Source organism: Massilia eburnea (assembly GCF_050709955.1).
GTDB lineage: Bacteria > Pseudomonadota > Gammaproteobacteria > Burkholderiales > Burkholderiaceae_D > Rugamonas > Rugamonas eburnea_A.
In genome coordinates, this window is sequence record NZ_JBNZFX010000033.1 from 1 (window position 1) to 54,757 (window position 54,757).

54 protein-coding genes and 3 pseudogenes are annotated in these 54,757 nt (G+C 61.7%); 29 read left to right on the top strand and 28 right to left on the bottom strand.

Annotation, left to right across the window (positions count from 1 at the left end):
* Positions 1-23: 23 nt before the first annotated feature.
* Positions 24-362, bottom strand: a complete 339-nt coding sequence (locus ACQ4MM_RS20365; protein WP_431479064.1) for a LysR family transcriptional regulator — start codon at positions 360-362, stop codon at positions 24-26.
* 109 nt (positions 363-471) lie between these two features.
* Between ACQ4MM_RS20365 and ACQ4MM_RS20370 the strand changes: the two genes are divergently transcribed.
* On the top strand, positions 472-846 hold the full coding sequence (locus ACQ4MM_RS20370; RefSeq protein ID WP_431479065.1) for a nuclear transport factor 2 family protein: 375 nt from the start codon (positions 472-474) through the stop codon (positions 844-846).
* Positions 847-876: 30 nt separating this feature from the next.
* Here ACQ4MM_RS20370 and ACQ4MM_RS20375 read toward each other — a convergent pair whose 3' ends face one another.
* A complete protein-coding gene (locus ACQ4MM_RS20375) occupies positions 877-1,632 on the bottom strand; it encodes an FCD domain-containing protein (RefSeq protein ID WP_431479066.1) in 756 nt (251 codons plus the stop codon).
* A gap of 81 nt (positions 1,633-1,713) precedes the next feature.
* On the opposite strand from ACQ4MM_RS20375, the gene ACQ4MM_RS20380 reads away from it, so the two are divergent.
* The gene (locus tag ACQ4MM_RS20380) at positions 1,714-2,529 is read left to right on the top strand and encodes a DUF4019 domain-containing protein (RefSeq protein ID WP_431479067.1); all 816 of its coding nucleotides are present in this window, start codon (positions 1,714-1,716) and stop codon (positions 2,527-2,529) included.
* A gap of 13 nt (positions 2,530-2,542) precedes the next feature.
* On the opposite strand, the gene ACQ4MM_RS20385 is transcribed toward ACQ4MM_RS20380, so the two are convergent.
* The 7 genes from ACQ4MM_RS20385 to ACQ4MM_RS20415 all read right to left on the bottom strand — a co-directional run bounded on the left by ACQ4MM_RS20385 (position 2,543) and on the right by ACQ4MM_RS20415 (position 8,790).
* The gene (locus tag ACQ4MM_RS20385; RefSeq protein WP_431479068.1) at positions 2,543-3,178 is read right to left on the bottom strand and encodes a hypothetical protein; all 636 of its coding nucleotides are present in this window, start codon (positions 3,176-3,178) and stop codon (positions 2,543-2,545) included.
* Positions 3,175-3,879 carry a hypothetical protein gene (locus ACQ4MM_RS20390; protein ID WP_431479069.1) on the bottom strand — a complete coding sequence of 235 codons (705 nt, stop codon included), beginning with the start codon at positions 3,877-3,879 and terminating at the stop codon, positions 3,175-3,177. Before ACQ4MM_RS20390 ends, ACQ4MM_RS20385 begins: the two co-directional genes overlap by 4 nt.
* Positions 3,866-4,729, bottom strand: a complete 864-nt coding sequence (locus ACQ4MM_RS20395; RefSeq protein ID WP_431479070.1) for an AraC family transcriptional regulator ligand-binding domain-containing protein — start codon at positions 4,727-4,729, stop codon at positions 3,866-3,868. Before ACQ4MM_RS20395 ends, ACQ4MM_RS20390 begins: the two co-directional genes overlap by 14 nt.
* Before the next feature lie 115 nt (positions 4,730-4,844).
* A complete protein-coding gene (locus ACQ4MM_RS20400; RefSeq protein WP_431479071.1) occupies positions 4,845-5,378 on the bottom strand; it encodes a DUF2059 domain-containing protein in 534 nt (177 codons plus the stop codon).
* Between the two features lie 11 nt (positions 5,379-5,389).
* Positions 5,390-6,991, bottom strand: coding sequence for an OmpP1/FadL family transporter (locus ACQ4MM_RS20405; RefSeq protein WP_431479072.1), 1,602 nt, complete (start codon positions 6,989-6,991; stop codon positions 5,390-5,392).
* A 10-nt stretch (positions 6,992-7,001) separates the two neighbouring features.
* The gene (locus ACQ4MM_RS20410; protein ID WP_431479073.1) at positions 7,002-8,012 is read right to left on the bottom strand and encodes a transporter; all 1,011 of its coding nucleotides are present in this window, start codon (positions 8,010-8,012) and stop codon (positions 7,002-7,004) included.
* A gap of 10 nt (positions 8,013-8,022) precedes the next feature.
* Positions 8,023-8,790, bottom strand: a complete 768-nt coding sequence (locus ACQ4MM_RS20415; RefSeq protein WP_431479074.1) for a C39 family peptidase — start codon at positions 8,788-8,790, stop codon at positions 8,023-8,025.
* 449 nt (positions 8,791-9,239) lie between these two features.
* Between ACQ4MM_RS20415 and ACQ4MM_RS20420 the strand changes: the two genes are divergently transcribed.
* The 4 genes from ACQ4MM_RS20420 to ACQ4MM_RS20435 are packed head-to-tail and all read left to right on the top strand — an operon-like array spanning position 9,240 to position 11,905.
* Complete coding sequence (locus tag ACQ4MM_RS20420; RefSeq protein ID WP_055936636.1) at positions 9,240-9,752, top strand: DUF6160 family protein; 513 nt, start codon at positions 9,240-9,242, stop codon at positions 9,750-9,752.
* Positions 9,753-9,795: 43 nt separating this feature from the next.
* Entirely contained in the window at positions 9,796-10,587 is a 792-nt protein-coding gene (locus tag ACQ4MM_RS20425) for a hypothetical protein (protein WP_431479075.1), read from the top strand.
* Positions 10,479-11,447: a DUF6160 family protein gene (locus tag ACQ4MM_RS20430; RefSeq protein ID WP_431479076.1), complete on the top strand. Its 969-nt coding sequence runs from the start codon at positions 10,479-10,481 to the stop codon at positions 11,445-11,447. The genes ACQ4MM_RS20425 and ACQ4MM_RS20430 overlap by 109 nt, the downstream gene beginning before the upstream one ends.
* Positions 11,444-11,905, top strand: a complete 462-nt coding sequence (locus ACQ4MM_RS20435) for a hypothetical protein (protein WP_431479077.1) — start codon at positions 11,444-11,446, stop codon at positions 11,903-11,905. The genes ACQ4MM_RS20430 and ACQ4MM_RS20435 overlap by 4 nt, the downstream gene beginning before the upstream one ends.
* On the opposite strand, the gene ACQ4MM_RS20440 is transcribed toward ACQ4MM_RS20435, so the two are convergent.
* Positions 11,902-13,080, bottom strand: a complete 1,179-nt coding sequence (locus tag ACQ4MM_RS20440; RefSeq protein ID WP_431479078.1) for an MFS transporter — start codon at positions 13,078-13,080, stop codon at positions 11,902-11,904. The two genes, ACQ4MM_RS20435 and ACQ4MM_RS20440, sit on opposite strands and share 4 nt — an antisense overlap.
* A gap of 55 nt (positions 13,081-13,135) precedes the next feature.
* Here ACQ4MM_RS20440 and ACQ4MM_RS20445 point away from each other — a divergent pair, with 55 nt between their 5' ends.
* The 3 genes from ACQ4MM_RS20445 to ACQ4MM_RS20455 all read left to right on the top strand — a co-directional run bounded on the left by ACQ4MM_RS20445 (position 13,136) and on the right by ACQ4MM_RS20455 (position 16,424).
* Positions 13,136-13,849 (top strand): substrate-binding periplasmic protein, encoded by a 714-nt coding sequence (locus ACQ4MM_RS20445; protein WP_431479079.1) that lies wholly within the window; start codon positions 13,136-13,138, stop codon positions 13,847-13,849.
* Between the two features lie 4 nt (positions 13,850-13,853).
* Positions 13,854-15,350 (top strand): dipeptidase, encoded by a 1,497-nt coding sequence (locus ACQ4MM_RS20450; RefSeq protein WP_431479080.1) that lies wholly within the window; start codon positions 13,854-13,856, stop codon positions 15,348-15,350.
* A gap of 132 nt (positions 15,351-15,482) precedes the next feature.
* Positions 15,483-16,424 (top strand): TraB/GumN family protein, encoded by a 942-nt coding sequence (locus tag ACQ4MM_RS20455; protein ID WP_431479081.1) that lies wholly within the window; start codon positions 15,483-15,485, stop codon positions 16,422-16,424.
* Here the strand turns inward: ACQ4MM_RS20455 and ACQ4MM_RS20460 are convergent.
* The 3 genes from ACQ4MM_RS20460 to ACQ4MM_RS20470 all read right to left on the bottom strand — a co-directional run bounded on the left by ACQ4MM_RS20460 (position 16,421) and on the right by ACQ4MM_RS20470 (position 19,210).
* Positions 16,421-16,753, bottom strand: coding sequence for a hypothetical protein (locus ACQ4MM_RS20460; RefSeq protein ID WP_431479082.1), 333 nt, complete (start codon positions 16,751-16,753; stop codon positions 16,421-16,423). The genes ACQ4MM_RS20455 and ACQ4MM_RS20460 overlap by 4 nt on opposite strands.
* Before the next feature lie 76 nt (positions 16,754-16,829).
* Complete coding sequence (locus tag ACQ4MM_RS20465; RefSeq protein ID WP_431479083.1) at positions 16,830-17,228, bottom strand: VanZ family protein; 399 nt, start codon at positions 17,226-17,228, stop codon at positions 16,830-16,832.
* A 143-nt stretch (positions 17,229-17,371) separates the two neighbouring features.
* Positions 17,372-19,210, bottom strand: coding sequence for a methyl-accepting chemotaxis protein (locus ACQ4MM_RS20470; protein WP_431479084.1), 1,839 nt, complete (start codon positions 19,208-19,210; stop codon positions 17,372-17,374).
* Positions 19,211-19,433: 223 nt separating this feature from the next.
* On the opposite strand from ACQ4MM_RS20470, the gene ACQ4MM_RS20475 reads away from it, so the two are divergent.
* The 6 genes from ACQ4MM_RS20475 (at position 19,434) to ACQ4MM_RS20500 (ending at position 25,713) form a co-directional block, all read left to right on the top strand.
* The gene (locus tag ACQ4MM_RS20475; RefSeq protein WP_431479085.1) at positions 19,434-23,204 is read left to right on the top strand and encodes a type VI secretion system Vgr family protein; all 3,771 of its coding nucleotides are present in this window, start codon (positions 19,434-19,436) and stop codon (positions 23,202-23,204) included.
* Between the two features lie 242 nt (positions 23,205-23,446).
* Positions 23,447-24,163 (top strand): transglycosylase SLT domain-containing protein, encoded by a 717-nt coding sequence (locus ACQ4MM_RS20480; protein WP_431479086.1) that lies wholly within the window; start codon positions 23,447-23,449, stop codon positions 24,161-24,163.
* The gene (locus tag ACQ4MM_RS20485; RefSeq protein ID WP_431479087.1) at positions 24,082-24,318 is read left to right on the top strand and encodes a LysM peptidoglycan-binding domain-containing protein; all 237 of its coding nucleotides are present in this window, start codon (positions 24,082-24,084) and stop codon (positions 24,316-24,318) included. The genes ACQ4MM_RS20480 and ACQ4MM_RS20485 overlap by 82 nt, the downstream gene beginning before the upstream one ends.
* A complete protein-coding gene (locus ACQ4MM_RS20490) occupies positions 24,302-24,877 on the top strand; it encodes a hypothetical protein (protein ID WP_431479088.1) in 576 nt (191 codons plus the stop codon). Before ACQ4MM_RS20485 ends, ACQ4MM_RS20490 begins: the two co-directional genes overlap by 17 nt.
* Before the next feature lie 2 nt (positions 24,878-24,879).
* On the top strand, positions 24,880-25,248 hold the full coding sequence (locus tag ACQ4MM_RS20495; RefSeq protein WP_431479089.1) for a hypothetical protein: 369 nt from the start codon (positions 24,880-24,882) through the stop codon (positions 25,246-25,248).
* Between the two features lie 201 nt (positions 25,249-25,449).
* On the top strand, positions 25,450-25,713 hold the full coding sequence (locus ACQ4MM_RS20500) for a PAAR domain-containing protein (protein WP_431479090.1): 264 nt from the start codon (positions 25,450-25,452) through the stop codon (positions 25,711-25,713).
* 208 nt (positions 25,714-25,921) lie between these two features.
* On the opposite strand, the pseudogene ACQ4MM_RS20505 reads toward ACQ4MM_RS20500, so the two are convergent.
* The 4 genes and pseudogenes from ACQ4MM_RS20505 to ACQ4MM_RS20520 form a co-directional block, all read right to left on the bottom strand.
* A pseudogene (locus tag ACQ4MM_RS20505) lies at positions 25,922-26,688 on the bottom strand (SDR family NAD(P)-dependent oxidoreductase).
* 32 nt (positions 26,689-26,720) lie between these two features.
* Positions 26,721-27,245: a TPM domain-containing protein gene (locus ACQ4MM_RS20510; RefSeq protein WP_431479091.1), complete on the bottom strand. Its 525-nt coding sequence runs from the start codon at positions 27,243-27,245 to the stop codon at positions 26,721-26,723.
* On the bottom strand, positions 27,245-28,360 hold the full coding sequence (locus tag ACQ4MM_RS20515; RefSeq protein WP_431479092.1) for a TPM domain-containing protein: 1,116 nt from the start codon (positions 28,358-28,360) through the stop codon (positions 27,245-27,247). The genes ACQ4MM_RS20510 and ACQ4MM_RS20515 overlap by 1 nt, the downstream gene beginning before the upstream one ends.
* A 9-nt stretch (positions 28,361-28,369) precedes the next feature.
* On the bottom strand, positions 28,370-28,960 hold the full coding sequence (locus ACQ4MM_RS20520; protein ID WP_431479093.1) for a LemA family protein: 591 nt from the start codon (positions 28,958-28,960) through the stop codon (positions 28,370-28,372).
* Between the two features lie 124 nt (positions 28,961-29,084).
* Between ACQ4MM_RS20520 and pyrF the strand changes: the two genes are divergently transcribed.
* Positions 29,085-29,906, top strand: a complete 822-nt coding sequence (pyrF, locus tag ACQ4MM_RS20525) for an orotidine-5'-phosphate decarboxylase (protein WP_431479094.1) — start codon at positions 29,085-29,087, stop codon at positions 29,904-29,906.
* A 44-nt stretch (positions 29,907-29,950) separates the two neighbouring features.
* Here pyrF and sbcB read toward each other — a convergent pair whose 3' ends face one another.
* Positions 29,951-31,396 carry an exodeoxyribonuclease I gene (sbcB, locus tag ACQ4MM_RS20530; RefSeq protein WP_431479095.1) on the bottom strand — a complete coding sequence of 482 codons (1,446 nt, stop codon included), beginning with the start codon at positions 31,394-31,396 and terminating at the stop codon, positions 29,951-29,953.
* Positions 31,397-31,446: 50 nt separating this feature from the next.
* On the opposite strand from sbcB, the gene ACQ4MM_RS20535 reads away from it, so the two are divergent.
* Positions 31,447-32,007 (top strand): DUF5610 domain-containing protein, encoded by a 561-nt coding sequence (locus ACQ4MM_RS20535; protein WP_431479096.1) that lies wholly within the window; start codon positions 31,447-31,449, stop codon positions 32,005-32,007.
* 76 nt (positions 32,008-32,083) lie between these two features.
* Here ACQ4MM_RS20535 and ACQ4MM_RS20540 read toward each other — a convergent pair whose 3' ends face one another.
* Entirely contained in the window at positions 32,084-33,058 is a 975-nt protein-coding gene (locus tag ACQ4MM_RS20540) for a GGDEF domain-containing protein (RefSeq protein WP_431479097.1), read from the bottom strand.
* A 66-nt stretch (positions 33,059-33,124) separates the two neighbouring features.
* Between ACQ4MM_RS20540 and ACQ4MM_RS20545 the strand changes: the two genes are divergently transcribed.
* The gene (locus ACQ4MM_RS20545; RefSeq protein WP_431479098.1) at positions 33,125-33,898 is read left to right on the top strand and encodes a helical backbone metal receptor; all 774 of its coding nucleotides are present in this window, start codon (positions 33,125-33,127) and stop codon (positions 33,896-33,898) included.
* 3 nt (positions 33,899-33,901) lie between these two features.
* Here ACQ4MM_RS20545 and ACQ4MM_RS20550 read toward each other — a convergent pair whose 3' ends face one another.
* From ACQ4MM_RS20550 to ACQ4MM_RS20565, 4 genes and pseudogenes are all read right to left on the bottom strand, one after another.
* Complete coding sequence (locus ACQ4MM_RS20550) at positions 33,902-34,258, bottom strand: HPF/RaiA family ribosome-associated protein (protein WP_431479099.1); 357 nt, start codon at positions 34,256-34,258, stop codon at positions 33,902-33,904.
* 54 nt (positions 34,259-34,312) lie between these two features.
* A pseudogene (locus ACQ4MM_RS20555) lies at positions 34,313-34,957 on the bottom strand (DUF1345 domain-containing protein).
* A 13-nt stretch (positions 34,958-34,970) separates the two neighbouring features.
* Positions 34,971-36,194 (bottom strand): MFS transporter, encoded by a 1,224-nt coding sequence (locus tag ACQ4MM_RS20560; protein WP_431479100.1) that lies wholly within the window; start codon positions 36,192-36,194, stop codon positions 34,971-34,973.
* A gap of 67 nt (positions 36,195-36,261) precedes the next feature.
* Entirely contained in the window at positions 36,262-37,287 is a 1,026-nt protein-coding gene (locus tag ACQ4MM_RS20565) for a CDP-6-deoxy-delta-3,4-glucoseen reductase (protein WP_431479101.1), read from the bottom strand.
* 12 nt (positions 37,288-37,299) lie between these two features.
* Between ACQ4MM_RS20565 and ACQ4MM_RS20570 the strand changes: the two genes are divergently transcribed.
* Positions 37,300-38,184 carry an SDR family oxidoreductase gene (locus ACQ4MM_RS20570; RefSeq protein ID WP_431479102.1) on the top strand — a complete coding sequence of 295 codons (885 nt, stop codon included), beginning with the start codon at positions 37,300-37,302 and terminating at the stop codon, positions 38,182-38,184.
* Positions 38,185-38,666: 482 nt separating this feature from the next.
* Positions 38,667-38,909, top strand: coding sequence for a hypothetical protein (locus ACQ4MM_RS20575; RefSeq protein ID WP_055936706.1), 243 nt, complete (start codon positions 38,667-38,669; stop codon positions 38,907-38,909).
* Positions 38,910-38,985: 76 nt separating this feature from the next.
* Here ACQ4MM_RS20575 and ACQ4MM_RS20580 read toward each other — a convergent pair whose 3' ends face one another.
* The 3 genes from ACQ4MM_RS20580 to ACQ4MM_RS20590 form a co-directional block, all read right to left on the bottom strand.
* The gene (locus ACQ4MM_RS20580) at positions 38,986-40,047 is read right to left on the bottom strand and encodes a glycine-rich domain-containing protein-like (RefSeq protein WP_431479103.1); all 1,062 of its coding nucleotides are present in this window, start codon (positions 40,045-40,047) and stop codon (positions 38,986-38,988) included.
* Positions 40,048-40,386: 339 nt separating this feature from the next.
* Positions 40,387-42,171: a CHASE domain-containing protein gene (locus ACQ4MM_RS20585; protein ID WP_431479104.1), complete on the bottom strand. Its 1,785-nt coding sequence runs from the start codon at positions 42,169-42,171 to the stop codon at positions 40,387-40,389.
* Between the two features lie 120 nt (positions 42,172-42,291).
* Positions 42,292-44,052, bottom strand: a complete 1,761-nt coding sequence (locus tag ACQ4MM_RS20590; RefSeq protein ID WP_431479105.1) for a glutamine--tRNA ligase/YqeY domain fusion protein — start codon at positions 44,050-44,052, stop codon at positions 42,292-42,294.
* A 266-nt stretch (positions 44,053-44,318) separates the two neighbouring features.
* On the opposite strand from ACQ4MM_RS20590, the gene ACQ4MM_RS20595 reads away from it, so the two are divergent.
* From ACQ4MM_RS20595 to ACQ4MM_RS20610, 4 genes are read left to right on the top strand one after another with little or no spacing between them, the layout of a single operon-like run.
* On the top strand, positions 44,319-44,612 hold the full coding sequence (locus ACQ4MM_RS20595) for a DnaJ domain-containing protein (RefSeq protein WP_055936718.1): 294 nt from the start codon (positions 44,319-44,321) through the stop codon (positions 44,610-44,612).
* A gap of 22 nt (positions 44,613-44,634) precedes the next feature.
* A complete protein-coding gene (locus ACQ4MM_RS20600) occupies positions 44,635-45,135 on the top strand; it encodes a hypothetical protein (protein WP_431479106.1) in 501 nt (166 codons plus the stop codon).
* Positions 45,136-45,137: 2 nt separating this feature from the next.
* Complete coding sequence (locus tag ACQ4MM_RS20605; protein ID WP_431479107.1) at positions 45,138-45,914, top strand: hypothetical protein; 777 nt, start codon at positions 45,138-45,140, stop codon at positions 45,912-45,914.
* On the top strand, positions 45,914-46,786 hold the full coding sequence (locus tag ACQ4MM_RS20610; protein WP_431479108.1) for a hypothetical protein: 873 nt from the start codon (positions 45,914-45,916) through the stop codon (positions 46,784-46,786). Before ACQ4MM_RS20605 ends, ACQ4MM_RS20610 begins: the two co-directional genes overlap by 1 nt.
* A 216-nt stretch (positions 46,787-47,002) precedes the next feature.
* Here the strand turns inward: ACQ4MM_RS20610 and ACQ4MM_RS20615 are convergent.
* A pseudogene (locus tag ACQ4MM_RS20615) lies at positions 47,003-47,734 on the bottom strand (LysR family transcriptional regulator); the annotation flags it as partial.
* A gap of 76 nt (positions 47,735-47,810) precedes the next feature.
* Between ACQ4MM_RS20615 and ACQ4MM_RS20620 the strand changes: the two are divergent.
* A complete protein-coding gene (locus ACQ4MM_RS20620) occupies positions 47,811-49,010 on the top strand; it encodes an MFS transporter (RefSeq protein ID WP_431479109.1) in 1,200 nt (399 codons plus the stop codon).
* 73 nt (positions 49,011-49,083) lie between these two features.
* Positions 49,084-49,413 carry a hypothetical protein gene (locus ACQ4MM_RS20625; RefSeq protein WP_431479110.1) on the top strand — a complete coding sequence of 110 codons (330 nt, stop codon included), beginning with the start codon at positions 49,084-49,086 and terminating at the stop codon, positions 49,411-49,413.
* Positions 49,414-49,554: 141 nt separating this feature from the next.
* On the opposite strand, the gene ACQ4MM_RS20630 is transcribed toward ACQ4MM_RS20625, so the two are convergent.
* Positions 49,555-50,781: a CaiB/BaiF CoA transferase family protein gene (locus tag ACQ4MM_RS20630; RefSeq protein WP_431479111.1), complete on the bottom strand. Its 1,227-nt coding sequence runs from the start codon at positions 50,779-50,781 to the stop codon at positions 49,555-49,557.
* A gap of 70 nt (positions 50,782-50,851) precedes the next feature.
* Between ACQ4MM_RS20630 and ugpQ the strand changes: the two genes are divergently transcribed.
* From ugpQ to ACQ4MM_RS20645, 3 genes are all read left to right on the top strand, one after another.
* On the top strand, positions 50,852-51,604 hold the full coding sequence (ugpQ, locus tag ACQ4MM_RS20635; RefSeq protein WP_431479112.1) for a glycerophosphodiester phosphodiesterase: 753 nt from the start codon (positions 50,852-50,854) through the stop codon (positions 51,602-51,604).
* Positions 51,605-51,692: 88 nt separating this feature from the next.
* The gene (gene alaS, locus ACQ4MM_RS20640; RefSeq protein ID WP_431479113.1) at positions 51,693-54,305 is read left to right on the top strand and encodes an alanine--tRNA ligase; all 2,613 of its coding nucleotides are present in this window, start codon (positions 51,693-51,695) and stop codon (positions 54,303-54,305) included.
* 189 nt (positions 54,306-54,494) lie between these two features.
* Positions 54,495-54,722 (top strand): sulfurtransferase TusA family protein, encoded by a 228-nt coding sequence (locus ACQ4MM_RS20645; protein ID WP_090443023.1) that lies wholly within the window; start codon positions 54,495-54,497, stop codon positions 54,720-54,722.
* Positions 54,723-54,757: the final 35 nt, after the last annotated feature.

Consider the following 54,757-nt stretch of genomic DNA (forward strand, 5'->3'; position numbering starts at 1 on the left):
AGTAAACGCGATCTGACGGAAGTTTACAAGGCCTGTTCGTAACTCATTGAACGTAAACGACTTTTGGAGATGTGTATAAAGCTATGGCTTTGGCCCGATGCACCAACAGTCGCTTCCTCAATTCCCAGGAGGAGCGGCATCACCTTCAGTATTAGCTCATGGCCAGCGTCTGTCACTTCAACGTGACGGCTGGTTCGATGTACGAGCTTTGCGCGTAAGCGGTCCTCCAGTCGTTGGATAGCGCGACTCACCGCAGGCTGAGTCTTGCCCAGACGCGAGGCGGCACGGCCAAAGCTCTTGGCTTCCGCTACGGCTGCAAGGACAAGCAGGCCACCGATAAGTCCTCCATCGAGTTCTTCCATGATGATCTATGTGTTCCAGTAATGGCAGCGATAACCGATTCGCAGTAGTCGAGGGCGGAAGGAGCGCTCATTATACGAGGCGTTCAATAATTATTGAGGAGAGTTGGCAATGACCCAGACCCAAGACATCGTCGCTTTGATTGATGACTATTTCAATTTGGCCTATGAACCGAAGAGTCGCGACTTCAATAAAATTTTCCACCCAAGCTGTCTTGTCCAGTGGCTTGATGAAGGCCGGTTGCAAACCATGTCTTCGCTGGACTATGCAGCGCTCATCAAAGGGAGAGTTAGTCCGCAATCAACTGGCGAACCTCGGGACGAGGTGATCCTCTCCATGCAGAACATCTCGGACTGCCTTTCAACGGCCACAGTGAAGGTGCGGATTGGCAAAAAGCTGTTCAACGATCACTTTGTCATGCATAAGGTGGAGGGCTCCTGGCTGATAGCAACCAAGGCGTCCTACTTGGTGCGTACATTCGCCTGATGAACCGGGCTGCAGAAACGTAAGGCTGCTTCAAGGTCGGCTTAGTGACGGAAGTCGCCGTGTCGCTGTACTGCGGCGTTCCTCATTCCTCATTGCTTCGCGCATGGTCTGCTGCACGAATTCAAGGTGTTGGTGGGCCGCGCGTCCCGCAACATCCATCCTGCGATTCCGTACGGCGTCCCAGATCGTGCGATGCTGCGCCTGGAGCTGCGCCCACAGCTCGGGGCGCGCAGTCAAGTATTCCAGGTTACTTTGTACATGGCCTTCCATCACTTTGTGCAGGCTGGAACTCAGGTGACCGATCAGTACATTGTGCGAAGCTTCCGCAATCGCCTGGTGGAATTCCACGTCGGTCTTGATGCACTGTTCCAGATCCTGCGCCGCAAATGCACGCTCGAGCGCTTCATGGCATGTGCGGATGCGTTCGAAGTCCTCCTCGGTGCCGCGCTCCGCCGCCAGTTGCGCGGCCTGCCCTTCCAGCATGTGGCGGAACTCCAGCATGTCGCCGTGGATATCGGGGTGATCCTTCAGCATTTGCTGCCAGGGATCGGTGAATGCCGCCTGCATTGAATCGGTCACGAAGGTGCCGCCGCCATGGCGCGTTATCAGCAAGCCCTTGGCCACCAGCGACTGCAAGGCGCCGCGCAGGGAAGGGCGCGATACGCCCAGTTCCACCGCCAGTTCACGCTCGGACGGCAAGCGGTCGCCGGGCTTCAGCGAGCCTTCGAGGATACGGGTTTCCAGCTCTGTGGCGACGACATCAGAGAGACGTTGGGCGGATTGCATGGCGGCTCGCGGGTGAGTGCTAAGACCGCCGGATGCTACCACAATTGACCTTTTGCCGCGCCGTGCTCTATATTGCAACGCATGATCGATTTCCTGATACTCCTGACCGCATCGGCAGCTATGCCGGATGCCATTGGCTACACTTCCGCCGCGACTGCGCTGGAGGCGTTGAAAGCGCGCGGCGATGTCACGATCGCCGAAGAGGGCGGCTGGACTACCGTGGACGACAAGGCGAACCGCACCCTGTGGTCGTTCACGCAGGCGGGCCACCCGGCACATCCTGCCGCTGTGCGACGCACCGTGGTCATGGAAAATGGCCAGGTGTCGATCAAAATGAACTCGCTGTGCCATGCCAAGAAGGAAGCGTGCGACAGCATGCTGGAGGAATTCCGCAGCATGAATACGGCGCTGCAGCAGTCGTTGGCGCCACCGAAGAATGCCGGTTCGGCGCCTTCATGGCAGCCAAGCAGTTCGCAGCGGGCGCGCGTTGAGGAGTTGAGCAAGGCTTACTTTGCCGAGAAGGATGCGGCGCGCTATGCCGAGGCATGGGAACGGCTGGGGGCGGGCTTGCGGCTGCAGTGGACGTTCGAAGGATGGCGCGATGCGGCGGCTGCGAGTGCCGCGCGTACTGGCGAGATGCGGCAGCGCGAACTGAAAAAAGTGACGATCTATCGCAGCTCGCAAAGCGGCACACCGGGTACTTATGCAGCGGTGGATTTCACCGGCCGCTTCGCCAACGCCGAAACGTACTGCGGCTACCTGGTGTGGAGCCAGCAGGCGGATGGCAGCTTCCTGCTGATGCGGGAAGAGGCGAATTACATTTACAACGCGACCGCCGCGCAGTTGACGGCCGAACAGCGGTCGAAAATGAAGGGCGTGTTCCGTTGCGTTGATTGACGCGCCGCCGCGTCTATTTGGCGGCTTGCCCGCGCAGTGCCTCCAGCGTGCGCGGCAGGCTGCGCTTGCTCATCATCTCGACGATCCAGCCGAAGCCGAACGGCACCGGGCCGGGATCGGCGTAGACGTGATATTCAATCAGCGTTTTGCCGCCTTCACCGGCGATTGGCGTAAATAGCCAGTAGCCGGTGGTGTCGGCGATGGTGTCCGCAGGCGCCATGCCGCTGGGGATCAGGCGCCATGCCAGCTTGCATTGGGCGGCGTCCGGCTGCTGTTGCTGCTCGAGGCGCAGGCGGTACTTCTTCTGCTGGCCTAGCGGGAGGTCAAGCGTCATGTCGACCAGGACGTATCCTTCTCCTTCGCCAACTGGCAGCGCGCTTTTTGTGTTGGGCATGTAGGTGGAGTAGGAGGCGTAGTCCTGCACCATTGCGCACAGGCGCGGGACGGAAGCCGGAGCCAATGTCCAGGCGGTGAACGCCTTGCCGGGCAGGCCGGGGCTTGGCGCTTCCGCCACGTGGATGGTGCTGCCGGCCAGCGTGGCCACGTCGGGGGCTTGCGGCGTTACGGAAGCGGCGGCGATTGCCAAGCCGGGTGCGGAAACGGCTGTGACGGCGGCGACGGCAAGAGCCAGGCGGGATGCGGCCTTCATCGCTTGAGCGCCAGGGTGATGACGGTGCCGGTCAGGTCGATGCCCCGGATCGAGATGCTGCCGAACGTCGGTCCGCCTGCCGCGGCGCCATGCACGCGGATGTTGTTGAAGTTGATTTCTCCAATGGTAGTGGGCAGGTTCAGCGACAGCGAGCCATCGGGATTGACGGTGGTCGCTGCGCGGTTTGGCGCGTACACCACGTTATGCACGCTGACATCCGATTCCACCAGTCCCAGCACAGGATTGACCAGCTTCGCCAGGTCGCCGCTCACTTCCACTCCGTTGCGCTTCAACTGGTCGCGCACCTGCCGCACCAGCTCGTCGTCGAGGCCCTGCGCGGTGACCGCATCAAGTTCATGTTCCGCCAGCGCCGCCAGCGAACCTTCACGCGGCAGGATGGCGGCAGGCGCGCTGACGGCAGCGGGGGCGGCAGCCAGCGTTTCGGCTGCATAAGCCTCCAGCGGGGCAAAGATCGCCCCGATCAGCGCCGCCGCCATGCGCACGCGCCGCTGCTTGAGCAGGATGTCCTGCACATGCTGGTGCGTGACCAGCTCCCACTCGGCGAAGATTTCGCCAAGGCGCTGCCCGGTCTGCCGCTGCTGTGCGATGGCGTTCTGCAGCTGCTCTTCGGTGACCAGATTATGCTTGACCAGCAATTGGCCAAACAGTTGCGCGGGATGTTCCGGTTTATACCATGCCATGTTTCTCTCCATGATTGGCCAGGTCGGAAGGCGTCATGCCGAACCAGCGCTTGCAGGCGCGATAAAACGCGCTCGGTTCGGAAAAACCCAATTGGAAACTGAGCATCTTCAACGACAGGTCGCCGGTTTCAAGCGATTGCCGCGCCAATGCCCGCCGCGTGTCATCCACCACGTTGGAAAAGCTGGTGCCTTCCTCGGCCAGGCGTCGCTGCAAGGTGCGCTCGCTCATGGCCAGCAAACCTGCAACCGCGTCCCGATGCGGCGGGCCTTTCGGCAGCAGCGCAGCGAGGATCTCCTGCACGCGGGCCGTGAACGCAGGCGACTGCGCCTCGGCCAGTTGCGCCAGGATGGGCTGGGGTCCGCCTGGCGGCGGCATGCCGCCATGTGGCAGCGCCGCCACCATGTCGGTATCGGAAAACTCCATCACATTGTGCGGCCGGTTGAAATGCACCGGGCAGCCAAAGGTGTTCTCGAAGTATGCCGAGTTGGCAGGCTCCGGGAAGGCGTATTCCACCTTGACCGGCACCGCGTCGTCGCGGCCGGAGGCACAGCGCAGGGTACGCAGCAGCACGCACCACACGAAGTCGTAGCGCTGGCGCGGTACCACGCGATGCATGCCGGGCAGCAGGATACCCACGCGCGTGTGGCCGTGGCAGCGCTCGATCGTGCTTTGCACGGTGGGCGACAGCAGCATGATGTGCCCCATCACGCCCAGCCAGCCCAGGCGGTGCGGGGTGGAGACCTTCAGGCCGATCAGCGGATCGCCTGAATGTTCAACCACCAGCTCCCACAGGTGGCTGAGTTTGTCCGAGAGCGTCAGCGCATCGCAAGCCAGGGCCGTCGCCTTCATTCAGGCCGGCCTGCTCGAACAGCGCTTCCGCTTCAACGCCGGAATGGGAAAGGCGCGATTTCACACCGCGCACCAGGTGAAGAGCTGAAGAATAGCTCATGGCCTGTGCTCCCGCTCAGGGCGTCACCGCACTACGCAGGCGCATGCCGATGCGCTGCTGCAATTCCTGCAGCTTGGGGTCCATCACGGCACGCGTATCGGCGGCCACGCCTTCGCCCAGCTTCTTCTGCAGCTCGGGCACCATGGCCTCGAACTTCTTCTTCACGGGCGACTCGAGGATGGTGATGATCTGGCGCAGCTCTTCCTCGGTAAAGCGATCGGCCAGCATCGGTGCCAGCGTGGTGCCGACCAGCTTGTGCGCGCTGGCTTGCGCCAGCGGCTTGTTCTCGTCCATGAACTGGCGCGCATCGGCCACGATCTCCTTCAGCGCGACATCGCGCTTCTCAGGCGATACCCGCCCCTGCAGCACGGCACGCGCCTGTTGCACCGCATCGCCGACCGGCGCCTGCAGCATCGACTCGCCGATGCTCTCCGGGTGCCACAGCTGCAGCACGCGGTTGACCAATTCCTGTTTTGCGGCCGCTACCGGCGCCGCATGCACTGAGCCCCCGATGGCCAGGGCGGCGATCATTGTCGCGAGTTTCTTCATCTCGTTCGCTCCTAGAAATGTTCAACAAGACTGAATCCGGCGTACCGGACTTTGATGTCGCCGGCCACGTCCTGGCCGGCGTAAGGGTTGTAAATGATGTTAAGGAATTTGCTGCTGTTCATGTTGTCCGACGAATCGGCCGGCGCATTGAACTTGCCACTCATATAGGAAGCGGCCAAGTTCAGCTCATACTTCTTGCTGAGACGCCAGTTCAACCCCACGCTATACAACTTGGTGTCCGGCAGCGGTGCAATCAGGTCGATCTTGTTGGCCGGGACCGACGTCTTGCGCGGCTCGTAGCCAAAGCGCAGCGCCATGTTTTCAAACGGGAATAGCTGCAGGCCGTAGCCCATGTTCAGCACACTCTTGTAGCCGCGCGGGATTTTCAGCTTGCTGGAATCGGGAACGCCATACAGGCGCGCCACTTCCAGCAGCTTGATGCTCTGGTCGAATTCGAACACCAGCTGGTTCCAGTCGCTCCAGCGCGCATAGCTGGCATCCACGTTCAACTGCACGTAGCGCACCGGCTTGAACTTCACGCCGACCTGCAGGTGCGAAGGGAAGGGGATGCTGGCCGACATATTGCCATGCTGGACTTCCGGGATCGACTGCGGCAGGCCAAGGATGGCGCCTGCCACGGGGCCGAACAGGCTGGAATTCAGGCCCTTGACGAAGTTGCGCAGCATCGGCTCGGTCTCGAAGGTGTAATGCCCGGTGTAGCGGGTCTTCGAGCCGCCCTGGTAGACCACGCCCAGCGCGAACCAGTCGCGCGGCTCCCACAGCACGCCCAGGTTCAGCGTCGGGTCGACCGGCGAAGTCATCTCCAGCCGCATCGCGGCGGCCTTCTTGAAGGGATTGACCATGCCGGCCTTGCCGCCGCCGCACAGGCCAAAGCCGAAGGTGTCGATGATGTTGCCGCCTTCTTCCGGGCACCAGCCTTCCTGCAGCTTGCCGAAGATGCCCAGCAACTGGTTGGGGAAGCGCATATGCGTATCGACCACGAAGGCCGAGTGCGCGATCGGCACGGCGGCGCCGAAACGCAGCGTCTCTGAATACTTGTAGCCGACGGCGGGCGAAGCCCAGACCAGCCGTTGCAGCTGGATCTGGCGGCCGTCGAAGCGGCCCGGGTCGTCCGGGTCCTTGGTGCGGTCAAGGCTGATCGCCTGCGCCATATAGGAATTGGTGGCAAAGGTCCACGGCGAGCCGGGATTGTTCCATGCGAAGCCGAAGGTCGGCACGATCACGCCGGGCAGGCGCCAGCCCGGCATGCCGTAAGTCGGTATGTACATGGTCTGCCGCATCGGCCCGGTGTGGGTGCCGCTGAGCGGGTCATCCTTCCAGCCGCCGATATCGAAGCCGGCCGGTGCCGAGAAGCCGGCGCGGGCGCGGATCGAGGCGCCGAACGCGGTGTGCTGCATGCTGTCGCCCTGCAGGCGCGCCAGGCCGGCAGGATTGAAATGCACCGAGTCGATGCCAGGCGGGTCGGCCGTGACGGCGTTCCCGAGCGACATGGCCACCACGCTGGTGGTCAGGTTTTCCACCAGCGCGGCGTGCGCGGGCAGAACGTGGGCAAGCGCGGCGGCGCATGCCGCCAGGCGGAGCGGGGCTCGCATTGCTGCCTCTTCAGAACGCCAACGGCAAATTCAGGCCCACCGAGAAGTTCGGAGAGTCGCTGGTGAGGCCGATGCCGACCGACATATTGACCGTGTTCTTCGGCGACATGCGGTAACCCATGCCGAAGTTCAGGATCGCCGAGGTCTGCGTATTGGTGCGCACGTTCAAACCGTCGGCAAAACGCAACTTCGCGCCCTGGGCGATGGCTCCCTGGAACGACATCGTTGTGGAAATGCCATACGAGAGGGCATACGCGAAGCCCATGCCGAAGCCGAACTGTGTGCCCGGCGCCACGCGCGTCAGCACGCGGGTGCCGTTGGCCTGGTGCAGGCCGGTGGCCTGGCTGCTGGCAGTCAGCGACAAGGAGCCGAACAGCGCCACCGGATCGACGATGCGGTTGACGTTCATGCCCAGCGACAGCGCTGCGACGCCGCTGCCGGTCGCCTCGCCGCTGCCGGCGATGATCTTGAACGGGCTGCGGCCGGTAGGCAGGCGCAGGTTGCTGGTGGCGGTGAAGTTGGCGCGGTCGCGGCGTGCTTCCCACGGCTGGTAGCGGGCGCCGATGGCGATGTCGCCCAGCGAGAACGAAGTATTGTTGCCGTTGCGCGACTCGGCGAACTTGCCGATCACGGGCAGGGTCACGTTGGCGGTCAGGTTGTCCCACACGCCATAGTCGACCGACAAGGTGTTGGTGACGACGTGGGCCGAGACGTTTTCGATCTCGAACAGGGTCAGGCCATCGGCCGCGATATCGGTGACGATTTTTTCCTGGCCGATGTAGGTGTAGTTCAGGTCATAGGTGTATTGCGATTTGCCTTTGCGGATCAGGGAATACTGTTTGTCGACTGCGGTCAGGGTTTCTTTCAGCAGGGCGCTCTGGTCGCCTTCACCTTCCTTCTTCGCCAGCGCATCGCGTGCGGCGGCGGCGGTACTGTTGGCTGCCGTGCTTTCCTGTGCGCCGGCGGTCGAATGCACCAGCAGGGCGGTGGCAAGCATGAATGGCAGGTACTGATATTTCATTCGCGTTTCCTTATTGACGGTGCATCCAGGTGCGGGCCGGGCCGGAATTGACGGCGCGTTCCAGCAGTTGCGTGGTGTTGTTGAAAGGATCGAGCTGCCCGTGGTTGGTGACGCGGTCCATGTCGACCACGCCCAGCTCCTGGTCATTCAGTGCCAGTTGTGCCGGCGCTTTCTGTCCGGCCGGTGCGGACAGGATGAATAAGGTGTTCTTGTCCCACAGCGTGGCGAATTCCTGCACCGAAAAAGCCAGGTTGCCGGCCGAGGGATCGGCGATGAAGACCACGCCGTTGCGGATGCCGCGCAGTACCACGAAGTGCTTGGCGCCGGCGTAGTCGATCGGCACGATGGCCGGTTCTTCCAGCGTCAGCAAATCCTTCACTTCGGCTTTGTAGCCGGCGGCGGGTACATTGAGCGAAGCGGCGTAGCGCTTCATGTCCAGCAGCGAGAAGCCGCGGCGCTCGATGATCTTTTCCTTCTCGCCCTTTTCCAGCATGCCTTCCATGGCCTGCTGCTCGCTGACGTCGATACCGAGGTGGAACTTGAGGATGGTGACCAGCGCGGCCGAGCCGCAGCTGTAATCGTAGGCCTGGCGCACGATGTGGCGGTATTTGAGTTCGGAGAACGGCTCCATGCTCACGGCCTGCGAGTAGCTGCCGCCGCCCAGCATGGTTTGCGGCATGTCGTACTGGCCTTTGGGACGCTCCTGCACGTCGTGCCGGGAGAGGGCGGCGGAACCGCCAATCAGGGCCGCCAGGACCCCCATCAACAGCATCAGCATGGCAGCTCCCGATCGTTGGGGTAAGCGCTGCCCTTGCGCGTCGCGCGCGCGTCGATTCCTGCACCCATGGCGTCTCCGATGTAATGTGGACGAACGTTCGTCCTTGCTCTTTTGTTATTTATTTACGCACGTTTCACGGCTTGCACAATGCATAAAAATTAGATGCACACCTCTACTTCGCACACGAAAACTTATGCTAATGCAGGCAACATGTGCACAACGGCGCTCTTCCTCTGGGTGGCTCGCCAGGCCAAGCGTTTGGCCTGTGCGGTCAGTGTGAAACGCTAGACCCTGTCAGGCGACGCCACCTATCATAAATTTAATTAATATTGCGACAATATTAAGACGGTGCCTCGCCGCACCGGGCCCACCAGGCCCGCCACCGGCAAGGAGGTACACAGGAGCATAAAACCACGCACATTATTCTTATTCGAACGGAGATCAACGATATGAAACGCATTACCACCGCTGTAGCAATCGCCCTGTCCACCCTGGCCCTGTCGGCATCGGCCATGACCCCGATCAAAGACGCAGAACTGAGCGCCGTTACCGGCCAGGACGGCGTGTCGATCGGCGCCAACCTGAACGTCAAAGTCGAATCCTTCGTCTACACCGACACCGACGCAGTGGATGCCAACGGCCTGGGCGGCGGTTCGGTGAGCTTCAACGGCATCAAGGTCAACGGCCTGATCGCTGCCACCATCGACATCCTGTCGCGCAACTCCTTCCTGCAGGCTGCCGGCGCTGCCGGTGTGACCAACCCAGGCACCTTCTACAACCCGGCAACCGGCGGCGACGTGGTGCAGATCGCGATCCCAGCCGACGTGCAAGTGGCGGCAGGCAAACTGCTGAACATCTCGGTTGATGCAATCAAGATGGGCGGCAGCAATGCTTCCTACGGTTCGATGGCCATGAACCAGCTTGACCTGCGTGGCACCCAAGTGTGGATCTGGGCACACTGATCGCCGCTGCGGCCGTGGGAGCGGCCGCTCTGCGAATGTCCTGATGATGGAATCCCGTCTCTTTGCGGCCGCCCTGGCGGCCGCCTTTTTCTGCGCACCGGCTTCTGCGCAGCTGCGGCCCATGAGCGACGACGACCTGTCGCGCGCACGCGGGCAGGGCTTGCTGGCAGTGAGCAATAGCACGCTGGGCGGCTTCGATTTCACGCGCATCGCGCTCGATGCGGACGTGGAATTGAATGCGAGCCTGCGCCACATCCGTCTTGGCGACTACCGCTTTCCTTCGCGGGAGGGTACGGGCGCCGATATCGACATGCCGTTGCTGCAGTTCGGGCAGAACGGCAGCAAAGTGTCGATCACCAATCCATATTTCGAAGTCGTGTACCGCAACACCGGCGATGCGGCTGCGCCGCGCGAAGTGGTGGGCATGCGCATGGGCTTCGACAGCATCAAAGGCGACGTGGGCCTGAAGGCGAATGGCCTGTCAGGTTCCCTGCTGGTCAGCGGCGTGGACGCCAACGGCCAGCTAAGCAGCATCGATTCGCATACCGACGCGGGCGGCGGCAAGCGCTGGGATGGCGCCAGCTCGCTGGTCGGGGTGCGCGCTGGCGACGCCTCCGGGCCGAGCCGCGATTTCTGGATTTCCGTGCTGAAGTCGGGCGTGCAATTCCAGGCGCCAAGTGGCACGACGCAGTTGCCGGATGCCGCGCAGTCGGGCGTCTGGCTCAATTGGCGCGACAAGCTGGTATCACTGAGCGCATTGCCGCCGGCGGCGATCGCCGCGCCGATGGCGCCCGCTGCCACCATGGCTGCGCCAACCTTGCCGGCAGGGCGCTGATGATGGACGCGCGCCGCTTGCTGCTGGCCGCATGCATCGCGCTGGCGCCGGCACTGGCACATGCCGACGGATTGCGCCCGCTGAACGACAGCGCGCTGTCCGATGTGCGGGGCCGCGACGGCGTCAGCTTCGACCTGAACGGCTTTTCCATGAATGGCGACCTGCGGGTGACCTACACGCGCCCGGACGGCGCCAGCATTTGGGCCGGCAATCCCAGCGCATCGCGCAGCGACAGTGCGACGCCATTTTCCGATCCCTACCGCTTCGACATCGTGCGCAGCAATAACGGCCTGGCCGACATCGCGCAGTTCAAGCTGCCGCAAAACCCCAACGGCGAGCAGAAATGGCAGCTCGCCTACGACTTCGGGGTCAGCGCCGACGGCATCGAGCGCGATGGCGGCGCCATCGTCGTGAGCGACCTGGCCTTGTATGGCGGCGGCTGGCAATTCTCCACGCCGCGCACGCAGGATGGTCTGGCGCTCGGTGTCGCGATGCGCATGGAGATAGGGCAGTGGGCACTGCGCCCGAACGGCCGCGCCAATACGGTCGGCCAGATGGGCCTTGATAACATCCGGATCGGCGCCACCGACGAAAACGGCAACTTCACCGGCCAGCCCTGGGTTATTGCCGACGTCGCGCGCCAGCCAGCGCTCATCAATGCGCTGGCCGACGAAAACGGCCCGCGCCTGCATATCGGCATCGGCGCGCCGGACGCGCAGTACGGCACCGGCCAGGCGGCCAGCGGCGGCATTGAGATCGGCAAGATCAGTTTTACGGCGCCCGGCGGCAACGTCGACCTGGGCGCTTCCCGTATCGGCAATATCCAGATCAACTACCTCGATATCAAATTCCGCCAATGACCAGACTTGCCGCGCTATTGCTGTTGGTTCCGGCCATGCTGCAGGCCGCGCCGCCGCGCCCGCTCGACGACGGCGAACTGTCCGGCGTCAGTGCACGCGACGGCATCAGCTTCGCGGCGCACGTGGTGGTGAACGATCCGACCCTGGTGGGCGCCGTGACTGACAGCCGCCTGTCGCTGGGCTTCCATGACGGCGGCCAGCCGCGCTACATCGTGCTGCGCAATGTGCGCGGCACGGTCGACATGTTTGCCATCGGCCTCAATGTGCAGGCACGTCCGGACGGCAGCGGCGACTATATCGCCATCACGCTGCCGTCGCAGATGCGCTACACAAACTTCGGATTCGAATCAATGAGCGTGCAGAACGATCCCACTGCTGCCGTCACCGGCAATCTTGGCAGCGTCAATCTCAACGGCAACCTGCAGATGCAGGGAGAGTTCCGGATGTGGGCGCATTAGTCGCGGCGCTCGGTCGCGAATACCAGCAGCGCCACCAGCGGGAACAGCAGGCCCGCGACCAGCACGCCGTGCCAGCCATAGTGGGCCCAGGTCCAGCCGCCCAGCCATGAGCCGAAGGCGCCGCCGGCGAAGAAGATCGAGATATACAGGCCGTTGAGGCGGCTGCGCATTTCAGCGCCGAGCGCGAAAATGGCGCGCTGGCCGAGCACCAGGTTGCCCGAAGCGCCCATATCCAGCACGATCCCGCACAGCACCAGCAGCACCAGCGTGGATTCGCGGCTGCCATGGAATAGCAGCGGTGCGCCAAATGCCGCCACGGCAGCCAGCAGCGCCATCAGGGTGGTCGAGCGGGATTTGCCCTGGTCGGCCCGCCGGCCGGCAATCGGCGATGCAATGGCGCCCGCCACTCCCAGCAGCGCAAAGATCGCAATGCCGGTCTGTGAAAGGTTGAAGGCGGGGCTGGCCAGCACCAGGGGCACCGTGGTCCAGAACAGGCTGAAGGCGCCGAACATGCAGGCCTGGTAAGCCGCACGGCGGCGCAGCACCGGCGTGGTGCGCAGCAGCGTCCACATGGAGGCCAGCAGCGCGCCATAGCGGTAGCCGCCCTGCGGCTTGCGCTGCGGCAGGCGAAGATGCAGTACCACCGCCAGTACGGCGATGGCAGCGGTGGAAATATAGAAGATCGCGTGCCAGCCCAGCGCATCGGTCACCAGGCTGGAAACCGGCCGCGCCAGCATGATCCCCAACAGCAGCCCACTCATCACCGTGCCGACGGTCTGGCCGCGACGTTCCGGTGCCGACATGTGCGCGGCAAACGGTACCAGCACCTGCGCCGCTGCCGAACAAAGCCCGATAAAGAAGGCGGCGGCAAGGAAGGTGGCGGCATTGCTGGCCATCGCCGCGCCAAGCAGCGCGACCGAGGTTGCACCGAGCAGCGTCACGGTCAGGCGGCGGTTTTCCAGCAGGTCGCCCAAGGGGACGATGAAAGCCAGGCCAAGGCAGTAGCCGATCTGCGTCAACGTGACGATCAGGCCGGCCGAGCCGGGTTCGATACCGGTGGCCCGGCTGATTGGGCCCACCAGGGGCTGGGCGTAATAGAGATTGGCGACTATCAGGCCGCTGGCAACTGCCAGCAGCAAGATCATGGCGGGAGTGATGTGATGCTCTTGATTCATGGCGCAGCAGGATAGCACCGAAACAAAAAGCCTGCTGGTGGGTTAATATTTCTAAATGAAAGCCATTTCCGCCATCATGTTCGCACTATTGACCGCTGGTTCGGCACGCGCCGATCAAGTGGTGATGCTGGTCGATACCGGCACGGAAATGCCGATGGCCGACATCCGCAACGGCCAGGTGGTTGGCGGCATCCACAAGGACCTGGCGGAGGCGCTGGCGCATAAGATGGGCCGCGCAGCGGTGACGCTTTCCATGCCGCGCAAGCGCATCGCGATGGCGCTCGAAGCGGGGCAGGGCGATGTGCTGTGCATGTACCTGCCCGAATGGCTGCCGGGCCGTTTCGGCTGGACGCAAGCCTTCATGCCGCAGACCGAAACAGTCATCACCACGCTGGCGGTGGCACAGCCGCAAAGCCTGCTCGACCTGTGGGGCCAGCCGATCGGCACCGTGCTCGGTTTCCAGTACCCCGAAATGGAAAAGGCCATGGGAACCGGCTTTGTGCGCGCCGACGCGCACTCCAACCTGGCCAACCTGCGCAAGCTGGCCGCCGGCCGCCTGCGCCACGTCGCCACCATCAAATCGTTTTACGACTACCAATTGCATAAGGGCGAAAAGGTTAATGTCCATGAGCCGCTGGTAGTGCGCAGCTACAGCACGCGCTGCGCGGTTTCGGAAAAGGGCCGCGTGGCCCTGGCGGAAGTCGATGCCGCCATCACCCAGTTAGTGCGCGAAGGCGCCATCAACAAAATCCTGTCCAACTACCAATAGCAAAATGATCAAGAGACTTGCACTAGCCAGCACGCTGGCCTTCGCCACCGCCCACGCCGCGACGCCTCTCGGCAGCGACACCACCGCAGCCGCGCGCTATGCCCGCCAGACCTACGGCGAAAAGGTGATCGAGAGCCTGGCCAGCATGGTTAGCTTCAATACCGTGGCCGACGCCAAGGTGCCGTTTGAAAAGAATCCGCAGCATATCGGCTTCAAGCGCTTCATCAAGCAGGAAGCATCGCACCTGGGGCTGGACTTTGCAGACCATGGCTACATCATGGTGATCGGCCTTGGCGAAGGCAAGGAGCGGGTCGGGGTGATCACCCACGGCGACGTGCAGCCGGTGGACCCGAGCAAGTGGAAGCAGTCGCCGTTCAAGCTTGATCGCACCAGCGAGCCGGGGCTGCTGCTGGGACGCGGCACCGAAGACGACAAAGGTCCGATCGCCACCGCCATGTACGCGATGAAGGCAATCAAGGACCGCAAAGCGCCGCTGAAAAAGCGCATCGAGCTGTATATCTACATGGCCGAGGAATCGGACTGGGCGCCGCTGGAAGCCTTCCTCAAGACCCATACCCCGCCGCAAACCAATATCACCATCGACGCCGAATATCCCGCAGTGACGGCTGAAAATGGTTGGGGCGGCGTACGCGTGACCTTGCCGAACATGGCGTCGGCGCCGGGCAGTGGGCCGTTGGTGACCAGCTTCACCGGCGGCTTCTTCGACAGCCAGATTCCGGAAGATGCGCGCGCCGTGATCGACAATGCCGATGCCGCGCTGGAGACGGCGATCCGAACCCGTGCCGCGCAGCAGAAGGGCGTCAGCTACCGGTACGCATGGCAGGGCACGCGCCTGAGCGTCACCGCCAAGGGCCTGGCGGCCCATTCCTCGAAACCGGAGGATGGCGTGAATGCCATTGCCATGCTGGCCGATGCGCTGGACGTGCAGCACTGGGGCGCCAGCCAGGCCGGCATGATGATCGACTTCGTCAACGACATGATCGGCACCGGCCTGCAAGGTGAGAAGTTCGGCAAGATTGCCTACAGCGATGACTTCATGGGGCCGATGACGGTATCGCCAACCACCTTGAAGGAAACCGATAACGGCCTGGTTTTGGGCATCAACCTGCGCCGCCCGCGCGGAAAAACAACAGCCCAGCTGACATCGGAAATCAACGAGGCCTTCGACGCCTGGAAGGCCGGAAACCAGCCGCGCGCCACCCTGGTCGCGCAAATTGGCGAGCCGTGGGTGCAGGACAAGGCGCCGCAATTGCCGACCCTGATGAAGGTGTTTTCGCACTACAGCGGCATCAAGGATCCGCAGCCGATCTCGATCGGCGGCGGCACCAATTCGCGCCTGTTCCCGCGCGCTGTCAGCTTCGGCCCGACCATGCCGGGCAAGGTCTACACCGGCCATTCTGAGCATGAATTCATAACGGAGAAACAATTACTTCTCAATCTGGAAATGTACACGGCCGTTTTAATGGAGCTGGCGAAGTAATTGTCGACGTTGTTGGTGAAATGAGTATTGCCTTGCGGCAGTAAATGACATTACCATGGGCAACAAGGCTTTCGCACCGGAAGCCTACAGCCCATGCCTGGCTGCACCACAGGCATCCCCTGAAAAGATGCCATGTTACGCAAGCTTGTCTTCCTGACTGCATTGTCATTTTCCCTGTCGGCACACACCATGGATATGAGTATCCCGCCGGCGAACTCCGCCGCGCCCACCGATGCGATCCAGGTCAACGATGTGCCGCGCCGCGGCACGCTGTACCGCGTGCATCACGAAGGCAAAACTTCTTACCTGTTCGGCACCATCCACGTCGGCAAGCAGGACTTCTTCCCGCTCGAACCGGAAGTCACCGAAGCGCTCGCCAAGTCCAGCTCGCTGGTGCTGGAACTCGACGTGCGCGCCAGCGCGCCGTACTACCGGGCGCTGGAACGCCACGGCCAATACCCGGCCGGGCAAACCATCGGCGCGCATTTATCGCCTGCCGCGCTGGCCAAATTGCAGGTGGCGCTGGACAAGGTCAAGCTGCCGCTGTCCAGCGTCGAACATTACCGCCCATGGGTGGTGGCGAATATCCTGGTGGGGCAGGAGATCGAAAAGAGCGGCTTCAACCGCGGTCTTGGCGTGGAAGGCTATTTGCTGAACAACGCGGCGCGGCAGAAGAAGCCCCTGCAGGAACTGGAGACCGCCGACTACCAGCTCGGCCTGTTCGGCGCGCTGAGCGACGCGCAACAGGAAGTCTACCTGCTGGAGAATATCGCCGATATCGACAGCGGCGCTGCGCTGCGCAAATCGGCGGGCCTGGTGGAAGCATGGGGGGCGGCGGATGCGTCGCGCATCTCCGCGCTAACGCATGAGCTGACCACGGGCGACACGGTGTCCGCCCGCTTCATGGACCGCACTTTGCTGGGCAAGCGCAATCCTGAAATGGCAGCCAATATTGAGGCGATCATGCGCAAGGGCGATGCTTTCATCGGCATCGGCCTGTTGCACCTGGTCGGCGACAAGGGCGTGCCGGCCTTGCTGCGCCAGCACGGCTACCAGGTCGAAAAGGTCTACTAGTATTTGGGGCTGGTGCTCAGCGAGCCGCTCGAATAGCGGACATTGTCGCCCACGCGGTAGCTGGGCATGCTGTCCACATTCACGGTCTCGATCGAGCCGTCCATCTTTTTCACGGTGACGCGGTAGCCGCTGCCGCTGCCGGCCGCTGCTGCGCCAACCGCACCGCCGGCCGACATGGAACCGGCCGGATCAATCGACTGCACCACGCCATCCCAATTGGCGGCAGTCGAACTACTGCTGCCCTCATCCACGCTGGCGGTGTTCTTGCTGCTGTCATGAGCGCAGCCCGCCAGGGCCAGGCTCAGCAGCATGATCACGGAAAGTTTCATACATCCTCCATAAGAAGCCCACGTAAGGTCTGCGCGCCGGGGAAGTGTACGCCGTTCCGTCAACCGCCGACGCACGTCAAGCGGCAGGGCGCTTGCGCAAGCTCCACACGGCCCACATCAGCGTCGACGCGATGATCGCGGCAGCCATGTCGACCAGCCAGTCGTCGACCGAGCCGTGGCGGTAAGGGAAGAAGGATTGAACAATCTCGTCGATGGCGCCCATGATGGCGATGCCGAACACCGCTTTGAGCGCGCGTTGTGAAGGCTCGCCTTTGCAGCCGGTGAACAGCATGAAGGCCAGCACCGAATAGCCGAAGCTATGCAGCACCAGGCCGCTGGCGTATTGCGCAGCCTCGGCACGCGCGCCGGGGATCGATCCGATGATGCAGTTCAGTACGAACAGGGTGATGGCGCCCCAGAAGCGCAAGCGTGCGTGGGCGTCGCTGAGGAACAGCAGGGTCAGGAATTTTTGCATGGGTGGGAAGATACCACGGAAGCGGTTGCGCCGGCATTGAGCCGGCGCACCTTCCGCCGCCACGCATATCGATTGCGTGTGCAGCAGATGTGTCCATTATAGGGATTGGGTGTGACAGCACCATGACATAAATCAAGCTTCAGTCAAACTTTGAAGAACGCCACAGCGTCGAGCAGGGTCTCGGCCTGGCCGGCCAGTTCCTCGGCGGTGGCGGCAAGCTGTTCGGCGGCGGCGGCATTGCGCTGGGTGGTATCGCTGAGCTGGTTGATTGCTGCGCTGATCTGGCTGGCGCCGCTGCTTTGTTCGCGCGATGCCGCGTTGATCTCCTGTACCAGTTCGGAAGTCTTGCGGATGCCGGGCACGATTTCCTTCAGCAGCTTGCCGGCCTGGTTGGCCACAGCGACGCTGTCCTGCGCGACGCCGCTGATCTCCTGCGCCGCGGCCTGGCTGCGTTCGGCCAGCTTGCGTACCTCCGCCGCCACCACGGCAAAGCCTTTGCCATGCTCGCCCGCGCGCGCGGCTTCGATGGCGGCGTTCAGCGCCAGCAGGTTGGTCTGGTAGGCGATGTCGTCGATGATGGCGATTTCCCTGGTGATCTGCCGCATCGCCGTCACGGTGCGCGCCACCGCGTCGCCGCCTTCCTCCGCATAGCCGGCTACCCGTGCCGCCATGTCGTCGGTGACGCGGGAGTTTTCGTGGTTCTGGAAAATCGAGGCGCTCATTTCTTCGATGGAGGCGCTGGTTTGTTCCACACTGGCCGCCTGTTCGGTGGAGCTGGTGCTCAGGGCCTGCGCAGTGGCGCTGGCCTGCGCCGCTGCATTGGCCAGCGCGTCCGCCGACTGGCGCACGCTGGTCACCGTGGCATGCAGGCGTTGCGCCATGTCCTGCACCATATAGGCCAGGCTGCGGCGATCGTCCCGATGCAGTTGCATGCGCTGCGTGAGGTCGCCCAGGGCCACTTGCTGCAGCACCTCGCACACTTCCGATGGCTCGCCGCCGATCTGGTAAATCAGGTGGTGCCCGATCGCATAGCCAACCAGGATCGCCAGCGCGGCAATGGCCAGAATGCCGCCGGTCAGCAACTTGCGGGTTGCGTTTTGTTCATGCAAACGTTGCTCGATGTGGGCCGACAGCAGCGCAAACGCCGCATCGTCCGCACTGAACTGCTGGTCGATCGCGCGCGTGGTGGCGGCGATGTAATCGGGTGCGGCATAGTCCAGCGTATCCGCCATCACGATGCGCGTGCGTGCCAGCTCCGTCACTTCGGCAGCGGCAGCGGTGGCGGCCGCGACGGGGATGTCGAGCTTCTGCTTCAGCACGGGATTGGCGGCATACGCCTTGCCGATGGTGCGCTGCATGCCGGCGCTGGCCTGGCGCGCCTTGCTGAGCAGGCTGTACATGATGGCGCGGCCCTCTATATCGATCTTGCGGGTGGCCAGGAAGCCGGCACCACGCGCGCGCATTTGTCCCAGGTCTTCCGCCACGCGCGGCAAGTCGAAGTAGGTGGCGCGCATCAGGTAATAGGAATCGGCATCGGGATCGAGCGACAGGCCGGACTGGTCAGCCAGCTGTTCGATGAAGAGCAGGGTGAATTCGCACAGCGCGGTATGGCGCTCATAGCTTTCCACCGTGGCCAGGCTGCGCGTGCTGACGTCGCGTGCCAGCGCTGTCCATTCGTCGCGGATGCGGGCGAACATCTTGCGGTCCTGCCCCTCGCCCTCGGCCAGCATGGATGACATGCCGAACATCAGGCGGTTGACTTCGGCCTCCTTGGCGCTGCGCTCAGCGGCCAACTGGCCCGCGCCCACGAAGGCGGCCGACAGGCCACGGTGCTGCTGGATGCTTTGCAACAGGTCGAGAGCCTGGGCGCCGGGTGTGAGCCCGCTCTGTTCGATTGAGGAAAATTGAATGTTGCGGCTGTTCTCACGCAGGAACAGGTAGGACGGCGGTGCGACCAGCAGCACGGCCATAATTCCCAGCAATAGAAAACGTCGCCATAGCTTCATCCTATCCAGCAGGGTGGCCACTGCGTTCTCCCAGGATTGGCAGGTCTCAACAGTGTAGCCGGGAATCACAGGGCCCGATACCGCGACACGCGCGGCTCTGGTAACTAGCAAAAAAACATTGTCACGATTGAATCGTGCGCGGATGACACTGATATAATTCCGTGCGGAAAAATTGTATATTATTCAACCAAGGAGTTGTATGAGTAGCTTGTCGCAAACCATCCAGGCGCTTGCGCAAGGGCGACAACATAACCGCATCCTGCGCCTGTCGTTCCCGCACGGCGACGGCCCGTCCGCCACGCTGCTGGCCAACCGGCTGGACGCGGTGGAAGGCCTGTCCCGCGATTTCGAGTACACGGTGGAAGTACTGGCCGACGATGCCAATATTCCCCTCAAGGACATGCAGGGCAAGCTGGTCACCGTGTCGCTGGTACGCGGCGACGGCAGCCTGCGCTACTTCAATGGTTATGTGTTCGAGTTCCGCCTGGCCAAGACCGATGGCGGCGTTGCCTTCTATACGATGGTGTTGCGTCCGTGGCTGGCCTACCTGAAGCTGCGCAAGGACAGTTACCTCTTTCACGGCAAGAACCTGCGCGAGCAGACCGGCGATGTGTTCGCCGACTATGGCACGCACCCGGACTGGGATTGCCGGGTCCAGGGGACCGACGAAGTCGTGACCATGGCCTGCCAGTTCGAGGAAACGGACCACAACTACCTGCACCGCCGCTGGGAAGCCGCAGGCTGGTACTACTGGTACGAACATACGGAACAGGGACACAAATTGATCCTGTCGGACGATTCGACTAAATCGCCGTCGATCGACGGCCATGGCAGTGAGGTGCGCTTCCAGCGCCATGCCGGCACCATGGAGGAGGATGCGATTGGCGAATGGACGCCGGTACGCGCCATCGTGCCGGGCCAGGTAGCGCTGTCGGCTTTCAACTTCAAGCAACCGGTGCCCGCGCTGATCGACTTGCCGACCCTGAACCAACAGGGCGATGTGCTGATGGCGGAGCAGTATGAGTATGCCGGCGCCTATGGTTTCAGAACTCGCAAGGACAGCGAGGCAATGGCCTTACTGCGCATGGAGGAAATCGAAAGCCGTGGCAAGCAGTTTGAAGCTGGCGGCAACTGCCGCTTCGCCATGCCGGGGCGCTGGTTCCGCCTGAGCGAACATTTTCATGAGGAAGCGCCGGGCGCAACGCCGGACAAACAGTATTTCCTGGTGATCAGCGTCCATCACTCGGCCAGCAACAACTACCTGCAGCAGTCGGAAGGCATGTCGGACTACCGCAACCGCATGACCTGCATCCGCAAGAACGTGCTGTGGCGTCCCGGGCGCGGCTTCAACAGCGTCGCGACCAAGATCCATGGCCCGCAGACGGCCATCGTGGTCGGCCCTTCCGGGCAGGAAATCCATACCGATGAACATGGCCGGGTGCGCGTGCAGTTCCATTGGGACCGCCTGGGCATGCACGACGAGCAGAGCTCGGCCTGGATCCGGGTGGCGTCCAATTGGGCCGGTGGCAATTTCGGTGCGGTGACCTTGCCGCGCATCGGCCAGGAAGTGATCGTGCAGTGGCTCGATTCCAACCCGGACCGTCCGATCATCACCGGCCGCGTCTATAACGGCGACAATATGTCGCCTTGGGAATTGCCGCACCAGCAAGCGCTGTCCGGCATCCGCAGCAAGGAATTGAAGGGCGCCGGCGGAGCGGGCGGCCGCAACAACCATTTGCTGATGGACGATACTGCCGGCCAAATTCAGGCCGTGCTGGCCTCGGACCACCAGCGCAGCCAGCTCAACCTGGGTTACCTAACGCGCGTGCTCGACACCAGCGGCCGCAAGGACCATCGCGGCGAAGGCTTCGAGCTGCGCTCCGATGGCTGGGGGGCCGTGCGCGCCGCCAAGGGCTTGCTGGTTACAGCCTGGGGCCAGCCGGTGCAGGACAGCGGCACTACCCAGCAGGACAACACCGAAGGCGCCGATACCCTGCGTGCCGTGCTCGACAGCGCTACCTTGCGTAGTCAGGCCGCCGAGATGGCAACCGAACAACGCGGCGAGCAGAAAAATTCGCATCGGGGCCTGAAGAACCAGAAAGCAATGAACGAGAATTCCTGGTCGCTGAGCAAGCCGCTGGTCTTCATTTCCGCGCCGGACGGCATTGCCGCCAGCACACCGAAAAGCATCGTGCATGCGGCCGGCGAAGACCTGGGCTGCTACGCCGCGGGCAATGTCGACATGACCTCTGGCGAGCAGATGTCGTTCAGTTCGGCCAAAGGGATCCAGCAGCACGTCGAGCGCGGCAGCATGGTGACGGCCATCAGCCACGGCAACCATTACCTGCACGTTCAGGATGGCAAGGTGGAAACCGTGTCGCAGAAGGGTATGGTGTTCGAGGCCAAGAGCGGCGACATCGTGTTGAAGACCAAAGGCGGCAGCATTGTCCTGACTGAAAGCGGCGAGATCCTGATCAAGGGCGCCAAGGAAAGCCACGATATTGCCGGCACGTTGGAGCTGGGCGCGGCGAAAGTGGTCAACAAGGGTTCGGTGAAGGCGGCCCCGATCACTGAATTCTGGGGCAAGATGAACGTCGGAAAATTCAGCCAGCAGGTGGCGCTGAAGGACCTCGTGCCCATGGCGGCGGCAGGCGCCGCAGCCGCCATTAGCTACAAGATCCTGGCCAAGGATGGTTCGGTGCTGCAGTCGGGCAAACTGGATGAAGAGGGCAAGACCGCCCGCGTCTTCACTGAGGACATGGAAGAACTGCAAGTCGAGATCGACCACAACAACGGTAAATGGCAGTTCCTGGAAGAGGTCAAGCACGACCCGTACATGGATGCCGAAGATGACGATGCATTGAGCGAGAAGGAGCAGACGCCGGTAGGCGTCGGCGTGCTGGCCTCCAAGGCCCAGGTGCCGATCGACCAGGCCAAGCAGCTCTTCATGCCGGATGGCGAGATCAATATCCGCGCGGAGGCGATGGCGCTGCTTAGCCAGAAACTGAATATGCCGGTGCATACCATCATGCATATCGTGAAGAGCAGCGACAACCTGAAGGAATTCGGATCCGGTATCGTCGCCAACAAAGCGCTGGACCTGGCCCAGGACGGCGTCGAGGAACTGGTCGAGAAAAAAGTCAACCATTCGGCGGCCAGGCTGGTGGCCATGGTCAGCAAGGGCTGGCGCGGCGAAGGCGAATTGCCACGCGATGTTTCCTCCATCTTCGAAGAAGCTGCTGCCAAACGTGCACGCGACATGGCCAAGATCTTCGACGACGTCACGTCCGGCGGCTGCTTCGGCGTGGACGAAGATACCACCCTGCTGTCGCAGCATGACGTTGACCCATTTGAACTGGACGGGTCACCGGCAGACCTGCCGCGCCGAACTGGAAACACTGAACACTACTCCACATATTCGCGAGACTTGAAAATGAAGAAAAGCACTGTATTCGTAGGATTTCTGCTGGCGGCAGGCCTGGCACAAAGCGCATTTGCAGCCGCCAAGGTGCCGCTGCTCAAGCGCAGCGCGGTCATGCAATGCGCAGACCGCAAGATCGAACTGAAAGGCGATTGTTTCAAGCAGGACGAGATTGCAGGCCTGTCCTGCACCAGGCAGCGCCTGAGCATCAGCGATGCGGGCACCGGGCAGGAACTGGGCAGCCAGACCTTCAAGCCAATGCCGCTGAAAGCGGGCGATCCGTACCCGATCATTTCTGAACGCCTGAGCGATGCCACCTGCGTCGAGACGCCGGCCAAGGAAAAGTTCATCGTCATCATGATGAGCACTGGCGGCAACTGCGCCCAGTGCGAGTGGCAGCAGCTGTACACCTGGGACGGCAAGGTGCTGGGATCGGGCCTGAATGCCAAGCAGGATCCCGCGATCGGCGCCGCACTGAAGGGAATCGAGAGCAAGAAGGCCAAGAAACTGGGCGAAGGCGACCTCTATATCTACGCCGAAACGGACTAAGATGGCAATTGACTATAACGTCTTCTATACGCAAAAGCGTGGTGCCGCGTATCGCGATGAGCAGGTCAAGTCGTACTCCCACTATAAGGAACCGGTCGACCACAGCCCGGGGCGCCTGGCCGGCAAGTCGCGCATCTGGGGCGACGCCCCGCTGGCGGTGCAGAAAGCAATCATCGACAAGCTGATCGCCGCCGGTAAAGGCGCAGGCATGAACGTTCGGCGCGTGGCGATGCTGCTCGGCCATGGTCAAGATCGAGTCGGGCTTCAATCCCGACGCGGCGGCGGGCACCACCTCGGCCAGCGGCCTGGGTCAGTTCATCAACGACACTGGCCGGGCATATGGTTTGAACAACACCAACCGCTTCGACGTCAATGCCAGCGTCAAGGCCGTGGTCAAGTATTTCCTGGCGAACGAGAAGCTGGCCAAGAAGAACAAGAAGCCGGACGTCTGGGTCTATAAATACCACCACGACGGCCCGACCCGCGACTATGGTGGCGAGGCCCTGGCGACCGGAAAATTTGCGAAGCTTGCCGATGCGTACGAGAAAGCGCTCGAAGTAGGCCATGCACTGAGCGTCGTCGATGCCGCCGGTGCGCCGATTGCAGACGCCACCATCAAAGTCGAACAGAATGGCAAAAGCGCGGTCATGAAGACCAATGAGCATGGCCTGTTGCCAACCTTCATGGCATCGCCTGACTTCGGCCCGCTGACCATCTATATCCAGAAAGCGAGCGACGACTTCAAGGAGCTTGGCCAGCTTGCCATCGAAAAACTGAACTCGGCCTGGACGATTGTCGCGCCCAAGGAGCGCATTCCGGTCAAGACCCACGTTCACGTCGACAAGCCGAGCGGCGCGCGCCGGCCAAGACGCCGGGCATGCACAAGGTCGAGAAAGGGCAGACGCTGTCGAGCATCGCGCGCAGCCACGGCACGACCTATCAGGAACTGGCGAAGCTGAACAACATCGACAAGCCTTACTTGTTGTTCCCGAACCAGATGCTGAAGGTGCCGGAAGGGAAGGGCAAACCGGCCGCGACCAAGCCGGCACCTGAGCAAGCGTCGGTCGCCACGCCAGCGCAAGGGCATAAGCCAGCCGGTGCAGCTTCCCACTGAGGCGCCCGCAAAGCCGACTCACGCGCCGGCGGCTACGGCGGCCGCGACCAAGCCTGTGGTCAAGGAGAATCGAAGCGCAACCACAACACATCCGGAAGCAACCGTATCCAAACCGCCGGCATCGAACAGGGTGGCGAGCGCAATCGAGTATGCCGTCAAGCATAAGGAACCGGAGTCGATTGGCAAGTGTCTCAAATATGTCAAACGGGCGCTGCTCGCTGCTGGCTACTTTTCAAAATATCCGGGAACCGAACACGCCAAGGACTTTGGACCGACGTTGGAGAGTGCCGGTTTCAAGAATTTGCTGGTTTCCACACCAGGCACCAATATCAGCACGGCGCCGCATGGCTCTGTGATTATTTATGCCCCGGTTGAGAAACAGACGTATTCTGGCGGCGTGATTTCAGGTCACATTGAAATCAAGCATGCAGGCGGTTATGTCAGCGACTTCAATGGCCGCAAGCCTTGCTACAGGACGGACGCGGTCACGATGAAATCCCCGCTGAGCAAGAAGTATGGGATTACCTTCAAGGCGACAGGAATTTGGTATAAGGAGTGACTATGAATAAGTTCAAATCCATGCTGTTCGGCGCGCTGACGCTTGCAATGTCCAGCCTCGCGGCTTCGGCCCATGCCGGGGACGCGTACTCTCCGTTTGGCCTGCGTTGCGTCGCCGATGCGACGGACGCAGATTCGACGAAGGTGGCGGAAAGCCTTAGCTTGCGCTTCTCAAAAGTATGGGGGAAGGATTGGTTGACGAAGCCAACCCCGCCGGCGCGCATCGATCCGAAGGTCATGGAAGAAGTGGTCGCGATATCGGCATGCGCCGCGATTGTGGATTGTTCGAACTATTTCAATCGGCATAATCGGCGGGGACCTGACCGTCTTCACCGACATCGGTCCCAAGGTGCCATTGCGCAAGCAATTTGACGAGGCCACAGCGGCATTGCCGCAATCGGAAGGCAAGTCGGCGCTTCAAAGCTGCATGAAGCGTCAGGCAAAAAAATGAGTCCGGACAGGAGGAATTACGACCCTGAGTTTGGAGGCAAGGTTAGCGTCTTCATGGATTTGAGTACCAAAGTCCCAGTCCGTAGGCAATACTGCATTAAGCTCGTTGGAAAGAAATAAGGTATGAGTCGTCCCGTCATCCGTGTTGGCGACCAGACCTCGCATGGCGGGGTGGTCAAGACAGGCAGTTCTGAGTTCATCGTTGACGGCAAGGGCGTGGCGCGCCTGGGTGATACCTGCAGCTGCCCTTTGCATCCGAGCGAAACCGTAATCGATAGCGGTAGCGAAACCTATATCACCGACGGCAAGCCCACCGCGAGGGATGGCGATAAGACCGCTTGCGGAGCAACCCTGATTGCAAGCCAAACCAGCTACTTCATCGAGTAGCGCGCCGCTAATGGAATGAAGCCCAAACTCTTGAAGGCGGGTTTGGTGCTGCTTTTGTCATGGAAGAACCAAAAAAAAAGCCCGCTGGTTAAAGCGGGCTTAAACTATTTTCTTGGAGGAGAATAGTGGAGACATGTGCAATTATGGTGCAGCGCCGCATATCAGTCCAATTTTTGTTTTCGATAATCGTTATTCAGATTTCGTATAACTATTCTTTAACTGGTACAACGTAGTTCAGCGCCATGCGGCCACCATCAACGAAAAGCGTCTGCCCGGTCATGTAGCTGGCGTCGTCGCTAGCGAGGAAAGCGCATATCGAAGCGACTTCTTCCGGCTCCCCGCAACGCCCCAAAGGAGTGCGCGACAAAATGGTGCGTTTGGCTTCCGGGCTGGCCAGGACCGCCTGTTTTGCCAGTTCGGTCAGGATGGTGCCGGGCCCAATGCCGTTGACACGGATGCCATATGGGGCCAGGTTCAGCGACATGACCTTGGTCAGTTGATTGACGCCGCCTTTCGACACCACGTACGGCACCTGGTCCGGGATCGCCAGTTCCGAGTTCACGCTTGACATATTGATAATGCAACCGCTCTGCTGCTTGACCATTTCGCGCGCCACTGCCTGGCCGCACAGGAACATGGATTTCAGGTTGATGCCAAGCACGCGGTCGAAGTCGTCTTCCGCCAGGTCAAGAAAGCTGCATTTGTGGGGTCACGCCCGCGTTGTTGACGAGGATGTCGTATGCGGCCGAAAGCGGCCAGGGTGGCAGCGACCAGCGCGTCCACGTCGGCTTTCTGGCTGACGTCCGCAGCGAAAAAGCGGGCCTGGTCACCCAGTGCTTCGGCCGCCTGGGCGCCTTCCGGCTTGATGTCCACCAGCATGACCTTGGCCCCTTCGGTAATCAGGCGCTGGGCGCAGGCCAGGCCGATGCCCTGGGTTGCGCCGGTGACGATGGCGACTCTATTCGTTAGTTTCATATTGCTTCCGCGGTTCGGTTAGGAAGCCTATTTTAGAGGATGAGCGCGTCGTTGGGCAGTTGGTTGGGGCGCTTGCCGTCGGCAGGGTAGTGGCGCGTCAACAGTGTGTTGAGCTGCTCCAGCGCGGACAGGGTAGGGGCGTGGTAATCGCCCTGGGCGAAGCCGGTGGTCATGGTGCGGCAGATGGTTTGCCATTCGGTGTCGGCAACCAGTTTGCCGACGTGGCGGTCGGCCACGATATCCACTTCGCGCGCGGCGAGGTTGATGTAGATGAGGACTCCGCAGTTTTCTTCAGTATCCCAGACGCCGTATTGGGCGAACAGCGCAAGGGCGCGCTGGCGGTTGCTGACGTTATTGTAGGCGGAACGGGCGTCCAGGCCTGGCTCCACGATCAGGCGGACTTCAGCGCGGTGGCGTTGTTCGCCAAGCGTGATGGCCTGTTCGATCGCCTGCAGCGTGGCGGGAGGGAAGGCGCGTTTGCCGGCGCCGGTGCCGCTCACCATGTGGCGCCAGGCGCGCTGGCAGCGGCCGAAGAAGGAGGTCGCTTGGGTTGTCATTACCAGTCTCCCGAGGCGCCGCCGCCATCGAAGCTGCCGCCCCCGCCACTGAAGCCGCCACCGCCGCCGAAACTGCCGCCACCGCCCCAGCTTGCGCCGCCGTTGCCGCGATTTGCGGCGGCACTCAAGGCGTTGCCCAGCGCAGCGCCAATCAGCACGCCCGTCGCATCCGATCCCCAGCCGCCACGCCGCAAGCCACGGCGCGAACCGCCGCGCATCATCGGCAGGATGACGAAGACACCGAATAACAGCAAGGGCACCAGCCAGCCAGCGGACCAGCCGCCGCTTTGGCCGTCATGCGAGCCGCTACGGGAGCGCGCATCCGCGCTGGAGCCGCCGCTGCCAGGGATGCCGCCTGCCCCCGCCGCGTCCGCCATGCTGCCCATGCCGCCCACGCCGCCGCTGCCAGCTGGCGCGCCGCCGGCCGCTGCGCCCGGCGCGGCAGGGAAGTGTTCCTTATCGAGCAAGGTAGCGATCGAACTCACGCCCGCCGCCAGCCCGCCATAAAAGTCCCCTTGCCGAAAATGCGGTGCAATCACGTCCTGCAAAACGCGTTTCGACTGGGCATCCGTCAGCGTCCCCTGGACGCCGCGGCCAGCCTCGATTCGCAACCGGCGCAGCGAGGACGGGTTATCCTTGGCCACCACCAGCAGCACGCCATCGTCCACGCCTTTGCGTCCCAGCTTCCACGCATCCGCCACGCGAATGCTGTACTGCTCGATCGCCTCCGGCGCCGTGGACGGCACCAGCAGGATGGCAATCTGGCTGCCCGACTTGCGCTCGTAGTCGGCAAGCACGCCATCAAGGGCTGAGCGCTGCTGCGCCGTCAGCATTCCCGCCTGGTCGGTCACGCGGGCCGCATGCGCCGGCACGGCGACGAAGCCATCGGCCGCGCGGGCGCCAGTCACGACGAGAATCAGCAGCGCAAGGATCGCCAGCCCGATCACCACCCTTAGCCACGGTGAGCCAGGCAGGATATTCCAGCGCCGCGCATTTTCAATCAGCCCGCCAGTGCGCCGCGCCAGGTCGCGATCCCGCAGCGGGTCGCTCAATCGATCCTCATCGCGGCTGGAAGCCTTGCCGCCACCGCGCGTTTTCCGTGGTGTGGTCGCCATTGCGACTCCTTACTTCTTGTTGAAGTCCACCGTTGGAGCGGTTGAAATGGATTTCTCGTTCTCGACGGTGAAGCTTGGTTTCACGTCATAGCCGAACATCTTCGCCGTCAGGTTGGTGGGGAAGCGCCGCGCCAGGATATTGAAGTCCTGTACCGACGCGATATAACGCTGACGTGCCACGGTGATGCGGTTCTCCGTGCCCTCGAGCTGTGATTGCAGGTCGCGGAAACTGGCGTCCGCCTTCAGGTCGGGATATTTTTCTGCCACCACCATCAGCCGCGACAAGGCACTGCTCAACTCACCCTGCACCTGCTGGAACTTCTGCAGCGCACCTGGATTGTTCAGCACTTCGGGCGTCACCTGCATGCTGGTGGCCGAAGCGCGCGCCTTGGTCACCGCCTCCAGTGTTTCGCGCTCGTGCGAGGCATAGCCCTTGACCGTATTGACCAGGTTCGGGATCAGGTCGGCCCGCCGCTGGTACTGGTTGACCACCTCGCCCCACTGGGCCTTGACCGCCTCGTCCTTGGCCTGGAAATCGTTGTAACCGCAGCCGGACAAGAGAATCGTTGCCAACACACCCACTGCCAGAAAGTTTCGCATTCTTCGCTCCTTGGAACGTATTATCGAAATATACACGCAATCGGCCGGCGGCCATGTGCGGCAGTGCACACACGCCGCCCGTTATAATGTAGGGTTTGCAACGCAAAGAATAAAGAGGCCCGCTGTGACATTTATCGAAAAATTATCCGCTGCCTGGGCAGCCAACGATTCCCTGCTGTGCGTTGGCCTGGATCCGGATATGGCGCGCCTGCCAGCGCAATTCCAGAACAACCCGCAAGGTATTTACCAGTTCTGCACTGCGATTATCGACGCTACCGCCGACCTGGCATGCTCGTTCAAGCCGCAGATCGCCTACTTCGCGGCGCTGGGCGCGGAAGACCAGCTTGAAAAGATCTGCGCCTACGCCAAACAGAACTACCCGCACATTCCGATGATCCTGGACGCCAAGCGCGGCGACATCGGCGCCACCGCCAAGCAGTATGCACGTGAAGCTTACGACCGTTATGGCGCCGATGCGGTGACCGTGAATCCATACATGGGTTTCGACTCCGTCGAGCCTTACATGGAATGGAGCGACCGCGGCGTGATCATCCTGTGCCGCACCTCGAATGCGGGCGGTTCGGACCTGCAATTCCTGAAGGTGGATGGCAAGCCGCTGTACCAGCACGTCGCCAAGCTGGTGGCGGAGAAGTGGAATGCCAACGGCCAGTGCGCACTGGTGGTTGGTGCGACCTTCCCTGAGGAACTGGCTCAGGTGCGTGGGATTGTGGGCGATATGCCGCTGCTGGTGCCTGGAATCGGTGCGCAGGGCGGAGATATTCAAGCGACCGTCAAGGCTGGCCGTACCTACAACGGCACCGGCATGATGATCAATTCTTCGCGCGCGATCCTGTACGCGACGCCGCAAGGCGGGGAAGATTTTGCCGCCGCTGCACGCCGCGTGGCGCAGGAGACGCGCGACGCGATCAACGCGCATCGCGCTTAAAACCGGTAAATCTGGGTCAGACCCAAGGGTCTGACCCGACGGGTTCAGTAGCGCTCCGGCGCAATCATCTCCACATAGTCATACAAGGCAGCCAGCACCTCCTGCCCCGGTTCGTCGGTCTCCGCCCCCAGCCGATCCAGCTCCGAGAACAACTCATCGACAGTGCGAGCCCCGCCGGCGCCCTCAAACAAGCGCGCCGCACGATGCTGCTCCCAATGCTCATGCTCCTCCTCGGACAAAGTCTGGGGGAAGTTCCGTGCGCGATAGCGGAACAGCAGCTCGCCCAAGCGGTCATCCTGGAAATGCGGTGAGGCCGACGCCAGCTTGGCCGGCGGCTCGCGCCGCAGCGACTCCAGCAAGCGCTTATCGCCATTGCTGACAAAGCCGCCGTACAAATCCTCGTCCACGTCCGCCGGCTCGGCGACTGGCCGCCAGAACACCTGGTCCCAGATTGCCGACATATCCGGCCCCGCCGCAGCCCGCGCCGCATGGACATGCGCCGTCTCGAGGTCCAGCCCCCAGCGCTGCGCCAATTCCGGCCGCAGCGTCTTCAGGTTCGACACCAGCATCGGTGACTTGTTCAGGTGGATGCTCTTGATCGGCAAGCGCGTCATCCCTTCCGGCATTGCATCAGCGCGCGTGAACATACGGGTGCGGATGGTCTCCGCATCCAGCGCGAACAGCTCCTGCGGGTCATACGAGCAATCCCACGCCAGCAGTTCATTCTTGTTGGACGGATGCGGCGCCAGCGGCCACACCAGCGCCAGGCAGCCGCGTTCCGCCGGGAACATGCCCGACACGTGCAGGAAAGGCTGGCGCAGCTCGCGCGCCAGGTGCAGGCCGATCTCCTCCGCCACGCGGTCTTTCTTGTGCAAGGCCAGGCAGAAATCGAACAATTTCGGATGCTTCTGGCGGATCAGGCGAGCCAGCGCGATGGTGGCGCGCACGTCCGACAGCGCATCGTGCGCCGCCTCGTGCACCAGGCCATTGGCCTTGGTCAAATGCTCAAGCTTGAAGCTCGGTTTACCGCTATCATTAAGTGGCCACTCAATACCCTCGGGGCGCAACGCATAGGTCATCCGCACCACATCCAGCAAATCCCAACGCCCGCACTGGTTTTGCCACTCGCGCGCATACGGGTCGATCAAGTTACGCCAGAACAAAAAGCGCGTCACTTCATCGTCAAAACGGATAGTGTTGTAGCCTACGCCTATGGTGCCAGGCTCCGAAAAGGCCTTCTCGACAGTTGCTGCGAACTTATACTCCGGCACACCCTGCTGCAAAGCTTGCTGTGGGGTAATACCGGTAATCAGGCAGGCGACCGGGTCAGGCAGGAAATCGTTGGCTGGTTGGCAGAACATCATGATCGGCTCGCCGATTTCGTTCAGCTCAGCGTCGGTACGGATAGCGGCAAACTGGGCAGGGCGGTCACGGCGTGGCACGGCGCCGAAAGTTTCGTAGTCATGCCACAGGAAGGTATGGTTACTCATGGTGCAAATGTTGGTTCTCGTTATCGAATGCTGAGGCAAGGAGGACTGTTGTGTCAAATTCCATTTCCGTCAATACCCGTGCCACGCCCGCCACGGCGAGTAATGACACGGCCATTTCGGCGTCCACCCGCGCCAAGATGCAGCTAAACGTGTCGATCCTGCAGGAATCGGCCTCGGTTTCGCTGAATTCCGAGAACGACCCGCTGGCGCTGGTCTACAAATCGGCAATCACCTCGATCAACGAGCAGCTTCAGGCCGATTTCGGCCCGGATGCGATCCAGAACGCCAGCGGCCAGGACAATTCGCCGGAAGGCACGGCCGGGCGCATTGTATCGCTATCGACCGCCTTCTTCAGCGCTTTCCAGCAACAGCATTCCGGGTTGGAGGGCGACGACGCCCTGAACCGCTTCATGGACACGATCAAGGGCGGAATCGAAAAAGGCTTCAAGGAAGCGCGCGATATCCTGCAGGGCTTGAAGGTACTGGGCGGCGACATCGCCTCCAACATCGACAAGACTTACGAGCTGGTGCAAAAAGGCCTGGATGCCTTCGCTTCAAATCAACGGCAAGCCTCGTCCACCGACGAAGCCCAGAGCGGTAAAGTAGCATAACAAAAGTCGGGGTCAGCTCCGGCAATCGGACATTCGCGTAGCGCGAATGTCCGATTGCCGGAGCTGACCCCGACTTTCACTTTGAGATCTCGACGCGGTTGCGGCCGGATGCCTTGGCGCGGTAGAGGGCTGTGTCGGCGGCGGCAATCAGGGCGGTTTCGTCCTGGGCCGGTCCTAAGGCGGCGACGCCGAAGGAGCTGGTGATGTGGGGCAGCGGCAGGCGCAGGTCGCTGAAGACAACCGCTTCGCGCATGCGCTGGCACAGGCGGCCTGCGACCGCTTCGGCAACCTGCACATTGGTGTCGGGCAGCACCACCATCATTTCTTCTCCGCCGTAGCGTACTGCGAAGTCGGTTGGCCGCAGGGCGCCGGTCAGCACTTGCGCGGCGGTGCGCAGGGCTTCGTCGCCTTGCAGGTGGCCGTAGCTGTCGTTGAATTTCTTGAAGTGGTCGATGTCGAGCATGATCAGCGATAGCTGCTGGCCGGTGGCCTGGGCGCTGGCGATCAGTTGCGGCAGGAAGTCGTTCAGCCAGGCGCGGTTGTACAGGCCCGTCAGGCCGTCCACCATCGATAGCTGGCGATAGAATTCGCCCAGCTTTTGCCGGCGCCGCAACTGCGCGTTGGCGGCGCGGATGCGGAAGGAAAGCATGCGCAGCAGGTTACGGGCAACGCCGTTGGCGGCGTCAATCAGTTCCCAGGCCAGTTCCGACTCGATCACCAGCAATTCGCTTTGCTCCAGCGCGGTCATGGTGGCCTGGTTTGCTTCTTCGTCGAGCACGGCCTGTTCGCCGACACTTTCGCCGGGCAGCACTTTGCTGATGGTGGTGCCGTCGGACATGCCGGTGCTCATGTCCGCTGCGACGGACAAGGCTCCGCGCAGCACAATGTAGAGGCGGGCGCGCTGTGGATCTGCGAGCACTTCGCCTTGTTCGACCCGCACGATCGGGCAGTCTTTCAGCAACGGTGCGATGCGCAGGCTGTCGGCGCCGCGGAATAGTTGCAAGGCCTGGATCTGGTAGGCGGCTGCGCCGAAGGTGCCAATCGGTTTCAAGATTAACTTTCTTACTACGATATCAACAGGTGTTAATGATAGCCTAAGTGTGGTTCAATATCCCCCATGACTTTTACCGACATCCTCGGCCAGCAACATGCGGCCGCTCCAGGCGCGCGTATCGTTTCGCTGGTGCCTTCGATTACCGAGCTTCTTTGCGACCTGGGCCTGGCAACGCAACTGGTCGGCCGTACCGGCTTCTGCATCCATCCTGCAGACACGGTGCGCGATATCCCGAAGGTGGGCGGTACCAAGGACGTCAACATCGAGAAGATCCGCAAGCTGGCACCAACCCACCTGGTGGTGAACATCGACGAGAACGAAAAGCCTACGGTCGACAAGCTGGCTGAATTTGTGCCGAATATCGTGGTCACGCATCCGGTCGAGCCGCGCGATAACCTGGCGCTGGTGCAGTTGATGGGCGGCGTGTTCTGCGCCCAGCAACGCGCGGACGCGTGGTGCAGCGAGTTCGAACGCGAACTGGCGCAAGTGCAGGCGGGCCGTCCACAGCGCGTGCTGTACTGCATCTGGAAAGATCCGTGGATGACGGTCTCACGCGAGACCTATATCGCCCGCATGCTGGCGCTGATCGGCTGGTCGGTGCCCGAGATCGGCGAGGTGCGCTATCCGAGCTTCCAATGGAGCGATGCGCTGGTGCAGGATGTGGACCAGGTGCTGCTATCGTCCGAGCCGTACCGCTTCACGGAAGAGCACGTGGACGCGCTGGAGCGCCAGATCGGCAAGCCGGTGCAGTTGGTCGATGGGGAAATGATGTCCTGGTACGGCAGCCGTGCCCTGCAAGGTATCCGATACCTGAAAGGCCTGGCCGCCGGAAGCTAGGGGTTATTCCTCAGCTTCTTCAAAGTTGGGCTGCGAGGTGTGGCGTTTGCTATCGCTCAGGCGGCCCAATGCGCTTTCGATAGCTCGTTGCAGCTTGTCTGCTGCGCCGTTGATGGATTGATGCAGGGTTGCGTCGTGGTCGGTGACGGCAATCGGCTGGTAGCCGTTGACGCGTGCCTCGATCATGCAGCGGATATCTCCGTCAGAGGACTTTTTTGCATTGCCTTCGCTGAGGTGGACGTCGACGCGTCCGATGTGCTCGCCGAACCGGTGGAGTGCAGTCTTGACCACTTCCTTCACATGGTCTTCCAGGCCTGCTGTACGTTCGATGGTTTTGTCGGTGTTCACACTGATTTGCATATGCTGCTCCCGTTTGTTAACCAAAACGTGTTGCCACGCGATTTCATCTTACTCCTACATCAGCGAAGCCGCCATATTCACAAATAAACCCAGGATAAGAAGATTGAAGAAGAAGCTCAGCACGGATTGGCCGAGCACCAGCTTGCGCAGGGAGGACGATTGCACGGCTACGTCCGAGGTCTGGGCGGCGACCGCAATCGTAAAGGAGAAGTAAAGGAAGTCCCAATAGTCCGGCTGGCTTTCGCCGCCCGGGAAGGAAAGTGGGCGCTGGCGTCCTTCGCCGTTGTAATACAAGTGGGCGTAATGGAAGCAGAACAGGGTGCCGACCAGGAACTAGGAGCCTACCAGGGTCAGCACCACGAAGGCGTAGTGCAAGCCGCGTTCACTGGCCGGCATATCGCGCAGGCTGGCCAGTTCGCTGCTGATGGCGATCATGCTGGCGACCGTGGCGACAACCAGGCTGGCCAGGATGGTCGCGGCCCGTTCATCCTGGCGCGCGGCGATGCGCTTCACTTCGCGATGGTCGGCGCGCATCATCATCCAGCCGACGGTAATCAGGTACGTCCAGACCGCGATGTCCCATGCCGACAGCAGGCGCACCAGCGGCTTCCAGTGCGAAGGCAGGAATACGCCGGCCAGCGCGCCGACCGCGATCGCGGCGCTCAGGTGGGGCCGGCTTCGAACGATGTGGTAGCTCATGTGGCCAATCTTACTACTTGCCGTGATGGGGGAAGCGGTCCATGCGCGACAGGACAGGGAAGCGCCAAGCCCAGATGCCTGTCACGGCAAGGGTGGCGACGCCGCCGAAGATCACTGCGCGCGTGAGACCCAGCCAACCCGCGGTGACGCCGGATTCGAATTCACCGAGTTCGTTGGAAGCTCCGATGAAGACGGCATTCACCGCACTGACACGGCCGCGGATTTCATCGGGTGTTTCGAATTGCACCAGCAGGTGACGTACATACACGCTGATCATGTCGCCGGCGCCAAGCACCAGCAGGCAGGCCAGGGCGATGACAAAGCTGTCGGTGAAGCCGACGATGACGGTGCACACGCCAAAGACCGCAACGCCGCCGAACATCCAGGCGCCGACGCGGCGGGTGATCGGCCAGAACGCCAGTGCAATCGAGGTGATCGCCGCTCCGGCGCCAGGCGCGGTGCGCAGCAGGCCAAGGCCGGTGGGGCCAACGTGCAGCACGTCGTGCGCAAGTGCCGGCAGCAATGCGGTCACGCCGCCGAACAGCACGGCGAACAGGTCGAGCGAAATCGCGCCCAGCATGATGGGGCGCGACAAGACGAAGCGCAGGCCTTCCAGCACGCTATGCCAGGTGGCGGGCTCCTTGCGCGTGGCTTGTGGCGCTGGGCGGGTGAGCGTCATCAGCACCACGGCCAGCAGCAACATGAGCGAGGTGACGGTGTACACCGTGGCGGGGCCGTAGATGTACAGCAGGCCGCCCAAGGTTGGGCCGAGAATCACGGCGACCTGGAAGGTGGAACTGGAGAGCGCCACGGCGCGGCTGAAATCTTCGGTGGGCACCATGTTCACCAGTACCGCCTGCGTGGCGGGACTCATGAAAGCGCGAGCGCTACCATACAGCACCAGCACGGCGAAGATCGGCCATACGGCACTGAAGCCGCTGTGCGTGTAGCCAAGCAGCGCCAGCCCGCACACCAGCTGCGCGCCGAGGCAGGTGGCGATGATGTTGCGGCGGTTGTAGCGGTCGGCCGCGTGGCCGGCGTACAGGATCAGCAGCAGGAAGGGCGCGAATTGCGCCAGGCCGATCATGCCCAGGTAGTACAGGTTCTTGGTCTGTGCATAGACTTGCCAGCCGATGGCGACGTTCTGCATCTGCACGGCGATGGTGCCGAGCAGGCGGGCTGACAGGTAGAAGGCGAAATTGCGGTGGCGGAGGACGGAGAAGCCGTTGGATGACATACGTTTGCGTGCTTGGGAGAGCCGTGGAGCGCTGCGCGCCCCACGGCACGCAGCGCGGGGAAAGGACTTAAGGTTGCTGGAGGTCTGCTTCGGAAGTGAAGGCGTCCGCGTAGAACTCTTCTTCCGGCAGCTTGCAATCCTTGACGAAATCGCGCTTGGCCGATTCGACGACGATCGGGGCGCCGCAGGCGTAGACCTGGTACCCCGACATGTCCGGCAGGTCGTCGATCACGGCCTGGTGGACGAAGCCGGTACGGCCGCTCCAATTTTCCTCAGGCAGGGCGTCGGACACCACCGGAACGTAGTTAAAGTTCGGCAGCTCTTGCGCCCATTGGCGGCACAGCGCGTCCATGTACAAGTCCTGCGGGCGGCGGCCACCCCAGTACAGTGTCATCGGGCGTTGCGAGCCGCTGGCGCGTTCGTGTTCGACAATCGCCTTGATCGGCGCGAAGCCGGTGCCCGATGCCAGCAGCACCATCGGCTTGTCGGAATCGTCGCGCACGAAGAAAGTGCCCAACGGGCCTTCGAAGCGCAGGATGTCGCGCTCTTTCATGGTGCTGAACACCTGGTCGGTGAACAGGCCGCCCGGCATGTGGCGGATGTGCAGGGTGAGCGCGCCGCCTTCCGGTGCGGTGGCGATCGAGTAAGCGCGGCGCTTGCCGTCGCGCAGCAGGAATTCGACGTATTGGCCGGCCTTGTACTGGAAGGTTTCGTTGGCCGGCAGTTGCAGGGTCAGCACCATGACGTCCGGCGCCATCTTCTCCAGCGCGTTGACGCGAGTCGGCATTTTCTTGATCGGGAATTCGCCGCTGCCCACCACTTCGCGCGCTTGCAGCACCAGGTCGGAATGCGGAATCGCGCAGCAGAACAGGGACATGCCGGCCGCTTCCTCTTCCTCGCTCAACGCGCGGCGCTGGTGCGCCTTGTGGCTGACGGAGCCCGACACCACCTTGCCTTTGCAGGAGCTGCAGGCGCCATTCTTGCAGCCATATGGCAGGCCGACACCGGCACGCATGGCCGCGGCCAGCACGGTTTCGTCGTCTTCGCAGATGAATTGGTGGCCGCTAGGCTGAACAGTAATTTGGAAAGACATACAATCTTAATTATGGAAATCAGTAAAAAATTCAACAAGCCACGCCTGCTGGTCATTGGTTGCGGCGATGTGGGCATGCGTTTGCTGCCTTTGGTGCGCGCGCATTACCGCGTATTTGCCGTGACCAGCCAGCGCGAGCGTTTCGCCGAATTGCGTGCGGCGGGCGCCGTGCCGCTGCTGGCCAACCTGGACCAGCCCGAGTCGCTGCGTCGCCTGGCCGGGCTGGCGCACCATGTCGTGCACCTGGCTCCACCGCCGGGCGAGGGTGTGCTGGATCGGCGCACCCGCAATGTGACCGCCATTTTACCTGACCGGGCGCAAGTGGTTTATGTGAGCACCACTGGCGTGTATGGCGATCTGGGCGGGCGCTGGGCCGACGAAACCCAGCCTGTTGCGCCTCGCAATGCGCGCGCCCTGCGGCGGGTTGATGCGGAACAGGTCATGCGGGCCTGGGCGCGCCGCGCGCAGGGACGGCTGGCTATCCTGCGCGTGCCGGGAATCTATGCGGAAGACCGCCTGCCGCTCAAGCGCCTGGAGCAGGGCACCCCCGCGCTGCGCGCGGAAGATGATGTATTCACCAACCATATCCATGCCGATGATCTCGCGCGTGTTGTTTTGGCGGCCCTCCGCAAAGGAGTTTGTAACCGTGTGTATCACGCAGTGGATGACACGGAACTCAAAATGGGAGACTATTTCGACATGGTGGCCGATCATTTTGGCTTGCCGCGCCCACCCCGCCTGGATCGCGCAGCATTGGCGCAGGCCGTGGCGCCAACTCTGTTGTCTTTCATGTCGGAGTCGCGCAGGCTGGCGAACCGGCGCTTGAAGGAGGAGTTGCAGGTACGGCTGCAATACCCCGATGTTGCAGCCGCCTTGAGATGCATCAAGCGCCTGTGATGCTGCTGGCGCTATCTTGTGCCAATGTCCGCCAAGGAGGGCGCCATGTATAGCCATCCCACCAAGGAGCAAGTCCGTGTCTACCTGGCCCAGCGCGGCCATGCCCACCTACCCCCGCCTTCACCTGAGGAAATCAGGCGCCGCCTGGACTGGCGTTCGGAGTACACCCCAATGCCAGCGGCCCTGATGTACCTGCCTCCCGCCTTGGCCTGGATTACGTTCGCCTGGCTCTGTTTTCCATTTACTTTAGCAACAAAAGACTAGAAGTAGTCTTTTTGTTAAACTATATGAATTCCTAGCACAGCTTTGCGCGCTAGAATCTATCAAAATCTCACGGCGTTAAGCGAACGGCAATTAAACGGTGTATGATACCGTCCGTGTGCCGAAAATTGCGTCAATAACGGCTTTTTCTGGCGCTCTTTGTCGAAAATTCCGCCAATAATTTTGTTGCGACCGCGCAACACATTGAAAAAGTATTAGTCATGAGCTCTCTGAAAGAAATTACTGCTTCGTCGTCTTACAATCCGAACCGCGTCCTGGACGCCATCATTGAAAAGCTGCAGCTGAAAAATGACGCAGCCCTGTCCCGTGCGTTGGAAGTTGCTCCGCCTGTGATCAGCAAGATCCGCCACAACACCCTGCCGATCGGCGCGACCATCCTGATCCGCATGCACGAGATCAGCGATTTCAGCATCCGCGAACTGCGCGATCTGATGGCGCACTAAGCTTTCGTTCGGACGTAAAAAAACGGCCGCCCCTGTTAGCAGGTGCGGCCGTTTTTATTGGTGCGCTCGGTCAGGCTCAGGCGCTTGCCAGGCGAGGGCGGGCGGTATAGAACAGCGATTGCGATGCTGCCTGGGCTTCGGCGCTGACGCGGCCGGAGTAGGCGGTTTGCGCACCCGCTGCAACGCGGCCGGAGTAAGCGGTTTGCGCTTCAGCGGCGACACGGCCGGAGTACGCGGTTTTCGCCTCAGTTGCGACACGGCCGGAGTACGCGGTTTTCGCTTCTGCCGTTACACGGCCCGAGTAGGCAGTCTTTGCTTCGGCAGCCACGCGGCCGGAGTAAGCGACTTGCGGTGCGGCCTCGGCAGCCACGCGGCCGGAGTAAGCGACTTGCGGTGCGGCCTCGGCGGCTACGCGGCCGGAGTAAGCCACTTGCGGCGAGGCTTCAGCAGCTACGCGGCCGGAGTAGGCAACTTGCGGTGCGGCGTTCGACGCAACGCGGCCCGAGTAGGCCACCGCGACACGGCCGGAGTAGGCAACCTGCGGTGCGGCTTCGGCAGCGACACGGCCTGAGTAAGCTACTTGCGGAGCAGCTTCGGCAGCGACACGGCCCGAGTAAGCCACTTGCGGTGCCGCCTCCGCAGCGACGCGACCCGAGTAGGCTACTTGCGGTCCGGTTTCGGCAGCGACGCGGCCCGAGTACGCGACTTGTGCACCAGCTTCAGCGGCAACGCGGCCCGAGTAAGCCACCGCGCTACGGAAGTAATCTTCGCCGAAGGTTTCTTCATACAGTTCCTTCATGCGATTGCCCACGCGTTCGTGTGCTTCTTCGTCACCTTCGCCGCGCAGGCCGATGTATGGGAAGTGGTGCAGGTAGTAGCCGAACACATTCTCGCAGTCGATGAAGTATTTCATCGTATCGAGGATGTGGTAGTGCCAGAAGATGTCCACGTCCATCAGCGGAGCAGTCTGCTCGTTAGGGAACGTTTTCATCAGGTACAGGAAGCGGCGGTATTCGAATTCGGTTGCATTGACCTTTTCCAGCGACCAGCCTTCGCCAGATTCCACGTGCATCAGTTTTACCTTGATAGGTTCCAGGTCCAGATCGGCAATAGCCTTGAAGCTTTCAGCAGAAATCATGAGTGACAATCCCTTTAAAAGTGAGCGAATTTAAAACTGACTGAGAGAGAGAAGACGCCGTTCTTGGGGGCTGGTGTGGTGGTGCCAGGCATCTGGTGTGTTCGGAGTTGGGAACACAGATGTTGATGTAGATCAACTAGCTCAAGTATAGACATCGCCCCCGGCAATGCAAGTAACAATTTAGGTGTGCGCGGCATAAACAACACATGGGAACATCCTTTCAAATCAATAGTTTGTCGCGCGATCAAATGTTACAAATGCATTTTTGCTGAGCCGTGGAAAGGGAGTTTAATCTGCATCAACATCGGCAGATAATGTCCTAGCAAGTGGTAAAAATGCCTAAGCGCTGAGGCGCAGGTCGTCGGCAGGGGCGACGCGGTAGCCAACAGGCACCGCAATGCTGACCGTGGTGCCGCCGTGCGGAAGGCTGTTGATCGAACAGTTCCCGCCAAGCAGGCTGATGCGCTCCTCGATGCCGACCAAGCCGAATGAGCCGGCTTTATGGCGGCAGGCGGTATTGATGCCGATGCCGTTGTCGCTGATGGTCATGCGCAGCATGCCATGCAACTGCAGCAGTTCGACGCGCACCACGGTGGCCGATGCGTGCTGATGGATATTGCTGAGCGATTCCTGCAGCACGCGGAAGAAAGCGGTTGCGCAATGGTCATCGACACCATGGTCGGCCACTGCGCCTTCAACGAATTCGCACTTGATGCCGGAGCGCAGGCGGAACTGGGCGATCTGCCATTCGACAGCCGCCGACAGGCCGAGGTCCAGCACATTCGGCCGCAAGTCGTTGATGATCTGGCGTACGCTGCGGATGGTGTTGTCGATCTGGTGCAGAGTAGCCCGCGCTCGCGCATGCAGCCGCGGGTGGGTTTTCTCGGTGCGCGTGGCCAGGATGTCGGCCTCAATGCGCAAGGCCAGCAGGTTCTGGCCCAGGTCATCGTGGATCTCGCGCGCGATGCGTTTGCGCTCTTCTTCCTTGATGTGGTCCGCGTGCGCGGCGAGGCGGCGCAGCCGGTGATGCGACAGTTGCAGCCTTGCCTGGCTGTCGCGCAACTCGCGCGTCATGGCGCGCGCCAGCTTCACGGCGCGGCGGCGCGACGAGGCCAGTGTGATAAACAGTGCATAAATCAGCACGCTGGCACCGAAACCCATGCTGCCCGCCAGCGCGGGCAGGTACTGGTCAAAGTTCGAATACAGTGCGCGCTTGGGCACGCTGAACTGGGCATGCCAGGTGCGGCCATGGAACTGTACCGGCAATTCGGTGACGAAATGGTCGCTGTCCGCGGCTGGCATGGTGGGCTGGCTGTCGAACAGCAGGGTAGGTGGCCTGCCGACGCTGCTGCTGTCGCGCAAGGCCACGCGCACGGCACGTACCGGCATTTCGCCGAGTGCCGCGCCAACCAGGCGTGGCACGCTGAATCCCAGGCCTACCGAACCAATGCAGGCCTGGCGCCGTTCCGCATCGGTGGTAATTGGCATGCCGTTACGGTAAATCGGAATACGCATGGCCATGCCGACGTGGCTTGGTGCGCTGCGCAGCGGGATGGGTTGGCCGGAGCTGCTCATGGCGCCCTGGTCGCGAGCGGTAAACAGCGCCTGCGCCACGCCTGGCCTGGCCGCGATATCAAGGCCGTAGCGGTCGCCAAAGCCTTCCAGTGGCTCGATCAGGCTCAGTACTGCATATTCGGCCCGCTTTCCCGCCGGGTGGACTCGATAGGCAGGGTAGAGGTTGTCGGTGAGCTGGCGCTGGCGGGCTTCTGCTGCCGGACGCTGGGCATCAGTGTAGTACTCGGCGAAGTTGATGTTGTCGATTGCCGGGTAGTTTTGTTCGAGGTCCAGTCCTTGCACGTAGCGGTGAAAGGTTTCCCGGGTGACTTCGCCGCCCGCCTGGAAATAGCTGGCGGCGGCGCGCAAGACATCGGTGTAGGCCTTGATGCTGGCATTGACATTGAACTGCGTGTTGCGGGCCTGGTTATGGAAGCGCGCACGTGCTTCACTGTCGACGGAGCGGGTGGCGACCGTATACAGCCCCAAGCCCACGCCCAGCGACAGCGCACCCCCCACCCACCACAAGGGCTTCGAGGGCGAAAACAGGCTGAGTTGTAGGCGTGTCATTGCCCGACTATAAGAATTTCCATGCTTCAAGGTCAAGTTGCAAAAACGCCACTTTGATTGAAATCAAACTAACAATAAAAAACCGCCCGAAGGCGGCTTTTTTGTCACAGTCCTGGTCAGTTATTTTGCCCAGCTGTCTTTCAGTGTGACGATGCGGTTGAAGACCGGCTTGCCAGGTTGCGACAGCACGCGGTCTGCCACGAAATAGCCATGGCGCTCGAACTGATAGCGCTGCTCGGCGGCGGCATCCTTCAGGCCTGGCTCCAGGTAGGCCGTCACGATTTCCAGCGCTTTCGGGTTCAGGAATTCCTTGAAGTCCTTGCCGCCTGCATCCGGCTTCTCTTCGGTGAACAGGCGGTCGTACAGGCGCACTTCCGCTTCCAGGGCCGCCTCGGCGCTGACCCAGGTGATATTGCCTTTCACCTTATAGGTGTCGGCGCCCGGGGTGCCGGACTTGGAATCTTCGAAGTACTTCACGCGCACCGCGGTGACCTTGCCGTTTTCATCCTTGTCAAAGCCGGTGCATTCGGCCACGAAGCCGTATTTCAGGCGCACGCGGGCGCCAGGCTGGTCGCCGGACGGAGGGGTGAAGCGGAAGTAGCCCTTGGTCGGCACTTCCATGAAGTCGTCTTCTTCGATCCACAGCTCACGCGTGAACGGGAAGGTGCGATGGCCCATTTCAGGGTGGTGCGGGTGGACCGGCGAGGTGCACTCGACCGACTGGCCTTCCGGGAAGTTTTCGACGATCAGCTTCAGTGGACGCAGCACGGCGATAGCGCGCGGTGCCTTCGGGTCTAGGTCTTCACGCACGGCGCCTTCCAGCACGCCGAAGTCGATCCAGCCGTCGGATTTGGTCACGCCGGTGCGTTCGCACATCAACTGGATGCCTTCCGGGGTGAAGCCGCGGCGGCGCATGCCGGCCATGGTTGGCAGGCGCGGATCGTCCCAGCCGTCGACGATGCCTTCTTCCACCATCTGGCGCAGCTTGCGCTTGGAGGTGACGATATAGGTCAGGTTCAGGCGCGCAAACTCATACTGGTGCGGCACCGGCTTGGCGAAGAAGCCGCCTTCCGACAGTGTTTCCAGCAGCCAGTCGTAGAATGGGCGATGGTCCTGGAATTCCAGGGTGCAGATCGAATGGGTGATGTTTTCCAGCGCGTCCGAGATCGGGTGCGTGTAGTCGTACATCGGGTAGATGCACCAGTCGTCACCGGTCCGGTGGTGGTGGGCATGGCGGATACGGTAGAGCGCCGGGTCGCGCATATTCATGTTCGGCGAGGACATGGCATCTTCGCTGATCTTGGCGCGCAGTGCGTGCTCACCGTCCTTGTATTTGCCCGCCTTCATGTCGCGGAACAGCTGCAGGTTTTCTTCCACCGAGCGGTTGCGGAATGGCGAGTTGGTGCCCGCCGCGCCAAAACCGCCGCGCGTGTTCTTCATTTCCTGGGCGCTCTGGCTATCGACGTAGGCCTTGCCGGCCTTGATCAGGTATTCGGCCATTTCATACAGCTTGCCGAAGTAGTCGGAGGCGTAATACAGGTGGTCGCCGGCGCCTACCGGACCTTTGTAGCTCCAATCGAAACCGAGCCAGCGCACGCTGTCGATAATGGAGTCGACGTATTCCTGTTCTTCTTTTTCAGGGTTGGTGTCGTCAAAGCGCAGGTGGCAACGGCCGCCGAAATCGCGCGCCAGGCCGAAGTTGGTGTAGATGGATTTGGCGTGGCCGACGTGCAGGTAGCCGTTTGGCTCCGGCGGGAAGCGGGTAATGACCGGCGGCAGGCCTTCGCGGGTATGCGCACCGGAGGCCAGGTCGGCTTCAACGATATTGCGCAGGAAATTCGGCGCTGGGGCCGGGGCGGCAGTTTTTTTGTCGTTGCTCATGTATGTTTTGGTTTAAAACCGGTAAACCAGGGTCAGACCCAAGGGTCTGACCCCAGTATGCTGAAGCCGCCGGTTGGGGTTGTGCGTCGTTGATCTTCGTCGAAAGTCAAAGGCCCTAAACCATAACCCCGGCGCTTGAGTAGACGGGGTCAGACCCTTGGGTCTGACCCTGGTTTACCGGTTTCAGCAGTGAAGTTCAGCGTAAACAGGGCATTTTATAGGATAATTCGTCCTTACGCGTTTAAAAACCGGCCCGGAGTTGCTTTATGGAAAATTTATATAATGTGCTCGGTGTCGCGCCTAATGCCTCTGACGAGGAAATCAAGAAGGTCTATCGTTCCCTGGCCATGCGTTTCCACCCGGACCGCAACCAGGAGCCGGGCGCCGACGCCCGCTTCAAGGCTATCGTCAAAGCTTACGAAGTGTTGTCCGACCCTGAAAAACGGGAAGAATACAACCAGAGTGTGCACCACCGCATCATCATCGACCCGGAAGCGGAAGCCTACCAGCAGTGGCGTTCCGTTTTCAGCGTCAACGGCGTAACGATCCCCGCCGCCTGAATCAACAGAAAGACAGCAGCAAATGAGAAAAGTACACCCAGAGTTCGCCTACCAGGCGCGCGAACTGGAAGGGCAGATCGAGGGCATCCTCGGCGATCCGCCTGACCACAAGAACTACAAGAAAATGGTTGAAGCCCTGCGCACCGAATACCTGAACGGCGGCGGCATCGACGATTTGAACATGATGGCTTTCGCCCTGGTGGACGTGATTGAATTCCACGACCCGAAGGCAGCGTTTGCCGACGCCGAAGACTTTGAATACGGCGACCCGGCCCGCGTGTTTGGCGCAGCCTCCTGCCCGAAAGCGGAAGGCTTGCTGGAAGCGCTGGAAGAGAACCACCCCGACCTGGCGCGCCAGGCCATCATCACCGCGTTGTTGCATAAGCATCCGCGCATGTGGGACGACGAGGACACTTCGCTCGACCGCCTCGCTGAAGGCGACGAAGGCGATGATGAAGACGATTACACGGATGATGTCGCCACCGACGACTTCACCGGCATCTTTGACCAGCAGGAGGATTGAGCATGACCGACAAGAATCTGCCAGCCATTCGCAAGCAGGTCACCGAACTCGTTCTGGCGGGCTCCCTGGAGCACGCCGAACGCGCTTTTGCCGAAGCAGCGGACACCCATGGCGACCTGGCCGTGGTCGAAGTGCTGCAGGAGCTGCCGCCGCACGTGACGGCGCTGCACATGTCCGGTTTCGACGGCGGCAAGATGTCGCTGGCGACCCTGCTGGTGCCGCCGAAGCAGTGGGCCGAAAGCCTGGCTTACCTGGCTGCCACGTGGCCGGACGACATGATCGAAGACGATCCTGAGCGCATCGCCGAATCGCTGTTCGCCCATATCCACGGCGTGGTGTTCGGCACCGAAGACGAAGAGCGCCGCGTCGAGCTGCTGAAGGAGGCCTCGGCCACCGACTGGGGCTGCACCGCATTTGCGATCCTGTTCTCGCTGGCGCCGAAAGAAGTACTGGAAGTGGCCGGCGAGGTGATCTCCAAAGGCGCCTACCTGACCGGCCAGACCGCGTCGGACAACGACATCGTGCCGGTCGCCGTCGCTCTGGCGCAAGCCAATGAAGATGGCTGGGACCGCGCGCTGTTCGAACTGTTCCCGGAGTTCCGCCACAGCGCCGACCTGGCCGACGCCGAATTCAGCGACGATCCGGACGAAGAGCCGGAGCACCTGCAGCGCTCGACCAAAGAGTTGCTGTACCGCCTGCGCAAGCAAGTGCCGACCACCCGCAGTGGCACCGGCCGCGAACGCGCACGCCGCTCGATCGGTACGGGAATCTTCGGCTGATGCTACCCGCACTCGTCAAAGAAAGCCTGCCGCGACTGACCCGCGCCATCAAACTGCTGCCTGGCGACGACCGCGAAGATGCGGCCGTCATCCTGGCCGAAGAATTGAGCGGCATCACGGCCATGGTCGCGGACAAGTTCACCAACAACCGCACGGCGGACGGCATCCAGAGGGCGGTCAACCTGACCGTCGGCGGCGTGTCGCTCGGCCTGGAGCAGCTGCTGACCGTCGATTCCGACGAGCTGGCGCTGGACTTCCTGGTGGAGCAGGGCGCCGAGCTGGCCTTCCAGGCGGGCTTCGTCCAGCTGAAAGACCTGGCGGCGATGCCGGAAGATACGCTGATCGGTGAATACGACAGCGACCCGATGTACGCACAGCGTCGCCTGCGCGACCTGTTCTTCGACATCTGCTTCACCGAGCCTGGCGCCAACTGGGATGGGCCCGCCAAATACCAGACCCAGTTGAAGCAGCGCCAGGAAGTGCAGGCCGTGGTGCGGCTGGCGAACTGGCTGCGCCGCCATAACCAGGAAGGCGCCATCAAGGACCCTGACCTGAACGCGGAGGGCGTGATCGCGCTGGCGATCATCTTCGCGGTGGAAGGCGGCGGCCGCATCGTCGCGCGCACCGGCCAGAAAGAGTTCGAGCGTTTCGTCAAGGCCGTACGTAAGGCCAAGCCGGATTACGAAGCAGGCTGGGAAGCGCTGGTCGCAGCGATCCCGGAGCAGCATCGTCCTGTGCTGTTGAACCGCATCGACCTGTATCGCCGCAGTTGCACCGTGCTGCAAAAACTGCCAGGCCGCTTTGCAATGAAGACGCTGTGGACCGAGCTGGAAAACTACGCCGGCTCCGAGCTCGACGCCGACTACGACTAAAACCCCGGCCACCGTCGGTCGAGCAGGCGGGTCAGACCCTTGGGTCTGACCCAGTCTTACCGGTTCTCTTCGAGCGCCACCCTGACAAACGCCTCCACCAGCGCCCCGCCATCGGCCCGCCGTTGCGCCAGTTGCAGCGAAGTGACCGCCCCCGCCATCATCCAGCGGACGAAACACCACGCCCTCCAAATGCATCGACTGGAACGGCGAGGGCAGCACCGACACCCCAATCCCCGCCGCAACCAGCCCGATAATGGTTGCCGCCTCACCCGCTTCCATGGCCACCTGGGGCACAAAGCCTGCCGCCCGGCACATGCCCAGGATAGCGTGATTGATGCCCACCCCGGACTCCTTCGGATACATCACCCACGGAAGTTCCGCCAGGTCCGCCACCTTGATCTTGCGCTTACGCGCCAGAGGCGAATCGCTGGCAAGCACCAGCAACAGCGCATCCCGGCGCAGGGTAGTCAGCGCCAAATGCTCCGGCAACGCCACTTCCGGAGGACGCACAAAACCAAGATCAATCTTGCGCGCCTCCAGGGCGTCAATCTGGTGCAGCGTCGTCATCTCATGCAAGGTGAGCGCAACATCCGGATAAAGCTGGCGGTAACGGCGAATAGTGCGCGCAAACAGCGGTGTGAAAGGCGTGGAAAACGTAAAGCCCACACGCAGTTCGCCAGCCTCGCCACGCTGCGCCCGGCGCGCCCGTTCCGCAGCACGCTCGGACTGCGCAAGGATGGCCCGCGCATCTTCGAGAAACAGCTTGCCAGCCTCGGTCAATCGCACCCAGCGCTTGCTGCGATCGAACAGGCGCGCGCCCACTTCCGCTTCCAGAGCCTGGATTTGCTGCGACAGGGGCGGTTGGCCGATATGCAGCCGTTCGGCCGCGCGAGTGAAGCTCAGCTCCTCGGCTACGGCCACGAAATAGCGCAGGTGACGCAATTCCATAATATTTAGAAGCGATTAATAACGCCTCAAATATATATTGGACAGTAATACAGGGCAATCCTAAGATCAATTCACCATGAAAGCCCTCAGCCACCCCACCAATCGCGCCATGTTCTTTGGCGGCTTCTCCTGCTTCGCATTGCTGTACTGCGTACAACCCCTGATGCCGCTGCTATCCCACGAATTTGCGCTGACGCCGGCGCAGAGCAGCCTGTCGCTCTCGTTGGCGACGGCCGCCTTGGCGATCTCGCTGGTGGTGTCGAGCGCGATCTCCGACCGTTTCGGCCGCAAGCCCTTGATGGTCGGCGCGCTGGCCATCTCCGCCGTGATGACGCTGCTGTGCGCCTCGGCGGGCGGATACAGCCAATTGCTTGCTGCACGCGTTTTGCTTGGCGTTGCACTGGGCGGCATGCCCGCCGTCGCCATGGCCTACCTCGCCGAGGAAATCGAGCCCGAATCACTGGGCCTGTCGATGGGGTTGTATATCAGCGGCAGCGCATTTGGCGGCATGGTCGGACGCATGGTGACTTCCGTGCTGAGCGACTTTTTCTCCTGGCGCGTGGCATTGGTGGCGATGGGTGTGGCGGGAATCCTGGCCGCTGCCGAGTTCTGGCGCAGCCTGCCCGATTCGCGCCGTTTCCGCCCCTCGTACGGAGGTTGGCGTGCGTTGCCGGAAAATGCGCGCCGCCACTTGAGCGACGACGGCCTGCCATGGCTGTTCACGCTGGCTTTCCTGTTGATGGGCTGCATGGTCAGTGCCTACAACTACATCAGCTACCGCCTGCTGGCCGCCCCATTCGAACTGCGCCAGAGCGTGGTGGGCGGGATTTCGCTGCTATACCTGCTGGGGATTTTCAGCTCAGTCTGGGCGGGCAAGCTGGCTGATCGTTATGGCCGCAAAGGCGTGCTGTATCTGGTGCTGAGCCTGATGCTGGCAGGTATTGTGCTTACCCTATCGAGCTGGCTGCCACTGGTGGTGGGCGGACTGGCCCTGTTCACCTTCGCCTTCTTCGCATCGCATTCGATGACCAGCAGCTGGGTTGGCCGGCGCGCGCGCGGGGCGGCATTGGCGTCGGCGCTGTACCTGTTCTTCTATTACCTCGGTTCCAGCGTGGTTGGTTGGGCTGCGGGGATACTGTGGGGCAGGGCGGGTTGGGCCGGCGTGGTCGGGCTTCTGGGATGCTGCCTGGTTGGGGCTGTCGCGATTGCAATCCACCTGCGCCGGTTGACGCCAATTGCGCCAATGTTGAGCCAGATCAAAGCTGAGGCAGGGTGATTGAACCGCCGAGTGCGAATGATCTCCAAGTCCGACCGGCACGCTGGGTGCCGTTTTGAGCGAGGAGATCACCATGATGCACGATCGCGAAATCCGTATCAGGCTCAGCAACATCCAAATGGCTGTCAGCCAGGCCGCGCAAGCCCTCTCGGCCGAGCGCCACCTGACTGGCGAGCTGCGCGACACGATCCAGAAGCTGGACCGCCGCTCCGACGACATCAGCGAAATGCTGGTGAGTGAAGACTACGCCAACGTACCCAAGTTGGTAGACGACATGGAGATGCTTGGCGCCCGAGCCCGCCGCGTGTGCGCCAGCGAGCGCATCGAAGTGACGCCCGAGATGAAAGCCGCAGTCAACTTCATGCACCGCGAACTGTTCGACTTCAAACAGCATCTCCATTAAAAGCCGCACCAGCCGAGCCCGTGTCACACCGTGGGGTCACACCCCGAGTGTGGCACGGGCTCATCCTTCACATGGCCGGGCTCGTGTCACACTTAGGGTGTGACCCCAAGGTGTGACACGGACTCGGCCGTATCACTTGCTTTACAGGATGCCTTTGCTGCGCAGGTCGGCGATGTCGGCGTCGCTGCGGCCGAGGACTTCGCGCAGCACTTCGTCGGTGTGCTGGCCAAGCAGGGGCGGCGCCATGTCGGTTTCGGCCGGGCTGGCGCTCAGGCGCATCGGGTTGCGCACCAGTTTCACTTTGCCGGCGGTCGGATGGTCGGTTTCGATCATCATGCCGCGTGCCTGCACCTGCGGGTTCTTGAACACGTCATGCAGGTCGTTGATCGGGCCGCATGGCACGCCAACCGCTTCCAGTTGCTCGATCCACCAGTCGCGCGGCTGGGCCTTCACCATTTCAGCCAGGATCGGCACCAGCTCGTCGCGGTTCTTCACGCGCAGCGGATTGGTGGCGTAGTTTTGGTGGACAGCCAGGTCGGCGCGGCCGCCCACTTCGACAAACTTCTGGTACTGGCCATCGTTGCCTGTGGCGACGATGATGTAGCCGTCGGCGCAGGCGAAGGTCTGGTAAGGCACGATGTTGGCGTGCGCATTGCCCCAGCGCTTGGGAGCCTTGCCGCTATTCAGGTAGTTGGAGCCCATATTCGCGAGCATGGCCACCTGCACGTCCAGCAGCGCCATGTCGATATACTGGCCTTCACCGGTGCGGTCGCGGTGGGTCAACGCGGCGAGAATCGCGATGGTGGAATACATGCCGGTCATCAGGTCGGTCAGCGCTACGCCGGCCTTTTGCGGGCCGCCGCCCGGCAGGTCGTCGCGCTCGCCGGTCACGGACATCAGGCCGCCCATGCCCTGGATCAGGAAGTCGTAGCCGGCGCGGTGCGCGTAGGGGCCATCCTGGCCGAAGCCGGTCACGGAGCAGTACACCAGGTCTGGCTTGACGGTCTTCAGCGATGCGTAGTCCAGGCCATATTTTTTCAGTTGGCCGACCTTGTAATTTTCCAGCACCACGTCGGCATGTTTGGCCAGTTCGCGGATCAGGGCTTGTCCTTCCGGCTTGGAGATGTCACAGGTCACCGAACGTTTGCCGCGGTTGGCGGACAGGTAGTACGCCGCTTCGGTGGTGTCGGCGCCGGAGGCGTCCTTGGCGTATGGCGGACCCCAGGCGCGCGTATCGTCGCCAGCGCCTGGGCGCTCGATCTTGATCACGTCCGCGCCAAGGTCGGCGAGGTTCTGCGAGCACCATGGGCCAGCCAGCACGCGGCTTAGATCCAGTACGCGAATGTGTCCAAGGGCCTTCGGAGTCATGTTGTCTGCTTCCTACTGTTTTCAGGGAGCGTTAGCTTAACGCATCCAACCGTGTTAGTGTCTTAATCCTATGTGGCCCTACCCCAAAATCGTTGCGCATCGCGGAGGCGGCACGCTCGCTCCGGAAAATACAATCGCCGGTCTGCGCGCCGGCTTGGCTTATGGTTTCCGCGCTGTGGAATTCGACGTCATGCTGTCGTCCGATGCCATCGGCGTGGTGATGCACGACTCGCATTTCGGCCGCACCGTGTATGGCGACGGCTTCCTGCCTGACTTTACTGCCGCGGAACTGGCAAAGATGGACGCGGGCCGCTGGTTCGGTCCGGAGTTCCGCGGCGAGCCGGTGCCGCTGTTCCTGGAGTGGGTTGATTACTGCAAAGAGCACAAGATCTGGATGAATATCGAGATCAAGCCGGCGGAAGGCTTTGATGAAGCAACCGGCCGCTGGGTGGCGCAGACCGCGCGCGCGCGTTTTGCGGCGGAAGTGGCGGCGGGCGAAGCGGCGCAGCTGCCTTTGCTGTCTTCCTTCAGCATGCCTGCTTTGGCCGCGGCGCGGGATGCTGCGCCTGATCTGCCACGGGCTTGTCTTTTCGATAAAATTCCGGCGAATTGGCTGGAAACGGCGCATGAACTTGGCGCCGTGGCGATCCATACCAATCACAAATACCTCACGCCGGAACAGGCGAGGGCGGTGAAGGCAGCGGGCCTGGGCCTGTTTTGCTATACCGTTAATACCCCCGAGCGTGCGCGGGAAATCCTCTCCCTGGGCGTGGACGCCTTTTGCACCGACCGCGTCGACCTGATCGGGCCGGACTTCGCCTAGCGGACCTAGAGGCCCACGCCCACCGCAACGGCGGGCTGTTCACGTATAATCAACCCTTTGCACCAGCCTGCAACCTACCTTTTACGACATGAAATCTGCTGAAATTCGCGAAAAGTTCCTGAAATTCTTCGAATCCAAGGGTCACACGATTGTCCGTTCCAGCCCGCTGGTGCCAGGCAACGACCCAACCCTGCTGTTGACCAACTCCGGCATGGTGCAGTTCAAGGACGTGTTCCTGGGCCAGGACGTGCGCCCGTATTCCCGTGCCACCACCGTGCAGCGCTGCGTGCGCGCCGGCGGCAAGCACAATGACCTGGAAAACGTCGGCTATACCGCGCGTCACCACACCTTCTTTGAAATGCTGGGCAATTTCAGCTTCGGCGATTACTTCAAGCGCGATGCGATCCAGTACGCCTGGGAGCTGCTGACCAAAGTCTACGGCCTGCCGCCTGAGAAGCTGACCGTCACCGTCTACATCGAGGACGACGAAGCCTACGACATCTGGGCGAACGAAATCGGCGTGCCGAAAGAGCGCATCATCCGCATCGGCGACAACAAGGGTTCGCGCTACGCGTCGGATAACTTCTGGCAGATGGCCGACACCGGCCCTTGCGGTCCTTGCACCGAGATCTTCTACGACCACGGCGCTGATATCTGGGGCGGTCCTCCTGGCTCGGACCAGGAAGACGGCGACCGCTTCATCGAAATCTGGAACCTGGTGTTCATGCAGTTCAACCGCGACGAAGCGGGCGTGATGCACAAGCTGCCGAAGCCTTGCGTGGATACCGGCATGGGCATGGAGCGCCTGGCCGCTGTCCTGCAGCACGTGCACTCCAACTACGAAATCGATTCCTTCCAGGCCCTGATCAAGGCTGCTGCCCGCGAGACCGGCGCGACCGACCTGGAAAACAAATCGCTGCGCGTGATCGCTGACCACATCCGCGCCGCTGCTTTCATGATTGTCGACGGCATCATTCCTGGCCCTGAAGGCCACGGCTATGTCCTGCGCCGCATCGTCCGTCGCGCACTGCGCCACGGCCACAAGCTGGGCCAGACCAAGGCATTCTTCTACAAGCTGGTGGCAGACCTGAATACTGAAATGGGCGGAGCTTACCCAGAGCTGGCAGAAGCAAAGGACCGCGTGGCCCAGGTGCTGAAGGCTGAAGAAGAGCGTTTCGGCGAAACCCTGGAAAACGGCATGAAGATCCTGGAAGCCCAACTGGCCAAGGATCCGAAGAACCTGGACGGCGCTACCGCCTTCACTTTGTACGACACCTACGGCTTCCCGCTGGACCTGACCGCCGACATTTGCCGCGAACGCGAAGTGACGCTGGACGAAGAGGGCTTCAACGCAGCGATGACGTTGCAGAAGCAGAAGGCGCGCGAAGGCGGTAAGTTCAAGAAGATGGCTGCCAACGTCGAATACTCCGGCGAGAAGAACAAATTCGTCGGCTACGACCAGTTGCAGCACAATTCGAAAGTGATCGCACTGTACGCCAACGGCGCACCGGTGCAGGAACTGAAAGCAGGCGAGCAGGGTATCGTCGTTCTGGATACCACCCCGTTCTACGCCGAATCCGGCGGCCAGGTGGGCGACCAGGGCCTGATTCAGTCCGCTGGCGCCAAATTCGAAGTTGAAGATACGCTGAAGATCCAGGCTGACGTATTCGGCCACCACGGCATGCTGGCATCCGGTTCGCTGAAGGTTGGCGACGCTGTCGGCGCGGAAGTGAACCAGCATGCACGCGGCCGCACCATCCGTAACCACTCGGCGACCCACCTGATGCACAAGGCCCTGCGCGAAGTGCTGGGTTCCCACGTGGCGCAGAAAGGCTCGTTGGTTGATCCGGACAAGGCTCGTTTCGACTTCTCCCACACCGCACCGCTGACCGCCGAGGAAATCGCCAAGGTGGAAGCCATCGTCAACGCCGAGATCCTGGCTAACGCTGCGACCCAGTCGCACAACATGTCCTTCGACGACGCTGTGAAGCACGGCGCGATGGCACTGTTCGGCGAGAAGTACGGCGACGAAGTGCGCGTGATGGACATCGGTTCCTCCAAAGAGCTGTGCGGCGGCGTGCACGTGCACCGCACCGGCGATATCGGCCTGTTCAAGATCGTGTCGGAAGGCGGCGTTGCAGCCGGTATCCGCCGTGTAGAGGCAGTGACCGGTGAAGGCGCGCTGGCGCTGGTGCAGGGCATGGCCCGCAAGCTGAACGAAGCCGCGGCCGCGCTGAAGTCCAATCCTGAAGAACTGACCGCCAAGATCGGCGCCGTGCAAGAGCAGGTGAAGTCGCTGGAAAAAGAACTGGCTGCATTGAAGTCGAAGCTGGCTTCCGGCCAGGGCGATGAACTGGTGAACAAGGCGGTCGACGTCAAGGGCCTGAAGGTCCTGGCTGCAACCATGGAAGGCGCCGACGTCACCGCGCTGCGCGAAACCATGGACAAGCTGAAGGACAAGCTGAAGTCCGCCGCCATCGTGCTGGCTTCGGTCAGCGAAGGCAAGGTGAGCCTGATCGCCGGCGTGACCGCCGACTCGATCGGTAAGGTCAAGGCAGGCGAGCTGGTTAACTTCGTTGCCCAACAAGTGGGTGGCAAGGGCGGTGGTCGCCCTGACATGGCGCAGGCCGGCGGCACCAATCCGGACGCACTGCCAGGTGCGCTCGGTGGCGTTGCAGCATGGGTGGAGTCGCGTATCTAAGAGCTGGCAGGGGCCCGCGTCTACTAGGGCGGGCCTTTCCGACATTGCAATGTCGTTGTGATTTTGCAACGCAACATTAACTATTTTGGTGCAGTGCGTCAGACGCGCAAAATTGGAGTAGTATGTTGGAACCAGTTGTACAGAAGCGAGATATTGATGAGCGAAACTCTTACTCTCGAGTCCGAGATCATGGAATTTCATAAGGACCTCGACGCGCGCGGCCTGAATTGCCCGCTGCCTATCCTCAAAGCCAAGAAAGCCTTGGCGGAATTGGAGAGCGGCCAGGTATTGCGCATCGTGGCTACCGATCCAGGGTCAGTGCGTGACTTCCAGGCCTTTGCCAAACAAACTGGCAATGCACTCTTGTCGCACGTCCAGCAGGGCACTGAATTTACGTTTTTGATGCGCCGCAAGTAAAAACTGCGGTATGCTACCGGTTGCTGATTTTCGGC

Coding starts and splice junctions, on each gene's coding strand:
- ACQ4MM_RS20365 (WP_431479064.1), bottom strand. CDS start 362: ATGGAAGAACTCGATGGAGGACTTATCGGTGGCCTGCTTGTCCTTGCA.
- ACQ4MM_RS20370 (WP_431479065.1), top strand. CDS start 472: ATGACCCAGACCCAAGACATCGTCGCTTTGATTGATGACTATTTCAAT.
- ACQ4MM_RS20375 (WP_431479066.1), bottom strand. CDS start 1,632: ATGCAATCCGCCCAACGTCTCTCTGATGTCGTCGCCACAGAGCTGGAA.
- ACQ4MM_RS20380 (WP_431479067.1), top strand. CDS start 1,714: ATGATCGATTTCCTGATACTCCTGACCGCATCGGCAGCTATGCCGGAT.
- ACQ4MM_RS20385 (WP_431479068.1), bottom strand. CDS start 3,178: ATGAAGGCCGCATCCCGCCTGGCTCTTGCCGTCGCCGCCGTCACAGCC.
- ACQ4MM_RS20390 (WP_431479069.1), bottom strand. CDS start 3,879: ATGGCATGGTATAAACCGGAACATCCCGCGCAACTGTTTGGCCAATTG.
- ACQ4MM_RS20395 (WP_431479070.1), bottom strand. CDS start 4,729: ATGAAGGCGACGGCCCTGGCTTGCGATGCGCTGACGCTCTCGGACAAA.
- ACQ4MM_RS20400 (WP_431479071.1), bottom strand. CDS start 5,378: ATGAAGAAACTCGCGACAATGATCGCCGCCCTGGCCATCGGGGGCTCA.
- ACQ4MM_RS20405 (WP_431479072.1), bottom strand. CDS start 6,991: ATGCGAGCCCCGCTCCGCCTGGCGGCATGCGCCGCCGCGCTTGCCCAC.
- ACQ4MM_RS20410 (WP_431479073.1), bottom strand. CDS start 8,012: ATGAAATATCAGTACCTGCCATTCATGCTTGCCACCGCCCTGCTGGTG.
- ACQ4MM_RS20415 (WP_431479074.1), bottom strand. CDS start 8,790: ATGCTGATGCTGTTGATGGGGGTCCTGGCGGCCCTGATTGGCGGTTCC.
- ACQ4MM_RS20420 (WP_055936636.1), top strand. CDS start 9,240: ATGAAACGCATTACCACCGCTGTAGCAATCGCCCTGTCCACCCTGGCC.
- ACQ4MM_RS20425 (WP_431479075.1), top strand. CDS start 9,796: ATGATGGAATCCCGTCTCTTTGCGGCCGCCCTGGCGGCCGCCTTTTTC.
- ACQ4MM_RS20435 (WP_431479077.1), top strand. CDS start 11,444: ATGACCAGACTTGCCGCGCTATTGCTGTTGGTTCCGGCCATGCTGCAG.
- ACQ4MM_RS20440 (WP_431479078.1), bottom strand. CDS start 13,080: ATGAATCAAGAGCATCACATCACTCCCGCCATGATCTTGCTGCTGGCA.
- ACQ4MM_RS20445 (WP_431479079.1), top strand. CDS start 13,136: ATGAAAGCCATTTCCGCCATCATGTTCGCACTATTGACCGCTGGTTCG.
- ACQ4MM_RS20450 (WP_431479080.1), top strand. CDS start 13,854: ATGATCAAGAGACTTGCACTAGCCAGCACGCTGGCCTTCGCCACCGCC.
- ACQ4MM_RS20455 (WP_431479081.1), top strand. CDS start 15,483: ATGTTACGCAAGCTTGTCTTCCTGACTGCATTGTCATTTTCCCTGTCG.
- ACQ4MM_RS20460 (WP_431479082.1), bottom strand. CDS start 16,753: ATGAAACTTTCCGTGATCATGCTGCTGAGCCTGGCCCTGGCGGGCTGC.
- ACQ4MM_RS20465 (WP_431479083.1), bottom strand. CDS start 17,228: ATGCAAAAATTCCTGACCCTGCTGTTCCTCAGCGACGCCCACGCACGC.
- ACQ4MM_RS20475 (WP_431479085.1), top strand. CDS start 19,434: ATGAGTAGCTTGTCGCAAACCATCCAGGCGCTTGCGCAAGGGCGACAA.
- ACQ4MM_RS20480 (WP_431479086.1), top strand. CDS start 23,447: ATGGTCAAGATCGAGTCGGGCTTCAATCCCGACGCGGCGGCGGGCACC.
- ACQ4MM_RS20485 (WP_431479087.1), top strand. CDS start 24,082: ATGCACAAGGTCGAGAAAGGGCAGACGCTGTCGAGCATCGCGCGCAGC.
- ACQ4MM_RS20495 (WP_431479089.1), top strand. CDS start 24,880: ATGAATAAGTTCAAATCCATGCTGTTCGGCGCGCTGACGCTTGCAATG.
- ACQ4MM_RS20500 (WP_431479090.1), top strand. CDS start 25,450: ATGAGTCGTCCCGTCATCCGTGTTGGCGACCAGACCTCGCATGGCGGG.
- ACQ4MM_RS20510 (WP_431479091.1), bottom strand. CDS start 27,245: ATGACAACCCAAGCGACCTCCTTCTTCGGCCGCTGCCAGCGCGCCTGG.
- ACQ4MM_RS20515 (WP_431479092.1), bottom strand. CDS start 28,360: ATGGCGACCACACCACGGAAAACGCGCGGTGGCGGCAAGGCTTCCAGC.
- ACQ4MM_RS20520 (WP_431479093.1), bottom strand. CDS start 28,960: ATGCGAAACTTTCTGGCAGTGGGTGTGTTGGCAACGATTCTCTTGTCC.
- sbcB (WP_431479095.1), bottom strand. CDS start 31,396: ATGAGTAACCATACCTTCCTGTGGCATGACTACGAAACTTTCGGCGCC.
- ACQ4MM_RS20545 (WP_431479098.1), top strand. CDS start 33,125: ATGACTTTTACCGACATCCTCGGCCAGCAACATGCGGCCGCTCCAGGC.
- ACQ4MM_RS20550 (WP_431479099.1), bottom strand. CDS start 34,258: ATGCAAATCAGTGTGAACACCGACAAAACCATCGAACGTACAGCAGGC.
- ACQ4MM_RS20560 (WP_431479100.1), bottom strand. CDS start 36,194: ATGTCATCCAACGGCTTCTCCGTCCTCCGCCACCGCAATTTCGCCTTC.
- ACQ4MM_RS20565 (WP_431479101.1), bottom strand. CDS start 37,287: ATGTCTTTCCAAATTACTGTTCAGCCTAGCGGCCACCAATTCATCTGC.
- ACQ4MM_RS20570 (WP_431479102.1), top strand. CDS start 37,300: ATGGAAATCAGTAAAAAATTCAACAAGCCACGCCTGCTGGTCATTGGT.
- ACQ4MM_RS20575 (WP_055936706.1), top strand. CDS start 38,667: ATGAGCTCTCTGAAAGAAATTACTGCTTCGTCGTCTTACAATCCGAAC.
- ACQ4MM_RS20580 (WP_431479103.1), bottom strand. CDS start 40,047: ATGATTTCTGCTGAAAGCTTCAAGGCTATTGCCGATCTGGACCTGGAA.
- ACQ4MM_RS20585 (WP_431479104.1), bottom strand. CDS start 42,171: ATGACACGCCTACAACTCAGCCTGTTTTCGCCCTCGAAGCCCTTGTGG.
- ACQ4MM_RS20590 (WP_431479105.1), bottom strand. CDS start 44,052: ATGAGCAACGACAAAAAAACTGCCGCCCCGGCCCCAGCGCCGAATTTC.
- ACQ4MM_RS20595 (WP_055936718.1), top strand. CDS start 44,319: ATGGAAAATTTATATAATGTGCTCGGTGTCGCGCCTAATGCCTCTGAC.
- ACQ4MM_RS20600 (WP_431479106.1), top strand. CDS start 44,635: ATGAGAAAAGTACACCCAGAGTTCGCCTACCAGGCGCGCGAACTGGAA.
- ACQ4MM_RS20605 (WP_431479107.1), top strand. CDS start 45,138: ATGACCGACAAGAATCTGCCAGCCATTCGCAAGCAGGTCACCGAACTC.
- ACQ4MM_RS20610 (WP_431479108.1), top strand. CDS start 45,914: ATGCTACCCGCACTCGTCAAAGAAAGCCTGCCGCGACTGACCCGCGCC.
- ACQ4MM_RS20620 (WP_431479109.1), top strand. CDS start 47,811: ATGAAAGCCCTCAGCCACCCCACCAATCGCGCCATGTTCTTTGGCGGC.
- ACQ4MM_RS20625 (WP_431479110.1), top strand. CDS start 49,084: ATGATGCACGATCGCGAAATCCGTATCAGGCTCAGCAACATCCAAATG.
- ACQ4MM_RS20630 (WP_431479111.1), bottom strand. CDS start 50,781: ATGACTCCGAAGGCCCTTGGACACATTCGCGTACTGGATCTAAGCCGC.
- ugpQ (WP_431479112.1), top strand. CDS start 50,852: ATGTGGCCCTACCCCAAAATCGTTGCGCATCGCGGAGGCGGCACGCTC.
- alaS (WP_431479113.1), top strand. CDS start 51,693: ATGAAATCTGCTGAAATTCGCGAAAAGTTCCTGAAATTCTTCGAATCC.
- ACQ4MM_RS20645 (WP_090443023.1), top strand. CDS start 54,495: ATGGAATTTCATAAGGACCTCGACGCGCGCGGCCTGAATTGCCCGCTG.